This is a genomic window from Saccharopolyspora oryzae, from assembly GCF_027853915.1.
Lineage (GTDB): Bacteria > Actinomycetota > Actinomycetes > Mycobacteriales > Pseudonocardiaceae > Saccharopolyspora > Saccharopolyspora oryzae.
Map to the genome: position 1 here is coordinate 114,510 of NZ_JAQGLA010000013.1, position 44,485 is coordinate 158,994.

Annotated in this window: 35 protein-coding genes and 1 pseudogene (1 of these 36 running past the window's edge); 23 read left to right on the forward strand and 13 right to left on the reverse strand. The window is 68.8% G+C overall.

Annotated elements, in window-relative coordinates; all coding sequences use genetic code 11:
* Positions 1 to 145 carry the beginning of an ABC transporter ATP-binding protein gene (locus tag OU415_RS12030; protein WP_270948750.1) on the reverse strand. 746 nt of this gene lie to the left of the window's left edge, so only the first 145 of its 891 coding nucleotides appear in the window; its start codon is at positions 143 to 145; its stop codon lies off the left edge, out of view.
* Between the two features lie 323 nt (positions 146 to 468).
* On the opposite strand from OU415_RS12030, the gene OU415_RS12035 reads away from it, so the two are divergent.
* The 3 genes from OU415_RS12035 to OU415_RS12045 are packed head-to-tail and all read left to right on the forward strand — an operon-like array spanning position 469 to position 2,864.
* A complete protein-coding gene (locus OU415_RS12035; protein WP_270948751.1) occupies positions 469 to 1,263 on the forward strand; it encodes an SDR family NAD(P)-dependent oxidoreductase in 795 nt (264 codons plus the stop codon).
* A 36-nt stretch (positions 1,264 to 1,299) separates the two neighbouring features.
* Positions 1,300 to 2,175 (forward strand): ABC transporter permease, encoded by an 876-nt coding sequence (locus OU415_RS12040; protein WP_270948752.1) that lies wholly within the window; start codon positions 1,300 to 1,302, stop codon positions 2,173 to 2,175.
* Entirely contained in the window at positions 2,172 to 2,864 is a 693-nt protein-coding gene (locus OU415_RS12045; RefSeq protein WP_270948753.1) for an SDR family NAD(P)-dependent oxidoreductase, read from the forward strand. The genes OU415_RS12040 and OU415_RS12045 overlap by 4 nt, the downstream gene beginning before the upstream one ends.
* 62 nt (positions 2,865 to 2,926) lie before the next feature.
* On the opposite strand, the gene OU415_RS12050 is transcribed toward OU415_RS12045, so the two are convergent.
* A complete protein-coding gene (locus OU415_RS12050) occupies positions 2,927 to 4,183 on the reverse strand; it encodes a cytochrome P450 (RefSeq protein WP_270948754.1) in 1,257 nt (418 codons plus the stop codon).
* Positions 4,184 to 4,492: 309 nt separating this feature from the next.
* Between OU415_RS12050 and OU415_RS12055 the strand changes: the two genes are divergently transcribed.
* From OU415_RS12055 to OU415_RS12085, 7 genes are all read left to right on the forward strand, one after another.
* On the forward strand, positions 4,493 to 6,700 hold the full coding sequence (locus OU415_RS12055; RefSeq protein WP_270948755.1) for an acetate--CoA ligase family protein: 2,208 nt from the start codon (positions 4,493 to 4,495) through the stop codon (positions 6,698 to 6,700).
* A 26-nt stretch (positions 6,701 to 6,726) separates the two neighbouring features.
* Positions 6,727 to 8,256: an acyl-CoA carboxylase subunit beta gene (locus OU415_RS12060; protein ID WP_270948756.1), complete on the forward strand. Its 1,530-nt coding sequence runs from the start codon at positions 6,727 to 6,729 to the stop codon at positions 8,254 to 8,256.
* Positions 8,257 to 8,266: 10 nt separating this feature from the next.
* The gene (locus OU415_RS12065) at positions 8,267 to 9,640 is read left to right on the forward strand and encodes an acetyl-CoA carboxylase biotin carboxylase subunit (protein ID WP_270948757.1); all 1,374 of its coding nucleotides are present in this window, start codon (positions 8,267 to 8,269) and stop codon (positions 9,638 to 9,640) included.
* A gap of 4 nt (positions 9,641 to 9,644) precedes the next feature.
* The gene (locus OU415_RS12070; protein WP_270948758.1) at positions 9,645 to 9,866 is read left to right on the forward strand and encodes a biotin/lipoyl-binding carrier protein; all 222 of its coding nucleotides are present in this window, start codon (positions 9,645 to 9,647) and stop codon (positions 9,864 to 9,866) included.
* Positions 9,867 to 9,911: 45 nt separating this feature from the next.
* Positions 9,912 to 10,106, forward strand: coding sequence for a ferredoxin (locus OU415_RS12075; RefSeq protein WP_270948759.1), 195 nt, complete (start codon positions 9,912 to 9,914; stop codon positions 10,104 to 10,106).
* A 5-nt stretch (positions 10,107 to 10,111) separates the two neighbouring features.
* On the forward strand, positions 10,112 to 11,290 hold the full coding sequence (locus OU415_RS12080) for an NAD(P)/FAD-dependent oxidoreductase (protein WP_270948760.1): 1,179 nt from the start codon (positions 10,112 to 10,114) through the stop codon (positions 11,288 to 11,290).
* 104 nt (positions 11,291 to 11,394) lie between these two features.
* On the forward strand, positions 11,395 to 12,528 hold the full coding sequence (locus OU415_RS12085; RefSeq protein WP_270948761.1) for an ABC transporter substrate-binding protein: 1,134 nt from the start codon (positions 11,395 to 11,397) through the stop codon (positions 12,526 to 12,528).
* Positions 12,529 to 12,690: 162 nt separating this feature from the next.
* Here OU415_RS12085 and OU415_RS12090 read toward each other — a convergent pair whose 3' ends face one another.
* Together OU415_RS12090 and OU415_RS12095 are read right to left on the reverse strand one after the other, a co-directional pair.
* Positions 12,691 to 14,007 (reverse strand): hypothetical protein, encoded by a 1,317-nt coding sequence (locus tag OU415_RS12090; protein WP_270948762.1) that lies wholly within the window; start codon positions 14,005 to 14,007, stop codon positions 12,691 to 12,693.
* A gap of 103 nt (positions 14,008 to 14,110) precedes the next feature.
* Entirely contained in the window at positions 14,111 to 17,491 is a 3,381-nt protein-coding gene (locus OU415_RS12095) for an outer membrane protein assembly factor BamB family protein (RefSeq protein WP_270948763.1), read from the reverse strand.
* A 460-nt stretch (positions 17,492 to 17,951) separates the two neighbouring features.
* Between OU415_RS12095 and OU415_RS12100 the strand changes: the two genes are divergently transcribed.
* Positions 17,952 to 19,808, forward strand: coding sequence for a glycoside hydrolase family 35 protein (locus OU415_RS12100; protein WP_270948764.1), 1,857 nt, complete (start codon positions 17,952 to 17,954; stop codon positions 19,806 to 19,808).
* Positions 19,809 to 19,947: 139 nt separating this feature from the next.
* On the opposite strand, the gene OU415_RS12105 is transcribed toward OU415_RS12100, so the two are convergent.
* Positions 19,948 to 20,550: a TetR/AcrR family transcriptional regulator gene (locus tag OU415_RS12105; RefSeq protein WP_270948765.1), complete on the reverse strand. Its 603-nt coding sequence runs from the start codon at positions 20,548 to 20,550 to the stop codon at positions 19,948 to 19,950.
* Between the two features lie 123 nt (positions 20,551 to 20,673).
* Between OU415_RS12105 and OU415_RS12110 the strand changes: the two genes are divergently transcribed.
* Together OU415_RS12110 and OU415_RS12115 are read left to right on the forward strand one after the other, a co-directional pair.
* Positions 20,674 to 20,982 (forward strand): antibiotic biosynthesis monooxygenase family protein, encoded by a 309-nt coding sequence (locus tag OU415_RS12110; protein ID WP_270948766.1) that lies wholly within the window; start codon positions 20,674 to 20,676, stop codon positions 20,980 to 20,982.
* Between the two features lie 69 nt (positions 20,983 to 21,051).
* Complete coding sequence (locus OU415_RS12115; RefSeq protein WP_270948767.1) at positions 21,052 to 21,774, forward strand: DUF3159 domain-containing protein; 723 nt, start codon at positions 21,052 to 21,054, stop codon at positions 21,772 to 21,774.
* Between the two features lie 144 nt (positions 21,775 to 21,918).
* On the opposite strand, the gene ald is transcribed toward OU415_RS12115, so the two are convergent.
* From ald to OU415_RS12135, 4 genes are all read right to left on the reverse strand, one after another.
* On the reverse strand, positions 21,919 to 23,064 hold the full coding sequence (gene ald / locus OU415_RS12120) for an alanine dehydrogenase (RefSeq protein ID WP_270948768.1): 1,146 nt from the start codon (positions 23,062 to 23,064) through the stop codon (positions 21,919 to 21,921).
* A 315-nt stretch (positions 23,065 to 23,379) separates the two neighbouring features.
* Complete coding sequence (locus tag OU415_RS12125) at positions 23,380 to 24,780, reverse strand: amino acid permease (protein ID WP_270948769.1); 1,401 nt, start codon at positions 24,778 to 24,780, stop codon at positions 23,380 to 23,382.
* Between the two features lie 287 nt (positions 24,781 to 25,067).
* On the reverse strand, positions 25,068 to 26,339 hold the full coding sequence (locus OU415_RS12130) for an FAD-binding oxidoreductase (protein ID WP_270948770.1): 1,272 nt from the start codon (positions 26,337 to 26,339) through the stop codon (positions 25,068 to 25,070).
* Between the two features lie 314 nt (positions 26,340 to 26,653).
* Positions 26,654 to 27,697, reverse strand: coding sequence for an LCP family protein (locus tag OU415_RS12135; RefSeq protein ID WP_270948771.1), 1,044 nt, complete (start codon positions 27,695 to 27,697; stop codon positions 26,654 to 26,656).
* A gap of 629 nt (positions 27,698 to 28,326) precedes the next feature.
* Here OU415_RS12135 and OU415_RS12140 point away from each other — a divergent pair.
* The 3 genes from OU415_RS12140 (at position 28,327) to OU415_RS12150 (ending at position 32,409) form a co-directional block, all read left to right on the forward strand.
* Positions 28,327 to 30,180: an acyltransferase family protein gene (locus OU415_RS12140; protein ID WP_270948772.1), complete on the forward strand. Its 1,854-nt coding sequence runs from the start codon at positions 28,327 to 28,329 to the stop codon at positions 30,178 to 30,180.
* 79 nt (positions 30,181 to 30,259) lie between these two features.
* Complete coding sequence (locus tag OU415_RS12145; RefSeq protein WP_408641840.1) at positions 30,260 to 30,970, forward strand: response regulator; 711 nt, start codon at positions 30,260 to 30,262, stop codon at positions 30,968 to 30,970.
* Positions 30,971 to 30,987: 17 nt separating this feature from the next.
* Positions 30,988 to 32,409, forward strand: coding sequence for an ATP-binding protein (locus OU415_RS12150; RefSeq protein ID WP_333777591.1), 1,422 nt, complete (start codon positions 30,988 to 30,990; stop codon positions 32,407 to 32,409).
* Between the two features lie 32 nt (positions 32,410 to 32,441).
* Here the strand turns inward: OU415_RS12150 and OU415_RS12155 are convergent, their stop codons facing one another.
* Together OU415_RS12155 and OU415_RS12160 are read right to left on the reverse strand one after the other, a co-directional pair.
* Complete coding sequence (locus OU415_RS12155; RefSeq protein ID WP_270948774.1) at positions 32,442 to 33,005, reverse strand: hypothetical protein; 564 nt, start codon at positions 33,003 to 33,005, stop codon at positions 32,442 to 32,444.
* Positions 33,006 to 33,838: 833 nt separating this feature from the next.
* A complete protein-coding gene (locus OU415_RS12160) occupies positions 33,839 to 34,714 on the reverse strand; it encodes a GntR family transcriptional regulator (RefSeq protein ID WP_270948775.1) in 876 nt (291 codons plus the stop codon).
* Between the two features lie 74 nt (positions 34,715 to 34,788).
* Between OU415_RS12160 and OU415_RS12165 the strand changes: the two genes are divergently transcribed.
* Genes OU415_RS12165 through OU415_RS12190 form a run of 6 tightly spaced genes read left to right on the forward strand, consistent with a single transcriptional unit; the run spans position 34,789 to position 40,426 of the window.
* Positions 34,789 to 35,925 (forward strand): ABC transporter substrate-binding protein, encoded by a 1,137-nt coding sequence (locus OU415_RS12165; protein WP_270948776.1) that lies wholly within the window; start codon positions 34,789 to 34,791, stop codon positions 35,923 to 35,925.
* Positions 35,925 to 36,848 carry an ABC transporter permease gene (locus OU415_RS12170; RefSeq protein ID WP_270948777.1) on the forward strand — a complete coding sequence of 308 codons (924 nt, stop codon included), beginning with the start codon at positions 35,925 to 35,927 and terminating at the stop codon, positions 36,846 to 36,848. Before OU415_RS12165 ends, OU415_RS12170 begins: the two co-directional genes overlap by 1 nt.
* On the forward strand, positions 36,836 to 37,687 hold the full coding sequence (locus tag OU415_RS12175; RefSeq protein ID WP_270948778.1) for an ABC transporter permease subunit: 852 nt from the start codon (positions 36,836 to 36,838) through the stop codon (positions 37,685 to 37,687). Before OU415_RS12170 ends, OU415_RS12175 begins: the two co-directional genes overlap by 13 nt.
* Positions 37,684 to 38,814, forward strand: a complete 1,131-nt coding sequence (locus OU415_RS12180; protein ID WP_270948779.1) for an ABC transporter ATP-binding protein — start codon at positions 37,684 to 37,686, stop codon at positions 38,812 to 38,814. The genes OU415_RS12175 and OU415_RS12180 overlap by 4 nt, the downstream gene beginning before the upstream one ends.
* Positions 38,811 to 39,542: an HAD family hydrolase gene (locus tag OU415_RS12185; protein ID WP_270948780.1), complete on the forward strand. Its 732-nt coding sequence runs from the start codon at positions 38,811 to 38,813 to the stop codon at positions 39,540 to 39,542. Before OU415_RS12180 ends, OU415_RS12185 begins: the two co-directional genes overlap by 4 nt.
* Positions 39,543 to 39,577: 35 nt before the next feature.
* The gene (locus OU415_RS12190; RefSeq protein ID WP_270948781.1) at positions 39,578 to 40,426 is read left to right on the forward strand and encodes an alkaline phosphatase family protein; all 849 of its coding nucleotides are present in this window, start codon (positions 39,578 to 39,580) and stop codon (positions 40,424 to 40,426) included.
* 664 nt (positions 40,427 to 41,090) lie between these two features.
* On the opposite strand, the gene OU415_RS12195 is transcribed toward OU415_RS12190, so the two are convergent.
* Both OU415_RS12195 and OU415_RS12200 read right to left on the reverse strand, forming a co-directional pair.
* Entirely contained in the window at positions 41,091 to 42,578 is a 1,488-nt protein-coding gene (locus tag OU415_RS12195; protein ID WP_270948782.1) for an amino acid permease, read from the reverse strand.
* Between the two features lie 155 nt (positions 42,579 to 42,733).
* The gene (locus OU415_RS12200) at positions 42,734 to 44,068 is read right to left on the reverse strand and encodes a serine hydroxymethyltransferase (protein WP_270948783.1); all 1,335 of its coding nucleotides are present in this window, start codon (positions 44,066 to 44,068) and stop codon (positions 42,734 to 42,736) included.
* A gap of 175 nt (positions 44,069 to 44,243) precedes the next feature.
* Between OU415_RS12200 and OU415_RS12205 the strand changes: the two are divergent.
* Positions 44,244 to 44,485 (forward strand): annotated as a pseudogene (locus OU415_RS12205) (hypothetical protein); the annotation flags it as partial.

The window sequence follows — 44,485 nt, forward strand, 5'->3', positions numbered from 1 at the left end:
GCACCGCGCGCCGACCGTGGATGAAGTTGTGGCTGACGCGGCGAAACTCGATCGGTGCCCCTGCCGGGTTCCCATCGGGGGGTCGGCGGTCCTCAGCGCGGTCTGCGGCTTCCGGCCTCGGATGCGCTGTGCTGGTCTGCCTCATGGCAACTCCGCTGGGTCGAGAGGTGGACCGTGGTGCGGCTGAGACGACGTCGCGTACTTCTCGGGAACATGCTCGTCATGGAACAGCCCGAATACGTCGGATGCGGTTGATCGCCCGCTTTTCCCACCGTGCCACGCCGGTGCGGTGATGCTCCGTGACCCAGCGCACAGCTGTCAACACGGATCGGCGGTGTGCGGAGCTATCGCGCTGATAGCCCGTGGGCCGTTGCGAGGAGCTGGTCGCGGTAGCGAGGCTGGTTCGAACCGGACTCGCGGAGGAGCACGATGACAGCGGCGCACCAATCGGTTTCACCGTTCGGCGGAGTGCAGTTCGACTTTCACGGCCGGGTTGCGGTCGTCACGGGCGCGACCGGCGGTATCGGCGGTGCAGTCGTCGATCTCTTCGCCGCGTCCGGGGCCGACCTGGTCGTCCACGGGAGGCGGGCCGAGGCGCTGCAGGACGTGGTCTCGCGCGTGCGGGAGCGGGGACGCGACGCGGTCGCAGTCACCGGCAACATCCGCGACCCGCAGACCTCGGCCGACATCGCCGCGGCGGCGGAGGAGCGCTTCGGGCGGGTGGACGTCCTGGTCAACAACGCCGGCGGCAACTTCGGCAAGCGTTTGGAGGAGTTGTCGGTCAACGCGTGGAACGCCATGATCGAGGCCAATCTCAGCGGCGCGTTCCACTTGGCGACCGCGTGCCTGCCGGCGTTCCGGCGCCTGGGCGGCGGTGCGGTGGTCAACATCGGATCTGCCTCCGCCGGTCATGCGCACCCGCTGCGCGGGGCGTACGCGGCCGCGAAGGCCGGGCTCGCGTCCCTCACCCGGACCATGGCGTGGGAGTGGTCGGAGCTGAACGTGCGGGTGAACTGCCTCGAACCCGGTGCGGTGGTCACCGCGGCGTCGCGGTTCGCGGCCGACGACGTCGAAGCCCGAGTCGCCCGGTTCGTCGCCATGAACCGGCTCGGGCGTCCGGAGGACATCGCGTCGGTGTGCCTGTTCCTGTGCTCGGCCGGAGCGGCGTACCTGACCGGGCAGACCGTGATCGTCAACGGCGGGCCGCACACGGCCACCCCCGCCGACATCGACCTGCTGCGCGCTCCGGAAGCGGCGGAGTAGCAGCACTTCTCGTTCGCGCAGGATCCGGGAGGACCCATGAGCCGATCCACCGTTTCGGACAGAGCCACCGGCGAGGAAGCGCCGACCTGCGGCTTGTCCGGCGCTGACCGCTCCGCGATGGAACACGCGGTGTTCGCCGAACGGCGCAAGCGCCGCAACCGCGTCCGGCTGCAGGTGTGGGCGATCCGCTGCGCGGTCGCGATCGTGTTCGTCGGCGGCTGGTACTTCGCATCCGAACGCGGGCTCATCAACCCCTTGTTCATCTCCTCTCCCGACGCAGTCGCGGAGGGACTCGTCGACCAGCTCGCGGACGCCACGTTCTGGACCGACGTGACCGCGACGTTCGCCGGTGCGCTCGCCGGCCTCGCGGCCGGCGGCCTCCTGGGCATCGTGACCGGGGTCGTGTTCTCGCGGTCCGAAGTGCTCGAACGGGCCGCGACCCCGTTCCTGACGCTCGCCAACAGCCTGCCCCGGCCCGCGCTGGCACCGATCTTCATCCTCTGGTTCGGTCTCGGCTTCGGGCCCAAGGCGCTCGTCGCCGGCAGCGTCGTGTACTTCGTCCTGCTGACGTCGACCCTCGGCGCGCTGCGCGGCATCGACCACGACGTCGTGCAGCTGGCCCGGTCGCTGTCCATGTCGCCCGTCCAGCGCTTCCTGAAGATCGAGCTGCCGGCGGCGCTGCCCAGCATCGTCGGTGCGCTGCGACTGGGTGCGGTGTACGCCGTGCTCGGTGCGGTCTTGTCGGAGATGGTCGGCGCGTACTACGGCCTCGGCCAGCGCCTGGTCGTGCTCACCAGCAACTTCAAGGTCGCCGAGTCGTTCGCGGTCCTGCTGTTCATGGGCATCATGTCGATGGTCCTGGACTACGCGATCAAGAGCCTCGAGCACGTAGTCGCGAGCCGCTCCCGATGAGCGGGCCGCTGCTGGTCACCGGCGGCGCTTCCGGCATCGGCGCCCGGCTGGTCGAGTCGCTCGCGGCGGAACGGCCGGTCGTCGTCCTGGACGCGGTGACGCCCGACGCCCCGGTGCCAGGTGCGCGGTACGTCAAGGGCGACGTGACCGACCGGGATGGTCTGGGGGCGCTCGTCGCCGGTCTCTGCGTGGACGGCCCGTTGTCCGGGCTGGTCCACTGCGCTGGGATCTGCCGCACCGGACCGTTCCTGGACATGCCGCCGGGGGAGTGGTCGCGGGTCCTCGACGTCAACCTGCACGGCACCCTGGCCACCGTCCAGGCGTGTGCGCCGCGGATGTCCGACGGCGGGCGGATCGTGCTGTTCTCCTCGGGGACCGCGTTCAAGGGCCCTGGGGGCATCGCGGCGTACGCGGCGTCCAAAGCGGGCGTCATCGGGTTCGCCCGGTCGATGGCCGCCGAGCTCGGCGAGCGCCGGATCACGGTGAACGTCCTAGCCCCCGGGCTGGTCGTCACCGGGCTGTCGGCGGACTTCGCGCACACCGAGCCGGCGAACATCGCCGGCCGGGCGATCGGACGCGCGGCCACTGTGGATGATTTCGTCGAGCCGGTGCGTTTCCTGCTGTCCGACGGTGCCTCGTTCGTGACCGGTCAGACGATCGTCGTCGACGGCGGGGCCATCAAGCACTAGTGCCACGCCGAAAGCCCGCTCGAAGCCCGTGCAGGCGCTTCGAGCGGGCTTTCGGCGTGGGATCAGAGCGTGACGGCGAGTTCCTTGAGGCTGAAGAACGCCCGATCGTCCCGATAGGACAGGTGCGAGACCTCGGGATCGGTGAGCTGCATGTCCGGGAACCGCGCGAAGATCCTGGGCAGCGCGACCATCAGCTCCATCCGGGCGAGGTTCTGCCCGACGCACTGGTGCTGGCCGAAGCTGAAGGCGAGGTGCTGCGGTTTCTCGGTGGGGATCTCGAAGTCCTCCCACGTGGTGCGGGCGTACTTGCTCTCGTCGTGGTTGGCCGACCAGATGGACGCGACCACGCCTTCGCCCTGGCGGAAGGTGTGTTCGCCGATCGTGACGTCCTCCGTGGCGGCACGGCGCGGCCCCATCCGCGCGACGGAGTGGACGCGCAGCAGCTCCTCGATCGCGATGTCCCACCGCCGTTCCCCGGAGAGCAGCAGCGCGAGCTGATCCGGCCGCTTCAGCAAGGTGAAGATCGACAGGCCGATCATGCCCGCGGTCGTGTCGTGCCCGCCGATGATGAGGATCGTGATCAGCGCCGCGAGCTGATCACGAGTGATGCCGCCGACTTCGTACTGCTCCCGGATGATGTTGCTGAGCAGGTCGTCGGAAGGGTTCGCCTCCTTCAGCGCCGCGTACTCGAGACCGAGGGCGCGGAATTCCTCGACGTTGCGGTACATCTCCTCCTTCGACAGGGACAGCGTCGTCTGCCGCTCGGTGAGCTCGAAGAACCGCGGGGCGTCCTCGATGGGGATGCCGAGCATCCGGGTGATCACCGTTGTCGGGATCGCGAGCGCGAACTGGGAGACGAGGTCGACCGGCCCGGACTGCTCGGCGAGCGCGTTCAGGTGGTCGTCGACGATGGCTTCGACCTGGTCCCGATAACCCTCGACGGCCCGCGGCGTGAAGTACTTGACCACGCACCGGCGCAGCGTCGTGTGCAGCGGCGGATCCTGCCTGATCATGCTGTCGGCGACCATGGGGTGGTCCGAACCGGGCAGTCCGCGGACCGGGAAGCCCGGTGTCATCGGGTTGGCGCTGAACCGGGTGTCGGACAGGATCGCCTTCACATCGTCGAACCTCGTCGCCAGCCACGAGATCGTCCCGCCGCCGAGGTCGACCTGGCTGATCGGGCAGGTGGCGCGCAGTTCGCCGAAGTACGGGGGATCGTCCAACGGCTGTTCCGGCGCCGGGTCCAACGACAACTGCCGCAGGTGCGGGCACTCTCCCCGCTGGTCGTTCGAGGCTTCGACGGCTGTGCGATCTTCCACGGCGTTCTCCTCGCTGCTTCGCTGCAGGGCCGGGATCCAGGGATGTGCGGGACGCCGGTGCGGGAATCGTCCACGACCCGGCTGCGGTCATGATGCGTGCCCGCTCAGGCGCGAGGAAGACCCGACCGGCTTGCGCACCGATCGGGACCGGCTATCGCACGTGCCGGACCGGCGCGAGTGGGCAGCCGCGATAGGGATCCGCCATCACCGGTCCACGATTCGCGGTATTCCCCGGGCATTGCGAGTCCCGTCACACTCGCCGCAACCACGAGCCGCCTCCCGACCCGGGTGCCGATGAAGGGAAGACGCTTGATCGAGAACTCCGCGCGGCTGCCGCAGCAGCTGCAAACGGCAATAGCCGGCTTCGTCGCCTCCGGAGCTCGAATCGTGCCGGAGCCCGAGGCCAAGGAGATCCTGCGCAGCACCGGCATCGCGGTCCCGCCGGGCTCCGCGCACTCCGATCCGGCCCTCGCGGCGAACGGGCTCGACGGTGATCTGGTCTTGAAGGCGGTGTCGCCGACGCTGGTCCACAAGTCCGATGCGGGCGGAGTTCGCGTCGGTGTCGCACGGGAGGACCTGGCCGCGGAGGCAGCGGCGATGACCGCGGCACTGGCCGCGCACGGGCATCGGGTCGATCGCTTCCTCGTCGAGGCCAAGACCGACCCGGGCCACGAGGTCATCGTCGGAGCGGTGCGCACACCCGGGGTCGGCTGGGTCGTCATGGTCGGTCTCGGCGGGATCTTCGTCGAGTTGTTCGCCGACGTCTCGTTCGGCATCGCCCCGCTGACCGCGTCGGACGTGACCGAGATGCTGTCGGAGCTCAAGGGATCCGCGCTGCTGAACGGGGCGCGTGGCGGGGTCCGGGCCGACATCGACGCCCTGGTGGCGCTGGTCCTCCGGCTCGGCGGCGAAGGCGGGTTGCTCTCGGCACTGCCGCCGGAGGTCGTCGAGGTCGATCTCAATCCGGTCATCGTCGACGCCGAGCAGGCGGTCGCGGTCGACGCGCGGATGGTCCTCGACGCGGGATCCGAGGCAGGACGCGGCACCGGAAGGCCCGCCGCGGACGGCACCTTCGAGCGCCTGTTCCGTCCCAGCAGGATCGCGGTGCTGGGCGCGAGCGGGAGCGGGTCGAACATCGCCAACCGGTACATCGCCGGACTCCGGCGGGCGGGCTTCTCCGGGACGGTGATCCCGATCCACCCCTCGGCCGAGCGGATCGAGGGGGTCCCTGCGCAGCGCTCGCTGCGGGAGGTGGCCGAACCGGTCGACTACGCCTACGTCGCGCTTCCTGCCGAGGCAGTCGCGGACGCGTTGACCACCGATCCCGGCAAGCTCGCGTTCGCCCAGATCATCAGCAGCGGCTTCGGCGAGGTATCCGGGGGAGTCGAGCTCGAACGAGACCTCGTGCAGCGGATGCAGGTGCAGGGCACGCGGGTCATCGGCCCGAACTGCCTCGGGATGCACAGCTCCGCGGCGCGGGTCAGCTTCATCCCGGACCCGCCGCTCGACCCGGGCGGCGTCGCCGTCATCTCGCAGAGCGGCGGCCTCAGCGTCGACGTGCTGCGGCTCGGCGCAGCGCGCGGGATCGCCTTCCACAGCGTCACCAGCATCGGCAATTCCTCCGATGTGGACGCTGCCGAGCTCGTCGAATTCATGCTCGACGCCCCGGACGTCGGCGTTGTCGGCATGTACCTGGAGTCGATCGCGGCGGCGCGCTCGATCCTGGACCTGCTCGCCCGACGGGGCTCCGACAAGCCGGTCGTGCTCCTCGCCGGAGGACGCAGCGCGGCCGGATCACGGGCGGCGACGAGCCATACTGGCGCGCTCGCGGGCAACCACCGGCTCTGGCCGGCAGTGTGCCGGCAGGGTGGTATCGCACTGACGGACACGCTCGACGAGTTCCTCGACGTGCTGCTGGCATTCGCGACCGTCCAGGTCGTCGGCCCGCCCCCGGCCGCACGAGACGCGGTCCTCTTCGGCAACGGCGGCGGTGCCAGCGTGCTCGCCACGGATGCGCTGGCACGGCACGGGTTCTCCGTCCCACTCCTGCCGGAGCGGGTGGTCGAGCGGATCGAGTCACTCGGCCTGCCACCCGGGAACGGCCTGGCGAACCCGATCGACACACCGGCGGGCACGCTCGCGGTGGGCGGCGGCACCATCGCCGGAGACCTGCTGTCCATCGTGCTGGAAGAGGCACCGCCGGCCATCCTCATCACCCACCTCAACGTCGGCATCATCCAGCGGAACCTGGCCGAGCGGTACGGCGATGTGACCGGCACGATCATCCGCAGCATCGCCGAGGCCCACGCCCGCACCGACGCGGCGACCCAGCAGTACCTCGTGCTCAAAGGCGACGGGCGGCCGGACATGGACCAGGCCGTCGCCGAATACACGCGCCAGGCGCAAAAACTCGGCTTGCCCGTCTTCCGCTCGGTGGACGAAGCCGGCCGGGTCGCGCGGTCTCTCATCGAGTTCCAGCAACGCCGAGCCGCGCTCGTCGGCACCGCCACCGCGTGAACGACCGGGAAGGGCGAATCCACGACATGACCACCGATCACGAAATCCGGCACGCCGAGCGGCGCGCGCACGCACTGGCGATGGGCGGCGAACGCAAGCTGGCGGCCCGGGCCGCGAAAGGCGAGCTCAACGCCAGGGAACGAGTCGCCCGGCTCTTCGACGCCGATTCCTTCCGCGAAACGGGACTGTTCGCGACGTCGAACATCGACGCCGACCAGCACGTGACCCCCGCCGACGGGAAGGTGACCGGCACCGGGCTCATCACGGGGCGCCGCGCCGGCGTCATCGCGTACGACTTCACGGTCAAGGGCGCGTCCTCCGGAGCCGTCAGCAACAAGAAGATGGGGCACCTCAAGGACCTGACCGCGCGCAGCGGGATGCCGCTGGTCTACCTGGCCGAGTCGACCGGCGTGCGGATGCCCGACGTCATGGGAGGGACCGGGCTCGGCAACGCCGACGACCGGACGCGGTTCCTGCGCCGCCGCACCAATCCGTGGGTGTCGGCGGCATTCGGGTACTCCTTCGGTTCGGCTGCCTGGCACACCGTTAGCTCGGACTTCGCGGTGATGCGCAAGGGCGCGATCATGGCCGTCTCCAGCCCAGGGCTGGTCGGCCGAGCGACCGGGCAACAGGTCGACGGGCAGGAGCTCGGCGGCTGGAAACTGCACTCCGAGGTCACCGGATTCGCCGATGCGGTCGCCGATACCGATGAAGAGGCGATCGACCTCGTGCGCCGTTTCCTGAGCTACCTCCCGTCGCACAACGACGAAGCGCCGCCGATCGCACCGGTGCCGGAAGGCTCAGCCGACCGCGGCGCGCAGTTGCACGACATCGTGCCCGACGAACGCACGAAGGTGTACGACGTGCGCAAGGTCATCGAGGTCATCGCCGACCTGGGGAGCGTGTTCCCGGTCAAGGAGCGGTACGGCAAGTCGCTGGTCACCGCGTTGTGCCGGATCAACGGCCAGTCGGTCGGGGTCATCGCGAACAACCCGATGTTCAAGGGCGGCGCGATCGACGCGGCCGCGTGCGCGAAGGCGACCAGCTTCCTCGTGCTGTGCGACTCGTACAACATCCCGCTGGTCTTCCTCGTCGACCAGCCGGGATTCCTGATCGGAGTCGACGGCGAGCGCAGCGGCATCGTCGGCAAGGTCATCAACTGGATGAACGCGCTGTCGCTGGCGACCGTGCCGAAGGTGACGGTCATGATGCGCAAGAACTACGGGCAGGGCTACGTCAACATGGGCGGGGCCTGGACGGCCGACGCCACGGCCGCGTGGTGGACCGCGGAAGTCAGCTTCATGGACCCGCGCTCGGCGGTCGGGGTGGTGCACGGGATCGATGCGGCGGCGGACCCGGAGCTCTACGAGCGGCGGTTGGCCGAGATGGCGAAGGAATCGACCGGCTACGACGTCGCCCGGGTCTACGGCGTGCAGGACGTGATCGACCCCGCGGACACCCGCGAGTTCATCCTCGGTGCCCTCGAGGACAACGCGCTGAACCGCACCGGCGGGGTCGGCGAGCACCACCTCAGCAATTGGCCCACGAGCTACTAGGCGGGTGAAGATGGTTCGGCAATTCCCCCGGCGACTGCTGGTCGCGAACCGAGGCGAGATCGCCCGCAGGATCATCGCGACCGCTCGGCGCCTCGGCGTCGGCACCGTCGCGATCCACCACGGCGTCGACGCCGAGCTGCCCTACGCGGCCGAAGCCGACATCGCCCGGGAGATCACCGGGGAGCAGCCCGTCGGCGCATATCTCGACATCGATCAGATCGTCCGCATCGCGGTGGAGTCGGGAGCCGATGCGGTCCACCCCGGATACGGTTTCCTCGCCGAGAACGCCGGATTCGCCCGCGCAGTCGTGGAGGCGGGGCTGACGTGGGTCGGTCCCGACCCGGAAGCGATCACCGCGATGGGCGACAAGGTCGAGGCGCGAAACCGCATCGCGGCCACCGGTGTCCCGGTCAGCGGTGGTGCCGGGGCAGCGCTGACCGATGCTGCCGAGGCGGTCGCGGAGGCCGAGCGCATCGGATACCCGGTCATGGTGAAGGCTGCCGGCGGTGGTGGCGGAATCGGCATGACGATCGCCCGCGACGCCGGATCGGTGCGCGACGAGTTCGACCGCACGCAGGCGATCGCGGAGCGCAGCTTCGGGTCCGACCGGATCTTCCTCGAGCGGTTCGTCGAATCAGCCCGGCACGTCGAGGTCCAGGTCCTCGGCCTGGCGGACGGAACGATCCTCACCTTGGGCGAGCGGGACTGCTCGGTGCAGCGGCGCCACCAGAAACTCGTCGAGGAATCCCCGGCGTTGGGCCTCGACCCGCTCGTCCGGCAACGGCTGCACGACGCGGCGAAGAGCGCGGCCCGTGCGGTCGGGTACCGCAACGCGGGCACCGTGGAATTCCTGGTCGACACGCGGACGCAGGACTTCGTCTTCCTGGAGATGAACACGCGGATCCAGGTCGAGCACCCCGTGACCGAGATGACGCACGGCGTCGATCTGGTGGAGCAGCAGCTGAGCATCGCCGTCACCGGTTCGGTCACCACGGGGTTCGCGCCCCACCAGCGCGGGCACGCGATCGAGTTCCGGCTCTGCGCCGAGGACCCGGTGCGGTTCTTCCCGAGCCCCGGACCGATCGAGCGGTGGGAAGTGCCGAGCGGGGACGGGATCCGGGTCGACGCCGGATACCGGGCCGGGCTGGAGATCACCCCGCACTTCGACTCGCTGATCGCCAAGATCTGCGTGTTCGCCGAGGACAGGGACCGCGCGCTGGAGCGCGCGCGGGAAGCGCTCGACGGGGTCGCAGTCGGGCCGCTGCGCACCAACCTGCCGTTCCTGCGAGAGCTCGTCGACAGCCCCGAGTTCGCTGCCGGTGGGTATGACACGAACATCGTCGCGGCCGTCACCAGCCGTGCCGCGGCATCAACAGGGAGGTAGGGCAGTGGCGGAAACGATCAATGCGGACATGGGTGCCAACGTCTGGAAGGTCCTGGTCTCCGCGGGCGACCCCGTCGAACCGGACACGACGGTCGTGGTGCTCGAGTCGATGAAGATGGAGATTCCCGTCCTCGCCGAATGCGCCGGTGCCGTCACGGCTGTCCACGTCAAGGAGGGGTCGACGGTCAACGCCGGCGACCCGCTGATCGACATCGAGGAGCCGTAGGCAACCGATGAGGAACCTGACCACCGAACGGAAGGCGGGCGTGCGATGAAGCTCAAGGTCGATGCGGGCAAGTGCTGCGGGTCGGGGCAGTGCGTCCTGGCCGCGCCAGAGGTGTTCGACCAGGACGAGGACGGCATCGTGGCCCTGCTGGTCGACGAGGTCGGTGAAGAGGCGGTCGCCGACGTCAACGAGGCGGTCTTCTCCTGCCCGACGGCCGCCATCGAGATCGTCGAGCCCTGACCACCATGACCGGCAAGCCGATACGCCGCGTCGTGATCGCCGGGGCGGGCCAGGGCGGGGTGCACGCGGCGTCGAGCCTCCGGCGGCTCGGCTACACCGGCGAGCTGACCCTCGTCAGCGCCGAGTCCTGTCCGCCGTACCAGCGGCCGCCACTGTCGAAAGCGTTCCTGCTGGATGCGGACCCGGCACTGGTCGAGCTCCACGACCCGGCGCACTACGAATCGATCGGCGCGACGCTCGTGCTCGGGGACCCGGTGACCGGCGTGGACCTCGCCTCCCGCGAGATCTCATCGGCATCCGGCACGACGACGCCGTACGACCACCTCGTGCTGGCCACCGGCTCCCGCCCGCGATCGATCAGCGAACTTCGCGGACTGCGCAACGTCTTCCACCTGCACGACCGGAGCGACTCGACCGCACTGGGAGGCCGTCTGCGCGATGCGCGCTCGATGTTGTTGATAGGCGGTGGATTCATCGGGTTGGAGATCGCGACAGCGGCCATCGACCTCGGTTGCCAGGTCACCGTCGTGGAGCGCATGCCGTCGATCCTGGAACACGCGGTACCACCGCAGGTCGCCGATTTCCTGCTGCGGAAGCATCGGGAACGCGGCGTCGAGTTCTACTTAGGACGATCGGTGGTCACCTGGACCGCTGAGGACGATCGGCTCGAGTCGATCACGACTGAGGACGGGACGCGGATTTCGGCGGACCTCGTGGTCGTCGGGATCGGCTCAGCACCGTCGACCGAACTGGCCGAGCAGGCCGGGCTGGTGGTGGACGGCGGGGTCGTGGTCGACTCCCGACTGCGAACGTCCGACCCGCACGTGAGCGGAATCGGCGACTGCGCGCGGTTTCCCCTCGACGGTCGGGTGGAACGGCTCACCTCCGTCCAGCACGCCATGGATTCGGCTCTGCACGTGGCCAAGCAGATCGTCGGTCAGGACGCGCCGTACCGACCGGTCCCGTGGTTCTGGACCGACCAGGCCGGGGTGAAGGTGCAGATGGCAGGCGTCCCGCGGGCCGAGTACGACCGCACCGAAGTCACCACGGGCCCGGCGGACGGGCTGTTCGCGATCCGGTGCTTCCGCGGCGATCGGTTCGTCGGTGGGACGACCGTGGCGATGCCGGCCGAGCACGTGAAGATGCGCCGGGAACTGGCGGCCGAGCTCGCGCCGTCGCGGTGACCGGCCAAGGCACGACCACGGCGGTCGACCCGCTTCACCAGCACCGAACGAACCGACGCGAGGCGAACGATCTCCGGTCACCCGCGCCCAAGAGAGGTAGAGCCATGCACATCCGATCCAACGACTCGACTGATCCCCAGTCCGCTCTCGCCCGGCCCAACCGCCGCACCGTGCTCCGGATGGCCGGAGCGTCGGTTCTCGCCGCCGGTGCGAGCACCCTGCTCAGCGCGTGCGGCGATGGCTCGTCGGGTTCGTCGGCCACCGGCACAGCCGCAGGCGCGGCGCCGCAGCCGACGCCCTTCCGCGTCGCCACGGCACCTGGCGACAACTACTTCATCGACGCGGTCAACCTCGACCAGCAGCACTACGGCAAGTACAACCTGGAGGTGCCGAAGTTCTTGCACCCGTCCAGCGGCGTCCAGGGGATGCAGTTGCAGACAGCCGGCCAGATCGACGGGCAAATGCAGGACACGCTGCTCACGATGACGACCTTCGCCAATTCCAGGCCGGGGGACCGGCCCGTCATCATCGGCATGCGCATTCCCGAAACGACCTACTCGATCGTGGTCAACAAGGGGCAGTGGCCGTCCGATTCGGCGAGTTTCGCCGAGAAGATGGCGTCCTTGAAGGGCAAGACCGTTGGCGTCACAGCGATCGGCGCCGGGGCCGACAAGCAACTCCGGCTGGCCCTGCAGCAGGCGGGAATGTCCCCTGGGGACATCACCCCGCTCGCCGTCGGGCAGACCACCCCGGCCATCGCCCAGATGAGCGCCGGCAAGATCGACGCCTACGTCGGCATCACGTTCGCCACCGCGCGCCTGATGGCAGCGCAGACCGGTGGCGAGGTGCTCGTCGACTTCAACACCACCGGCGTTCCGGAGCTGCTCAGCAAACAGCAGGTCGACGTGCTCATCGCCCGCGAGGACTACGCGAAGTCGAACGCGGACGCGTGCAAGGCGTGGCTCGCCGCGCAGTGGGAAGCCAAGGACTGGATCTTGGCCAACCGGGACGAGGCGGCCGAGCTGCTGAACTCCGACAGCTTCGACGGGCGAGGCCTGGACGTCTCGAAGCAGTACATCCAGCACTTCGCCGAGGACGTCGTGCCGAAACTGCAACCGCAGTGGAAGGTCACGAGGGACGCGATCGATCTGATGATCGAGGTCGCGGTGCGGACCGGCGCCGTCCAGCAGGGGCAGATCAGCTACGAGACCCTGGTGGCCGATTTCGCCCGAGCATGATCGCGTGGACGCGGCCCGGACCTGTGCTGATCTGCGGAAGTCGCCGTCGTGAACAGTCACCGGGCCCATCACCGGCCACAGTGGACGATCACACCGGTATGAGATTTCGGTGGCCGACGTTCGCCGTCCCCCGCACAACCGGCGAGCCTTCTCGTCGCAGCCCTAGGGCGCTAGGACCCGTCCTGCGGCGAGCACGGATGCCAGACCACCACCGAGCACTACGGCCGAGGCGGCGACGACGGGTGCGCGCCGGGTCCATGCGTGCAGCGCCGGCGAGTCGGACGCGCGGGCCAGGAGTTCGTCGCGACCGCGGAGCACGATCAGGCCGACGGTGGTCAGGGTCAATGCCATGCCGAGTCCGAACGCGGCCACCATCATCGCCGCAGCTGCGACCCTGCCGGTGAGCAGCCCGCTGAGCAGGACGAGGAATGCCGACGGCGAGGGGAGCAGACCGCCGGAGGTACCGAGAAGCACTATGCCGCGCCAGGTGAGCAGGGACTTGCCAGGTAGAACGTGCCCGTGCCCGTGCCCGTGCCCGTGCCCGTGCCCGTGCCCGTGCCCGTGCCCGTGCCCGTGCCCGTGCGTGTGGCCTCGGTTGCTCAGGTGGCGCCGGAGAAGCCCCACCCCGACTCCCACCACGACCAGCGCAGCGATCAGCTGCAGCCAACTCGTCAGCGCCGCGATGTCCGGGGCGTTCTCGCTGGCGAGCCACCATCCGACGGCGAGCACGGCGACGGACGCGGTGTGCATCGCGGCGACGATCACGCCCAGCCACACAGCGTCCCGTGCCCGTCCGCGCCCGCCCACGAGGAAGCCGGCAGCGAGCGTCTTCCCGTGCCCCGGGGCGCATGCGTGAAAAGCTCCCACCGCAGCTGCGACGAGGAGCGCCAGGGGCAGCACGATGCGGTGCTCCAGCAGCGCGGAAAGATCCGTGGTCCAGACGTTGAACGGCTCCTGCGTCCCGGCCGCCGCACGCGAGTCGGTGCTGCTGGACGGGCCGAGCGCGATGGCCCGGGTTGGCTCGTCGGCCGTGTGCAGACCGCCACCGCCCGAATCCGTGACGGAGATCGTGCGGTAGTTCGGGTCGGCGCCGTTCAGCGCGGTGATGGTCACGGCGACCGTGGTCACCGGATTCGGGCAGAGGTAGTGGAGGCGGGCGCCGTCCTGGGCGAGGCGCTCGGTGTCCGCGTGCTCCAGGGGACAGGACTGGCCGTCCTGGCTCAGCCGGATGTGCGAGCCGAAGTACTGCGCCTCCGACGTGTGGGCCGCGTCGACGTCCTTCCGGAGTACGGCCAGGTCGTCGTTCGCGGCAGACCAGGTGACCTCGACCGCGGTTCCGTCGGCGGCGATCCTGGCTACCGGAGGAGTGCCGAAGGGGTGTGCGTCCGCCGGGCCGGCGAGGCCCAGCAACGTTGTCAGCCCGAGCGCGCCGGCGAGGAGGAAGCGAGCGGCTTTTGAGCGGACTTGGCTGATGTGCACGGTGTTGTTCCGATCAGGAGTGCCCTGCGGGCTGCTGCCCGTGGTGGGGGAAGCAGCCCGCAGGGTTGGGTGTGTCGATTGGCTGGTCAGCCGCGGTGGCTGGTCAGTGCCGGGCAGCCAGGGCGTGGATCGTCCCGTCGTCGGTGAGGGCGAAGATGTAGTCACCGCTGACGGAGAGCGCCGAGGTCACTGCGGCGCCGAGGTTGTACTCGGACAGCAGCTGGCCGGTGGCGCGGTCCAGGACGACCAGGCGGCCGTCGCGGGTGCCCGCGTACACCAGGTCCTTGGTGACCAGGGCGTGCATCGCGGGCGAGTTGAGGTCCCCGGTGCACCCCACGGGACTCCTGCCGGGCTGGTAGCCGACTTTGGTCTCCCACAGCGGCTTGGACGGGTCGGCCGCGCTGGTGTCGTAGGCGCGGATGACGCCGTCGCGGCTGGCGATGTAGGCGGTGGTGCCCCAGATCGCGGGGCTGGTCAGCGGGGCGGGACCGCTCTCGCCGCAGCCGCTGCCACCGCCCAGCGGTGCCTGCCACTGCACCGCACCGGTGCTGAGGTCGTGCCCGCGGACGCCGCTGTTCGTCATCGTCACCAGCTGCGGGTCCCCGTTGGCCGGGTCGGTCAGGGCCGGGGAGGAGTGGCTGGCGATGTCGCCGTTGGTGTCCTTCACCCACAGCTGGCCGCAGGTCGCGAGGTCCACGGCGACCACCGTGTTGCTGGAACCGGTGTGCAGGTAGGCGATGTCGGAGCCGGGCTGGCGGACCGCCGTGCTGTGGAACTGGCCCCAGCTCGTCGCGCCGTTGAAGCCGCCCAGCAGGTCGCCGGTCCTGGCGTCCCGGCACTGGACCTTGTTCCAGTTCTGGTAAACGGCGACGGAGCGCGGCTCGGCGTTCAGGTCGAAGACGGTGACCGGACCACCGGCGCGCCCGTAGCGGCGCACGGTGTTGCCGTGCTGCTGCTCGTCCTCGATCTTCTGCCAGACGACGTGGCCGTCCTCGGCGTCCAGAGCGTAGATCCGGCCGACGGCGGTGGTCAGGTAGACCTTGCCGTCGTGGTAGGTCGGCGCCGACTCGGCGTCACCGTCCAGGTACGTGCGCCAGAGCTCGCGGCCGGACTTGATGTCGTAGGCGAGCATCACGTGGTTCGGCGAGTCGAACGCCCTGGAGGAGACGATCACCTTGCCGCCCACCACGACTGAACCGTTGAGGTTGAACTGCTCGCCGGTGTTGGCCGCCCACTGCAGGTCGAGCTCGGTGCCCGGGTCGTCGGCGCTGGCGGAGCGCCCCGCCTCGTCGCGGCCCTGGCGCAGCCAGTCCTGCCCGGTCTTCGGCTCGGCGATCTTGTCCTCGGGCACCACGGTGAAGGTGTTGGTGACGGTGGGCCACGCCTTGCCGCGGGTGTCGACCGCGGTCATCTCAGCCGTGTAGGTGCCCGGCTGCATACCGGGGAGGTCGTCGCTGATCCGGGTCCAGGAGGTCCGGGCTTCCGGGCAGGGCTCCGGGGTGCCGCCGGGGGAGGTGTAGCAGTTCTCGATACCGGTCTTGCGGACCTCGGTACCGAACTTCATCTGCTCCTTGTGCCAGGCGATTTGGCCGCGCGAGTCGCGGATGGTCAGCGAGGCCGTGGCCGGGGTGCGACCGGCGTCCTCGGTGTACAGCTCGATCGGGATTCCGGTGCTGTTGCCGTGCACACTGCCCTGGGCGGGGCTCACCAGCCCGACCGCGTCGCGGACGTCGAACTGGCGGTGGGTGCCCATCACGTAGCCGGTGTCCTCGTTGCGCCTCGTGCTCGGGTCGTCGTAGATGCCCTTGAAGTCGAGGATCTTGAAGTCCGCGCGAGCACCGTCGATGCCGTACTCGCCTTGGTTGTTGACCTCGACCGAACGGTCGAAGGCACCACGGCGGTACTCCGCCTGCTGGTTGTGGCCCGCGGCGAAGAACCGCACGTCGTACTTGGACAGCTCGTCGATGGTCGGCTGCATGCCGGCCCCCGGACCCCACCGGGTGAACAGCGAGCGGTGTGCGAAGACCAGCACCTGCTTGCCGACCGCGTGGCGCTTGAGGTCCTCGCGCAGCCAGTCCAGCTGCGGATTCAGGCCGCTGGAGTCGTAGTTGTCCTCGAGGACGACGATGTGCCGGCCGTTGCGGTCGAAGCTGTACCACTCCGGGCCGAGGTTGCGGCGGTAGTACTCCATGCTGCCGCCATAGCCCTGGGAGGTGGCGGTGCCGCCGACGTCGTGGTTTCCGACCACGGGGTAGAAGGGCATGCCGAGCTTGCCCTCGGTCAGGCCCTTCCTCAAGATGTCGTAGCCGCGCTGACGCCGCGGCTCAGCCGCGTAGTCGGTCACGGTGTTGTCACCGGTCGTGATCGCCATGGTGGCGCCGTCGACCTCGGACATCGCCTCGACCTGCTTGGGCCACCACTTCGACGCGCTCTCGGCGGCGCCGTCCGTGGTGTTGCTGACCTCGACGTCCGAGTTCATCAGCCACTTCTCGGTGGGGTTGGCGGCGTTCTCGTCCGGCACGAGGGCGAAGTCGATGCCGGAGCCGCCCTCCTCCGGGACCTCGTGGAAGAACTGCGGGATGTAGTCCTCGCGCAATGCGGGGGTGTAGCCGTTCGGGGAGACGATGCTGATGAGGTCGGTCTCCCGGCGTGCCGGGTCGATCGACAGGGTGTACGAGCCGTCGGCGCCGGTCTTCGTCCAGGCGGTGCCGTCGGTGACGTCAACGCCGGGCATGGGGGCCTCGCCCGGGTCTCGCACGCCGTTGTGGTTGACATCCTCGAAGACCGTGCCCTGCACGGAAACCAGCTCTCCGGCGGCTGCCGTTTCGGTGGCGAACGACGTGCCGGCAGTGGCCGGAACCAGGCCCGCCGCCACGGCGGTACCGGCCGCGATCAGCTGCTTGCGGCGTCGAATCGGGCGGTGGGCCAACGGGGGCTGGGCCTGCGAACGACGCCGGAGCAGCCATCGGATGGTGAACAGCGCGACAACGGCAAGAGCCGCGCCGAACGCCACGGCCAGCCACGGCAGGACGACGCTCGACGGTGCCGCGTGGGCGCCCGACGCATCGACGATCGGGGTCGCCGCGGTCGCATTGACGGTGTTGCCGTCGAACTCGACGACGGCCTGCGTCAGTCCGCCTTCTGCCAGCATCGAGGTCAGGTCGAGCTCGTCGACGTGGCAGCTCCACGCCAGCTCGATCACCACGCCACCGGGAACTCCGCCGCTGTCGCCGGCCACGCCGGAGCCACTGGCCGGGCAGGCGGACGAGGAGGACAGCAGACGCGTTGCCCAAGCACCCGCGTTCTCGGGCGACACCAAGTCGCGATGGACGATCAGCCTCCCGCTGGTGACGTTGTCCCTAGCGGATACGACGAGCTCAGCGTGCTCTGGCGACACGTGCGCGTATGCGGGCTGCACACCGAGGCCGAGTACGAAGAACAGCAGCACGAGACCGGTCCTGGCTGCTGCACGGATTGGTTTCATGAGAAAGAAGGATGTCCGGGCGAGGGGGCCAGAAGCGGAACAACAGGCGAAGTCTCTCCTTTGAGACCCCCAACTCCTTCAGGAAGGAATGTGGCGAACAGTGCATTGACGGCTCGACCGCGGCTGCAGGCAGGCGCGGGTTGGGACCGTTGTCGGTCGGGAACTTGATGGTGACGTCCCACCTCCGGGAGCGGACACCGGGGCTTCAGGCTGCGAGGAAGTGTTGTTGACGATTGCTGATGCGGGTTTCGCATGGCGTTCGGTTGGCGAGTGTCGAATGTAGACGGTCGTGGTTGCAGTCCGTCACCCGCTTGCGCAGTTCCCGCAACTCCTCCCGCTCACCGGGTGTTAGCTCATCCGCGGGAGCGACTGGTCCGATTCGGTGGTGATCCTGGCCGAGATGTGATCGAAGCTGCAAGTATCAAGGAGGTTTCGCGCAGTATCGAAAAAAGGGGCGGCGATGGGAAGCGTTAACCGACGGGGATTCCTCGGCTCGATCGCGCTCGGCGGCCTCGCGTTGGGCAGCGGCATGGTCCTCGGCGCCAACAGGGTCGTCGCGCAGGCTCAGCAGTCGTCCGGGTTGACGGTGCGGGGCGACGAGTTCCTGCTCGACGGCGAACCGTTCCGGATCATCGCCGGCGAGATGCACTACTTCCGCACCCACCCCGACCACTGGCGGGACCGACTCGCCCGGATGCGCGCGCTCGGCCTGAACACCGTGGACACCTACGTCGCGTGGAACTTCCACGAACCCCGGCGCGGCGCGGTCGACTTCTCCGGCTGGCGCGACCTCGTCCGGTTCGTCGAGACCGCCGCCGAGGTGGGGCTCAAGGTCACCGTCCGGCCGGGCCCGTACATCTGCGCGGAGTGGGACTTCGGTGGCCTGCCCGCCTGGCTGCTGGCCGATCCGGACCTGCCGCTGCGGTGCGACGAGCCCGCCTACCGCGACCTGGTCGACGAGTGGTTCGGGGTCCTGCTGCCGCGGCTCGCCCCGCTGCAGGCGACCCGCGGTGGCCCGGTGATCGCGTTCCAGGTGGAGAACGAGTACGGCAGCTACGGCAACGACCAGGTTCACCTGGACCACCTGCGGAAAACCATGCGCGGCAACGGGATCGACAGCCTGCTGTTCTGCTCGAACGGCCCGTCGGAGTGGATGCTGCGCGGCGGGAACCTGCCGGACGTGCTCGCCACCGTGAACTTCGACGGCGACCCGACCGAGCCGTTCGCGGCGCTGCGCCGGTACCAGCCGGAGGGGCCGCTGTGGTGCACGGAGTTCTGGGACGGCTGGTTCGACCACTGGGGCGAGCCGCACCACACCACCGACCCGGTCAAGACGGCCGCTGACGTCGAGAAGATCTTGGCCACCAAGGCATCCGTGTCGCTCTACATGGCAGTCGGCAGCACGAACTTCGGTTGGTGGGCGGGCGCGAACTTCGACGAGGAGAACGGCACGTACCAGCCCACGGTCACCAGTTACGACTACGACGCGCCGATCGGTGAAGCGGGCGAGCTGACGACGAAGTTCCACCGGATCCGCGAGGTCATCGCCCGCCACGAGCAGGTTCCGGACGAGCCGTTGCCCGAGCTGCCGCCGCGGCTACCGGCGCAGCGCGTGCAACCGAACGCGGCGGTCGGGCTGCTGGATTCCCTCGACTCGCTCAGCAAGCCGGTCCGCCGGTCCGCGCCGGTGCACATGGAAGCGCTGGGCCAGCCGTACGGGTTGATCCACTACCGGACCCGCGTGCAGGGGCCGCGCGAGACGGCGGCGCTGCGGGTGCGGGGGTTGGCCGACCGGGCGCTGGTCTTCGCCGACGGCGAGCTGCTCGGCACGCTCGACCGCAACGATCCGAAGGGTTCGGTGGAGGTGCCGGTGCCGCGCGAGTCGGTGCAGCTGGACCTGCTCGTCGACACCGGGGGCCGGATCAACTACGGGCATCGGCTCAACGACCCCAAGGGCATCACCGACCGCGTCCTGCACGGCTCGCAGGCCCTGTTCGGCTGGGAGATCCGCCCGCTACCGCTGGACGACCTGTCCGGCCTGCGGTTCCGCCCCGGCACCGCGAGCGGTCCCGCCTTCCACCGGGCGGTGCTGCGGATCGACGAGCCCGCCGATGGTTTCCTCGCCCTGCCCGGCTGGGAGAAGGGCGTGGTGTGGCTGAACGGTTTCCTGCTCGGACGCTACTGGTCGATCGGCCCGCAGCGTGCGCTTTACGCCCCAAGTCCACTGTGGATGGCCGGGGAGAACGAGCTGATCGTCCTGGAGCTCCACCAGCCCGGCGGTTCGATCGAACTCCGTTCGGAGCCCGATCTGGGCTGATGGCCTCGGGTGTCGGGCATTGCACGAGCATGTGCTGGAAACGGCATTGAACGAGGGGTAGTGGGAAGAGCTCCAGCGGCGCCTGGGCGAGATCGTGCTGGTCAAGATCAAGCCGCCCGCTGGCAGTCCCTCGCGGGGATCATCCGGCGATGGGGCCCCGGTGGAGGGCCAAGCCGTGGATGGCTTGAGCGGAGGCGATTTCGGCGACCGAGGTGTTGTGCTCGTCGTCGCCCGGTTCGAGTTGGGCCGCAGCGGCGTTGACGATGCCTTGGATGAGCCGGCTGCGCAGGCCGGGTTCCGGCACCCCGGCGTCGTCCAGTGCGCGCACCAGGGGTTCCAGCAGTCGATCGTGCTCCTGGCGAATCCGCTCCCGGACCTCCTCGCCGAGCGAGTGGGTCGACAGGGCGACGGCGGCGGTGTGCTGCCCGTCGGTCAGCATCCGCAGCTGGTGCTTGACGTAGGCGGCGACCTTGTCGTGCGTGGTGCGCTGGCCGGCCAGCTGCTCGTCGATCTCCGCCACCCACCGCGGCAACGCGTCCTCGATGATGGCCGCAGCCAGATCGTCGCGGGACCGGAAGTACTCGTAGACGCTGGAGCGGGACACCCCGACCCGTTTGGCGAGCGCGCCGAGGGTCAACGCCTCGGGGCCTTCCTCGGCGACCAGATCGCGTGCGGCGTGCATCAGGTTTCGCAGCTGCTTCGCCCGATGCTCGGCGACCGTCGGAGCGTTGATTCTCGGCACGTACACAGGATAACGAGGCCGAAAATGTGTTGCGCATCACAGTTGAGGGCGCGATGGCGGTTGCCGACATAGTGTCGGAATAGTTCCCGACACGGTGTCGGGAAAGCTCGGGAGGAAAAGATCATGTTCTACGCCACCAACCGCCTCTACGTCCCGCCGGAGAAGGCCGCGGAGTTCGAAGAGCACTTCATCGACAACATGCGCAACTACCTGCCCGGTGTCGAAGGGCTTCGGCGCAGCACCCTGCTCAAGCCGGACCACCCCGACCACCCCTACGTGTCGATCAACGAGTTCGACACCGAGGAGCAGTTCCGCGCCTGGGTCAGCTCCGACTCGTTCAAACAAGCCCACGCGCGGAACAAGGGCATCGCCCGCCACGTCAGCTCGAACGCGGTGGAGACGTTCGCGCCCCTCGAAGACCTGGTGCTCTGAGCGGCGACCCGGTACGCGACCACCTGGCGAGCGGTCGAGTCTGTTCCGGAAGGTGGGACGCAGAAGCGCATGGACAGGGAGCACCCCACCGACACCGAGCCGGGTCGGGCGACCGGTCGGCAGCGGACGGTCCCCGACGCGGCCGGAAACGCGCTGCTGCCGCTCCTCGGCGGGCGGAGCAGCGCCCTGGACGCGAGTCTTCCGCCGTTGGGCTTCGGGTTGGGATGGCTCACCTCCGGACACTCGATCGCCGTCGGTGCGGTGGTTGCCCTGACCGTCAGCGCCGCCATCGCCGTGTGGCGGCTGAGAACCGGTTCCCGGCCGTTGGCAGTGCTCTTCAGCCTGCTCGCCGTAACGCTCGGCGCCGTGGTCGCGGCCCGCACGGGCAACGCCGCCGACTTCTTCCTCGTCCGCTTCGGCTCGAACCTCCTCAGCATGCTGGGCTGGATCTTGAGCATCGCGGTTCGATGGCCGTTGCTGGGCGTGATCGTCGGCACCGCGCTCCGGCAGGGCGCACGCTGGCGTCGCGACCCCGACCTGCTCCGCGCCTACAGCCGCGCGAGCTGGGTCTGGGTTGGGCAGTACGCCCTGAGGCTCGCGGTTTTCCTGCCGCTGTGGTGGGCCGATGCGGTTGCCGCGCTGAGCCTGGCACAGCTGATCCTGACCTGGCCCCTGGTCGCCCTGTGCATCGCCGGCAGCTGGTGGGTTCTCCGGTCCTGCCTGCCTGCCTGCCGACCATCCCGGAATCCACGCGACGAGACCGGTGGAGCCCCGCGGAGCGGCGAGCATTGAGAACTGAGCGAGGTTGCCCGTAGGAGGCGGCAGCGGGATTTCGGCAACGACAACCGGCCGCAGTGGATCACCACGCCCGAGCCGTTACCCGATCACACCCCGGATCAAGCAGCGAAACCGCGCGGGGAGACCGTCACGCTCCGTTCAGGCGCCTTGCCGGGGGTCGCCCGCGAGCGCGGTGGCGGGGTCGGTGAAGGTGAGGTCGTGCGCCTGCGCCACCGGCTCGTTCACCAAGGCGCCGCCCAGCGTGCTCAGGCCCCTGGCCAGCGCCTCGTCCTGACGGGCCGCAGCGCGGATGCCCTGGCCGGCGACCTTGATCAGGTAGGGCAGGGTCGCCGACGTCAGGGCCAGGGTCGAGGTGCGGGCCACCGCGCCGGGGATGTTGGCCACGCAGTAGTGGATCACTCCGTCGACCACGTAGGTCGGGTCGGAGTGGGTGGTCGCGCGGCTGGTCTCGAAGCAGCCACCTTGATCGATGGCGATGTCCACCACGACGCTGCCGGGACGCATCCTGGCGATCATCTCCCGGGTGACCAGCTTGGGTGCCTTGGCCCCCGGTACCAGCACCGCGCCGATGACCACGTCGGACTCGGCGATGTACTCGGCAAGCCGGGTCCGGTTGGGCACCACCAGGTCGAGCCTGCCCCCGAAGATGTCGGCCAGGTAGGCCAGCCGGGAGGGATTGGTGTCCAGCACCCGCACCATGGCCCGCATCCCGGCGGCGATCTTGGCCGCCTCGGTGCCGGACACCCCGCCGCCGATGATCAGCACCTTCGCCGCCGGGGTCCCGGGCACGCCGCCGAGCAGCAGGCCAGCGCCACCGGACGGGCTCTCCAGGTGGTGCGCTGCGGCCTGCACAGCCATTCGACCAGCGACCTCGCTCATCGGAGTGAGCAGCGGCAGCTTCCCGTCCGCGGTTTGCACCGTCTCGTAGGCGATGGAGTCGATCTTGCGTTCCACCAGGAACTCGGTGAGCGGCTTGTCCGCGGCCAAGTGCAGGTAGGTGAACAGCTGCTGGCCCTCGCGGAAGCGGTGGTACTCGGCGGGGATCGGCTCCTTGACCTTCACGATCAGGTCGGCGCCGGCGAACACCTCGTCGGCGTCGGGCAGGATCGCGGCTCCGGCCGCGGTGAACTCCGCGTCGGTGAACCGGGAACCTGCGCCGGCGTTCGTCTCCACCAGCACCTCGTGCCCTTGGTGGACGAGTTCGGCGACGCCGTCGGGCTGAACTGACACCCGGTTCTCGTTGTCCTTGATCTCCTTCGGCACCCCGATGACAAGTTTCGGCACCTGCTTTCTCCTTCCTCGGTTTGATCGTTCACGTCATCAACGCGGTGGTGAAGCAGTCGAAGGACGTGATGGCGATGTACATCGCGTCGGCCATCCCCTCCAGGGCTTCGCGCGCACTGTGCCGCGATGCGGGATGAGGTGGCCGGCGACAACCGGCAGGGCGGCCTCGTCAGGTCTGGTCCACCGTATAGCGCACGCCGGTGAACCGCTTCCGCGAAGGCCGTGACCTCTGGCGTCACGCGCGAGGGCTCGACCGCCTCGTCCAACCCCCGCGTGACCAGGACCGCCGGCTCGGTCGGAGCTGTCGCACCGTTGTCAGGGCAGGGGATGCTCGGCGGGAGCGGTCTTCGGGGCGGCTGGTCGGCGGTTGCGCACCGCGAGGTAGCCGACCGCGACCGCCGCGGCCAGGATCGGGAGGAGGTACAGCGCGATCCGGGTGTCCGGGTCGAACGCCAGCAGCACCACGACAAGCGCGAGGAAGGCGAGCACGAGGTAGTTGGAGTACGGGGCGAAGGGCATCCGGAACTTCCCCGCCCGGATCTCGCCCGCCGCCACCTTCCGGCGGAATCCGAGGTGGGCGACGATGATCATCCCCCAGGTGAAGATGGCGCCGACGGTGCTCGCGCTGGTGATGTAGGTGAAGGCCTCCTCGGGGGCCACGTAGTTGATCAGAACACCCAGCAGCATCGCGACGAACGTGACCGCGATGGCTCGGGACGGCACGGCACGGGTGTTGAGGCGACCGGTGCTTCTCGGCGCCTGCCCGTCCTGCGCCAGGGTGCGCAGCATCCGTCCGGTCGAGTAGATGCCGCTGTTGCAGGACGACAGGGCCGCGGTGGTCACCACGAAGTTCACCACGCCGGCCGCCGCGGGGATGCCGATCAAGCTGAAGGCGTGGACGAACGGACTGCCGCTGGCCGGGAACTGGTTCCACGGCACCAGCACGGTCAGCGCCGTGAGAGCACCGACGTAGAAGATCAAGATCCGCCACATGACCGAGTTGATCGCCCGCGGCAGCACCTTCTCGGGGTTCGTGCTCTCGCTCGCGGTCTGACCGACCATTTCCACGCCCACGAAGGCGAACATGACGATCTGGAACGACAGCAGCGCGGCAGTCGGGCCGTTCGGGAAGAGCCCGCCGTGCGACCAGATGTTGCTCACCGCGGCGGTGCCGCCGATGTCGCTGAAGCCGAACACCAGGATCGCCGCGGCCAGCACGATCAGGCCCAGGATGGCCAGCACCTTGATGAGCGCGAACCAGAACTCGAACTCGCCGAAGAGCTTCACCGCGATCAGGTTGACCCCGGTGAGGACGAGCAGCGCCCCGAGTGCGGGGATCCACTGTGGAACGTGGGGGAACCAGAACTGGAAGTACTTGCCGACGGCGGTGATCTCGGCCATGCCGGTCACGATCCACACCAGCCAGTACCCCCATCCGGTGGCGAACCGGGCCCACGGCCCGACGAACTCCCCGGCGTACTCGGCGAAGGAACCGCTGACCGGCCGGTACATCAGCAGTTCGCCGAGCGCGCGCATCACGAAGAAGATCATCAGTCCGGCGATCGCGTAGATCGCGATGAGGCCGGGACCGACCTGGTGCAGGGCCTTGCCCGAACCCAGGAACAGTCCGACCCCGATCGCGCCGCCCAGGGCGATCATGTTGATGTGCCTGCTGCTCAGCGCTCGGTGGTATTCCTCGGGGGCTTGCTGGCTCATCTGAGGGAGCTCCGTTCGGCGGCAGCACTGCCGCGCTTGGTCGGTCCAGGAACATGTCGCAAACGTCGCGTGTGCATTCGGCCACGTGCGTGTTGCGGACCACCATGCGGCACTGGTCACGGGGTGTCATTGTTCCGCCGGCACCGTTTGAGCGGAGTCGATTGTGCCCTCGCCCCACGCGACGCCCAGGGAGCGGCCGCAGGACACGTCCTCCGGTGACGACGGCTGTGCCGGCCGTTTCCCCTGTGACGGCTGATGTCCTGTTGCCACCGGAAAGCCCGACGGTGCTAGGCGGCCACCGACTTCGGGAAGGCGAGCACGTGGTCGGGGTCGTAGGTCGCCGCGATGGAGCGGAGCCGGGGCAGATGGGTTCCGTAGTAGTCGTCGGTCGGTCGCCCCGCGTCGATGTAGTTCACGTACGCGCCGGTGCCCAGCGCCTGGCTGAGCTGGTCGCGGACCTGCCGCACTCGCGAGGTTGCCGGTTCGCCCTGTCCGGGTTTCGCGCCTGCGTAGAGCTGGACGGTGGCCAGCGCGTCCCGGTGCGGGAACGCGGTCTCGGCCGAAGCGATTTCGGACACCGCCCCGCCGAGTCCGTCGAAGATCACGTCGAGACCTGCCGGGGAGGTGAGGGCGCGTTCCACGCTCGCGGGGTCGGCGCGGTGTCGCAGGATGAGCGAGGAAGCCGCGAAAGCCTGCTTGGAACTGCTGCCCGCGAAGAACTGCATCGCGCCCAGGAAGTCCTTGGGCAGGACCGCGCGCGCGTCGGATCGCACTCCGGCGCGGCGTTCCAGGTCGTCGAGGAGCGGGTCGAGCTGTTCTGGCCGACCGACGAAGCATCCGGCCGATCGCGCCGTCGGCGGCGTCCCCGCCGAGATGATGCAGTTGGCCCACAACTCGCGGGGCGAGCTGGGAAACCAGTCCTGCCACGCACCGAAGACAGCGGCGGCTGATCCGGCGGGGAATCGCAGCGAGAACACCGTCAGCTCCGGGGCGGGTGCGGTGGTCAGCTGCAGCGAGGTCACGATGCCGAAGTTGCCACCTCCTCCGCCGCGCAACGCCCAGAACAGTTCGGGTTCGGAGTCGGCGGAGGCCGTGACCACGCGTCCGTCTCCGGTCACGACCTGCGCCGACACCAACCGGTCGCAGGTCAATCCGTACTGGCGGGTCAGCGGTCCGATACCACCGCCGAGGGTGAGCCCACCGATGCCCACCGACGGGCACGAACCTGCGGGCAGGCACCGCCCCGCCCGCGCCAGTGCGGCATAGACATCTCCGAGCCGCGCTCCCGGGCCGATCGATGCGGTGCCGTCCGCATGGACCTCGACCCCGTTCAGGCCATCGAGAGCGATGACCAGGCCGTCCTGCGGCGTCGAGTACGCCGCGTAGCTGTGCCCGCCGCTGCGGGCTGCGACCGGTATGCGGGTGTTCTGCGCGAACTCAAGGGATGCTCGCACGTCGTCCGGCGTGCGCACGTGCGCGAGGGCGGCCGGCCTGCGGTCGTCGTGGACGAGGTTGAACGGCATCCGGTCTGCCTCGTAGCGCGCATCTGGAGGTAGCACCAGCCGATCTCCGAGGAGCGTTGAAAGGGACCGCCAGTCGGGCCCGGCGGGAGCGGGATCGGCGTGCGCCGATCCGATTCTCGGATGGAAAGCGGTGGCGGCAGCGACTGCGAGAACCCCCAGCATCGTGCGCCGCCCAACAGTGTTGACCACGCGATGTCCCCCTGACATTCGTTCTTCCGTTTCCTGTTCGGACGCTGGAGCAGCGGAGCGGTTGGCCCGGCGTGCGGTGATGCCGGCCACAATGAAGTCCCGCTCTGGTCCGCCCTCGTCCGAATGCGGCCATTGAGGACGGATGTCCTAAGACGTCGGCCCTAGCCAGGTCCGTCCAGTGCCGTGGTGGGGTGGTCGGTGCGGAGCAGGTGCCACAGTTGGTCCGCCTCGGGTTGAGCGGGGACCAAGCGGTTGGGGTCGGCGGAGCTGGTGGAGTGCGGCATGGTCAGAAAGGTGACCTCCTGCTCGGACAGGTCGTGCCAACGTGTCCCGAGGTCCAGAATCACGTCCAATGAGGACAGTCCGGTGTCGACCGTGAAAGCGGAGCCTGCGGTACGCAGGATTCGCTGCAGTTGAATGGGATCGGATAGCAGTTGCTCGGCATCCAGCTTGTGCCAGAGCGCGGTGAGGAACTGGTGTTGCAGGCCGATCCTGGCGAGGTCGCTGCCGTCGCCGACGCCGTGCCTGGTGCGGTTGAAGGCCAGTGCTTGCTCGCCGTTGAGCAGGTGGATGCCGGCGGGGAGGTGGAGTCCGCTGTACGGATCGTCGATCGGCTCGGACAGCGTGACCTCGATGCCGCCGATCGCGTCGACGAGCTTGGCGAAGCCGGCGAAGTCCACCTGGACGACGTGGTCGATCCGCAGGTCGGTGAGTTTCTCGACGGTCGTCACCACGCAGGTCACGCCGCCGACCCCGAGCGCCGTGTTGATCGGAGCCTGCCTGGCCGCCGGCGTCCACCGCCCATCGCGCAACGGACACGACGGCCGGGGTGCCAGGGTGTCGCGGGGGATTGAGACGACGGTGGCGCTTCGGCGGTCGGCGGAGAGGTGGACCAGCATCGTCGTGTCCGATCTCGCCCCGGCGATCTGCTCGTCGCTGGGGGCGTCGTAGGCGTCGTTGTCGCCGGATCGGGTGTCCGAACCGATCAGCAGGATGTTCAGCGGTGTTCGGCCCGTGCTGTCGGGCGCCGCGCTCGGGCGGTCGTCTCCCAGCGCTTCGAAGACGTCCACGGACTTGTACGGAAGGTGGGAGGACAGCAGGCCGTAGGCGGTGGCACCGATCGCCCCGGCGCACACGACGAGCGCGATGGTGATGCGGCGAGCCCGACGCCGTGTGGTCCGGGGTTGCGACGATGCGGCTGGCATGGCATCAAGGTTGGCGAGTTGATGTCATGTGCATGCGCGGGAAATGTCTTGGATCTGTAACAGGTCCCGGGTCCGGATGAGTTCCACGACGCGTGGCATCGCTTGCTTCGATGCCGATGGTTGTCAGAGATCACAGCTCCGGCAGCGGTCTGTGACACGACCATGACATCGCCATCGAACGACGGGCACATCCCTCGCACACCATGAAGGACAGACGTGCGGGACATCCATGCGGGGTTCGCATCTGCCCACATGTCGGGAGCTCGCGGGACTGATGTCCGAGCGGTTCCTCTGACAACCGGGAAACCACGCGGGACATCCGCCGGTGCAGGTTCCAGTGGCTTTCGAATGGCCTTCTAGTGCATGGCCACCAATCCGACGTGCGGGCTTGGTGCGCTCGTGCCACCGGTTCAGCTGCGACCACCGCTGTAGCAAGGGGTAATGAGATGAACACGAGGCGTCGCATGACGCCGCAGCACGGTATCGGGGAAGCTGCGCCTGAGGCGGCAACGCCTAGGGGTGTCGCCGACACGACCCCGATGAGACCGGTACCGCTGGGGATGGCTGACACAGTTCGATTTCGCATGCCGCCGCCTGGTCGCGAGCTCGCTGCCGAACGGACAGTGCGGATGCAGCGGATACCGGCGGAAAACCGAACCGGCGACGCGAAACGGCGATACGCACGCGGACTCGACGGCCTGCGGGCGCTCGCTGTCCTGATGGTGGTCGTCTACCACGGGAACGAGGAGTGGTTGCCGGGCGGATTCCTCGGCGTGGACGTGTTCTTCGTCATCAGCGGGTACCTGATCACGGATCAGCTGTGCGCCAGGTGGCAGCAGGAGGGGTCGCTGGATCTGGCGACCTTCTGGGTACGCCGGGTCCGTCGGCTCGTTCCGGCGGTGCTGGTGGTCCTAGCGGTCGCCACAGCGGCAGCAACGATCGTGAAACCCGCTCTGCTGTCCGGTATCGGCGGCGAGCTGCTGGCGGCGGTGACGTTCACCAGCAACTGGTGGGGCGTTGCCAGCGGGGCGTCGTACTTCTCCCAGTTCGGGGACCAGTCGCTGCTCCTGCACCTGTGGTCGCTCGCAGTGGAGGAGCAGTTCTACCTGGTCTGGCCGCTGGTTCTGCTCGTGGTGCTGCGACTGGTGCGCCGTCGGAGCGCACGGGCCTGCATCGCGTTCGCCATGGCCTGCGCTTCGGCCATCGCGATGATCGTGCTGCACGATCCGGGGGCTGACGCGTCGCGCGTTTACTACGGCACCGACACGCACGCATTCGGTCTCCTGCTGGGGGCGTCATTGGCGATCGCGATGCCATCGCAGTGGTTGGTGGGACTGAAGCGGCCCGGCGCCAGCGTCCTCAGCTTGCTCGGCTCGGCCGGAGCAGTGGTGCTGGCCTTCATGGCTGTGCTGCTGGGCGGGTCGAGCGAGTTCCTGTATTCCGGCGGATTCGGACTGGTCGCCGTCGTCGCCGGTGCGGTGGTGGTAGCGGCGATCCCGGCGGCCGGTTGGTTCGGTCGCCTGCTCAGCTGGCAACCTCTTCGGTGGATCGGTTTGCGCTCCTACGGGATCTACCTCTGGCACATGCCCGTGGTCGTGCTGTTCTCGGCGAGCGGTGTCGCTGTTTCCGACGCCCTGTTCGTGGGTTTGGTCGCCGCTGTTTCCCTTGCGGTCGCAGGGGTTTCCTACCGGTGGGTTGAGGAACCGTTCCGCCGCAACGGCATCCGCGCGACGATCCGTCGACTGACCGCTCCGTCGCGCACGGGCGAGACCAGGACAGGCCCAGCCGTCCTCACCGGTGCCGTGGTGGTGGTGCTCCTCCTAGCGGTCACGGGCGTGGTGCTCGCGCCGCCGAAGAACGACCTCCAGTCCCAGATCGCTGCAGGCGAGGATGCTGCCGAGGCCACCCCGAAGAACCCGTCACCCCCACCCCCGGCCGCTCCATCGACGGACTTGCCCGCCATCCAGGGAACTCAGGTACCCGCCATCGAGGAACGTCGTGCGCCGGGTACCGGGGTGACCGCTTTCGGGGACTCCGTCATGGCGGCAGCCGGCACCGCACTGCGGGAAAGGCTGCCGGGCGCGAACCTGGACCTGAAGATCGGCCGCCAGATGTGGGACCTTCCGGAGCTGATCGCATCCGAACGCGACAGCGGCCGGCTGGGCTCGGTGGTCGTCGTCGGCCTGGGCACCAACGGAGACTTCAACACGAGCACCCTGGAACGCGCGATCTGGGAAGCCGGACCGCAGCGCGCCGTGGTGTTGATCAACATCAGCGTCCCCAAGGACTGGCAGGACCGGGTCAACGCGAAATTGGCGGACGCCGACGCCAGGTGGCCGAACGTCACCGTGGTCGACTGGCGCACCGCGGCGCGGAACCACCCGGGTGCCTTCTGGGACGATGGCACGCACCCGCGAAACCCGAACGGCACCGACCTCTACGCCGACCTGGTAGTCGATGCGCTCCCACCCCAGGTCAAATGACCGCGTCACCGATTCGTCACGGGTTGTGCGCAGACTTGCGGGGCGGGACGCCCTGGCCGCGCGATGAGGGGTGGTCGGCATGTTCGAACCAAAGAGCGAAACCGATACTGTGCGGGTGTCGCATGTGTTGTTGATCGAGGACGACCCCGCAGTGCGGGAGGGGCTGCAGCTGGGCCTGGGCCAACAGGCGCACGTGGTGCGGACCGCATCGACGGGGGAGGAGGGGCTCGCCGCACTCCGATCGCAGCCGCCGGACATCGTGGTGCTCGATCTGATGCTGCCGGGGATGGACGGCTTCGAGGTGTGCCGCCGAATCCGCAGCTCCGGCGAGGTCCCGATCATCATGCTGACCGCGCGGAGTGACGATCTGGACGTCGTCAGCGGTCTCGAGGCGGGCGCCGACGACTACGTGGTCAAGCCCGTCCAGCCCCGAGTTCTCGACGCCCGGATCAGAGCTGTGCTGCGCCGTGGTGCATCACCGCAGCTCTCGGCCCAGACCCACGGGGACCTGGTGATCGACCGGGCCTCCCTGGTGGTGACCAAGGCCGGCAGCAAGGTGGCGCTGGCGCCGACGGAGCTGAGGCTGCTGCTCACCCTGTCCGCGACGCCCGGCCAGGTGTTCAGCCGGCAGCAGCTGCTGCAGGCGGTCTGGGAACACGAGTACCTCGGGGACTCCCGGCTCGTCGACGCCTGCGTGCAGCGGTTGCGCTCCAAGATCGAGGACAGCCCGGCGAGCCCCGCCTACGTGCAGACCGTGTGGGGCTTCGGCTACCGCTTCGGACCGGTTTGATCGATGGAAGAGGTCCGGTGAGGTCTCCCCGATTCCTGAGCGGGCTGCGGGTTCGGCTGATATTCGGTTTCCTGCTGGTGTCGATGGTGGCCGTGGCCGCGGCCACCGCAACCGGCTATGCGACGGCACGTTCGTCCCTGCTGGCTGCGGACCAGAACTCGGCGGTCTCCGAGGTGCGCCAGCGCGTGACCGCGCTCGCTCCGGACCTGACGTACCCACCGGACCAGTCATCGCTGGACGCGCTCGCTGCTCAGCTTCCCACCGGCGCCACCGTCGTCTACCACGACCTGCGTTCTCCGGAAACGCCGCTCGACCCGGTGATCTCCGCTGAACTGCAGGCGGCTGTGCGTGCCCATTCGCGGGTCGAGGCGCAGCAGGTCAGCACCTCCGGCGGGCCCGCGCTGGTGATCGGGATGCCCGTGCTGACCAGGCAGCTGAGCGGCAGGAGCGTGCCTTCAGGTTTGGAGGTGTACGTCGTCCACGACCTGTCGGCCATCCAGCAGCAGATCAACGAGCAGGCCCGCACGGCGTGGCTGACGGGTGTGCTCGCGGTGCCGCTGGCCGTGCTTGTCGCGCTGCTGTCCGCCAGGGGAGTGCTGCGACCGGTGCGCGAGCTCCGCCGAGCAACGCTCCGGCTGTCCGACGGAGACCTCACCGCACGGCTCCAGGTCCGCGGCAACGACGAGCTGGCAGAACTCGCGAGCACCTTCAACAACACCGCTGCGGAGCTGGAACGCATCGTTGCCGAACTCCGGCGCATGGAAGCCGACTCCCGCCGATTCGTCGCCGACGTCTCCCACGAACTGCGCACTCCGCTGAGCGCGATGATCGCGGTGACCGACATCCTCGAGGGAGAGGCTTCCCGCATGCCGGACAACGCGGCCAGATCGGCCCGACTCCTCGTGGGGGAAACCCGCCGGCTGACCCGACTGGTCGAAGACCTGATCGAGGTTTCGCGGTTCGACGCGGGATCAGCCCAGCTGGTGGAGGAGAACGTCGATGTCGGTGAAGCGGTGCGGACGACGCTCGACTCCCGGCGATGGACCGACGCCGTGCAACTGGAGCTGCCGGACGGATTGTTCGCCAGGTTGGACCGGCGCCGGCTGGACGTCATCATCGCGAATCTGGTGGGCAACGCCCTGCGCCACGGCGGACCGCCGGTTTCCGCGGTGCTCCGGGCCACCGAGAACTGGATCGAGCTGGAGGTCACCGACCACGGGCCCGGGCTGCGTCCCGAAGTGCTGCCGCACGTGTTCGACCGGTTCTACAAGGCGGACTCGGTGCGGACGCGCTCGGAGAGCAGCGGCCTCGGACTCGCGATCGCCCAGGCCAACGCCCGGTTGCACGGCGGCGACATCCAAGCCGGCAACCGGCCGGAAGGCGGCGCCAGGTTCGTGCTCCGACTTCCGCGCCACGACGATGCGAGCGGACTGATCTAGTTCTCAATGCGGAGCCGCGTGCCGTGGCTGGCTCAGCTCATCGCTGGACAGGTGCGGTCGGCGATCCGATCACCTGTGATTCCCTTGTGCAGCAGGATGTCGACGGTCGTTCCCCGCATCGTTCCGCCGCGCGCTGAATCGACCGCGAGGGCCGTGCACACGACCTGGTCGACGGCCAGCGGTGACAGGTCGTAGGACGGCAGAACCACGGTGATCACACGATCGGTCACGACGACGTTCACGTCCACCAGCGCCGCGCCGAGCTTGGGAACCTCGGTACGAAGCCCCTCGGTCTCCTCGTAACCGCTGAGTCCTGCACCGAGCATCAGGTACTGCACCGCGCCCCGCACATCACCGAGCTTGCCGTATGGCACGTCCTCAAAAGTGGTGCCGCCCGTCGGCACGATCACCGGGCGCAGGGCGTTGCCTTCCAGGTAGTACAGCGTCGGGCCAACCGCGATGCCGGTCGGAGGATCCCCGGCATCGCTCACCTCGCTCGTCGCCGCGCCACCGCATCCGGCGACCAGCGAGATTCCCGCCAGCACCGTCGCGAGTCGGCGCCACGACGAGGCAGATCTCGGGCTCGAACGGTGCACGCCACGATTGTCGCATGCTCTCCGCACCCGGCGAAGGCGGTGGTTCGGGAGCCGAACTCGATGATCTGTTCCTGCACCTCGTTACAAGATGATGACACGGTCCGCACGGGATGCGGACATTCATCGGTGAAACTAGGTGCCGGGGGGCGGAATCGCTCGCCGGATCCCGGCACCATGCGCCGAGAGGGGGGAGCTGGGATCCGGCGTGGCGCCAACCTGTCCTGGCGCCATCCTGGTCGGCCCGTGGACCGGGCCCTCCCGGGAATCCGGCACCTCGGTGTTGTGAAAGCCAGTGCTGCCTCGCCCGCAACGCAATTCGATCTCGCTGCTGATACTCGGAGGAATTCTTGATGCACGAGAAAGCGGCCCGACGAGCAAATTGCGCCGATGGTTGCGTCGGGTCCGCTTGCGCGATGCCGACGGATTCCCCTTCGCGGGCGGTGCTCGCGCCGCCCCGTGACGTCGTGATTGCTTTTTGGCTCTGGATGGGGGCTGATGTCGTCGCCGTCGGCTTCTTCGCGGCCGTGCTGGCCGGGAGGCTCCGATATGGGGTGGAATACATCGAAACCGGTGAAGTCGTGGGGACTGCCCTCTTCCTGGGGTTCCTCGGCTTGCACCTCTGGCTTGTCGCCAAAGCTCGCTGCGGCAGGAGGAAGGCTCGAACCTGGCTGACAGTCCTGAGCGTTTTCGCTGTCCTGGCCGCGATCCTCGCGTCGGCCACGGAGCACGCGCTAGCGCTACTGGCCGCAATCCCGCCGTTGTGCGCTGCGGTCTTCATGCACCGGCCTGCGGCCAACCGCTACTACCAGCAGGCCGGTGCGGAGTGCGCGCGGTCAGCGCGGTGCCCTGCGTCGGGCGAGGGAGCTGACCGCGGCCGAGTTGTGGACGGTGAAGGAGACGGTTCCGGGGAGGAAACGGTCGTCCGACCACAACAGGGGTGCGCCGGTGGGGTCGGTGGCCCGGCGGACTTCGCGGAGGAGGCCGGTGCCCTCGGCGCAGCCCAGCAGCCGGACGTCGGTCGCATCGGCAGCGACGATGTCGATGGTGTGCTCGCTGTCCGCGAAGACGACGCCGGACGCATCGAGGGCGCCGGTGTGCGAGAGGGAATCCGGCGCCAGGGCTTCGACGGCCTCGCCGACCTGTAGCGGGTAGATGGTGCGTTCAAGCATGACCGGAACGCGCCCGAGGAACCTGAGACGGAGCACATCGGTGATGTCGTCCCCCGGATCGAGCTGCAGGCGCTCTCCCTCAACCGCGGTCGCTGCGCGAACGCGAGCGTGGATGGTCCGGGCGCCGGGCTCCTCGCCCAGGGAGCGTGCCCAGCTGGTGAAACTCAGCAGTTCGTGGAAGCTCTGGGTACGCGCGGTCCCCAGGATCACCCGCCGGGTTCCCCTGCGGGAGGTGACCAGCCCGTTCGCTCGAAGCTGCGCCAGGGCATTGCGAACGGTGCCGCGGGAGACCCCGTACTGCTCCGCGAGACTTTCCTCGCTGGGCAGGCGTCCGTCGTTGCCGAACTTTCCCGCTTCGATCGCGCGCCGCATCTCGGCTGCCAACTTCTGATACCGAACGGCTCCTGCCCCGCTCCGCTTGCCGTTCCCTCCGGCTGTTTCGCTGACCATCCACACAAGATAGACCGTCGTGCCCCTTTGTCGCGCGGACGAACGTTTTTCCACCGATTGCCCGCCGACAGTTCCTCCTCGCGCACCCATCCGTTCACCGGCAGGACACCCGGCCCGATGACAGTGGTGGCTGCAAGTTGTATAGCCAACTTTAGGGGATTTGGATGAAGGCGACCCTCCGCCGTGTCAGCGCCCTCGGGGCCGCGGCCCTGCTGCTGTCCGGACTGGCTGCGTGTTCGTCCGGGAACGGCGCCTCCGACTCGAACTGGCGGACCGCGAGCTCGGTCGAAGGAGGCGGCGGCATGGATGCCCTGATCGCCGCTGCGAAGAAGGAAGGAAAGCTGAACGCCATCGCGCTTCCGAAGGACTGGGCCAACTACGGCGAGGTCATCTCCACCTTCGAGAGGAAGTACGGCGTCGAGGTCGAGGTCGAGAACCCGGATGCCTCCAGCCAGGACGAGATCACCGCGGTGTCCTCCCGCAAGGGGCAGGAACGCTCGCCGGACGTCATCGACGTCGGGCACGATTTCGACGTCGCTGCCGCGAAACAAGGCCTGCTCGCCCCGTACAAGGTGACGTCCTTCGGCAAGATCCCGGACTCCCAGAAGGACGCCGCGGGTCTCTGGTACAACGACATGGGCGGCTACGTCTCCATCGGCTGCGATGCAGGTCGCGTCGCGAAGTGCCCGACCAAGTTCTCGGAGCTCCTGGACCCGCAGTACAAGGGCAAGGTCGCGCTCACGGGCAACCCGGCGGAGTCCGCTTCCGCCTTCGGTTCCGTGTTCGCCGCGGCTCTCGCGAACGGCGGCTCCTTCGACAACATCCAGCCCGGCATCGACTTCTTCGCGAAGCTGAAGCAGGCCGGCAACTTCAACCCCGTCGAGGCGACACCCGCGACGATGGAAAAGGGCGAAACGCCCATCACCGTCGTCTGGGACTACCGCAACGCGGCTTACTCCGATGAGCTGAAGGCCAAGGGGATCGAGTGGAAGGTCGCCATCCCCGAAGACGGAGTTTTCGCCCAGTACTACTCCCAGGCGATCGTCAAGTGGGCGCCGCACCCGGCCGCCGCTCGCCTGTGGCAGGAATTCCTCTACAGCCCCGAGGGACAGAACCTCTGGTTGAAGGGATACGCCCGCCCCGTGCTGCTGCCCGCCATGGTCGCCGACGGCACGGTGGACAAGAGCTCGCTCGACCGCCTGCCCCAGGTCAACGAGGACAAGGTTTCGTTCCCCACGGAGGCGCAGGGCCAGGCGGCCAAGACCGCAGTGTCCAATGGCTGGGCGAAGGCCGTTTCCTGATGACGACTGCCACACCCACCGCCATCGCCGATGCACCCAGCGCGTCCCGGCGCCAGGAGACCCAGACGCCCCGGCGCCGAGGCCGCAGGCCTGCCACTGGCTGGCTCGGCGTCGCCCCCCTGCTGGCCTTCGCCGTGATCGTGCTCGGCCTGCCCGTGACGGCCATGGCCGTCGGCTCGGTCACCATCACGACCGACACCGGCGCCACCGAGTTCACCGGGGCCAACTTCGCCGCCTCCTTCGACGGTCCGTACCTGGAGAGCCTGCTGGGAAGCGTCAAGCTCTCCGCGCTTTCCGCCTTCATCGCAACAGTCGTCAGCCTGCCGATCGCCTGTGCCATCGTCACCTCGCGCTTCCGCGGGTTGCGCGAGGCGGTGCTCTCGGCTTCCGGTGTGATCGCGAACTTCGGCGGCGTACCCCTCGCTTTCGCCTTCGTCGCCACCCTGGGCAATGCCGGCGTGCTCACCGGATTCTTCGGTCTCGCGGACAAGGGCTGGAGCCTGTACTCCTTCTGGGGACTGGCGATCGTCTACCTGTACTTCCTCATCCCGCTCATGGTGCTCACCTTGACGCCGGCGCTGGACGGCCTCAAACCCCAGTGGCGGGAGGCCGCGCAGAACAACCGCGCCACCGGCTTCCAGTACTGGCGGCACGTGGCCTTCCCCGTCCTGTTCCCGACGCTGCTCAGCGGCTTCGTCCTGCTGTTCGGCAGCGCTTTCAGCGCCTATGCGACGGCTGCCGCCATGGTGGGGAGCTCCATCCCCCTGGTGACCGTGAAGATCGCCTCGGCGTTGACGGGTGACGTCCTCGTGGGCCAGGGCAACGTCGCCCTCGCGCTCGGCATGAACATGATCATCGTGGCCGGGGTCGTCATGGGCATCCAGCTCCTGCTGCAGCGGAGGAGTTCGAAATGGCTGTCCTGACCGGCTCGCGCCCGGCGCGGACCGGGGAATCCCGACTCCGCGCCAACGTCGTCCTCACCGCAGCCGGGGTCTACTTCCTGGTCCCCATCGTCTGCGCACTGGCCTTCACCTTCGGGCTCGGCGACCCTCGGCAGACGCCCGGCCTGGACGCCTACACCGCGATCTTCACCACCGACGGGCTCGCTGGAAGTCTCGGCCTGACACTGCTCCTGGCCGCCGCCACGGTCCTGCTCGTACTCGGCCTGCTGCTTCCGGCCCTGCTCGCCGTACGCCTTGCCGTCCCTCGCGCGAAAGCCGTGGTCGCAGTCGTCTGCATGCTCCCGCTCGTCGTCCCGGCGGTGGCTCTCGGTGCCGGAATCACCACGGTCCTGCGCTGGGGAACCGACTGGCTCTACGACACCCCGGGGTTCCCCGTGCTGGCCGCCCTCCAACAGCCCGATTTCCCGTTGATCCTGGTGCTCGCCTACACGCTCATGGCCCTGCCCCTGGCCTACGTGACACTGGAATCCGGGCTGACCGCGATCGACTTGAAAGTCCTGGTCGAGGCCGCGCGGTCCTGCCGGGCGTCCTGGCCCCGGGCCCTGTTCCTCGTGATCCTCCCGAACCTCCGGGAAGCCTTGCTGAACACCGCCTTCCTGACCATCGCCTTGGTCCTCGGGGAATACGCGGTCTCCGCACTGCTCGGCTTCGAGCCCTTCGCCGTCTGGACCGTTGCGATCAGCGGTGCCCACGCCCAGCTGTCCGTCGCCGTCTCCATGGTCGGCCTGATCGGCACCTGGCTCATCCTCATCGCGGTCGCGAAGCTCGGCCGCTCCAAAGCGCTCAAGGAGACTTCATGACGCGCGCCACCAGCTCCCGGCCCCCAGCTGCCACTTGCAGCGCGGGCCTGGAGTTCCGCGAACTGCGCCGATCCTTCGGCGCCACCACGGCCCTCGACGGACTCAGCCTCACGATCAACCCCGGCGAGATGCTCGCCCTCCTCGGCCCTTCCGGCTGCGGGAAGACGACGGCGCTGCGCGTGGTCGCCGGTTTCGAACACCCCGACTCCGGTGAGGTCCTGTTGGACGGCAGCGACATCGCGGGTCACCCCGCACACCGGCGTGACGTCGGCATGGTGTTCCAGTCCTACAGCCTCTTCCCGCACCTCACCGCCGCCGACAACGTCGCTTTCGGAATGCGCATGCAAGGCGTCCCCGGTGCGAAGCGCCGGGCCCGGGCCCACGAACTCCTCGAACTCGTCGGACTTCCCACTCAGGCCGGCCGCTACCCGCGGCAACTCTCCGGCGGCCAGCAGCAACGGGTGGCCCTCGCCCGCGCTCTCGCCCTGGAGCCCCGGGTGCTGCTGCTGGACGAACCGCTCTCCGCGCTCGATGCGAAGGTCCGGAAGTCCCTGCGCGACGAGATCCGCCGTCTCCAGCTGGACCTGGGCATCACCACGCTGTTCGTCACGCACGACCAGGAGGAGGCACTGTCCATATCGGACCGGGTGGCCGTCATGCGGGCAGGCAGCCTGGAACAGTGCGCCACGCCGGACGAGCTTTACAACGCACCTGCCACCTCCTTCGTCGCCGAGTTCGTCGGCACCACGAGCCGCCTTCCCGGCCGTCTCAACAGCGACGGCACCCACGTGGACGTTCTGGATCTCACCCGCCCTGTCCAAGCGCACCTCCCCGCTCGGAACGGCAGTGCGGCCACCGCGCACGGCACCCGCGACATCGACGTCCTCGTCCGGCCCGAAGCCCTCGCTGTCAGCGCTGCTCCGGAAAGCCGGTCACGAGTCGTGGCTGCGTCCTTCCGGGGAGCGACGACGCGCCTCACGGTGCGCCTGGACAGCGGCCGGGAAGCCCTCGCCGATGTCCCCACCGCCGTGGCGTCCACCGTTCCGGTCGGTTCACGTGTCCGGCTCAGCCTCCCGGAACGCCCTGTCCTGATCGACCAGGCCAGGGAGGAGGAAGCCACCGCATGATGCCGCACCAGGACAGCACCGCCCTGCCTGACGGCGTGCAGGCCCATGCGGCACCGGAAGGCGCCGGAAATGCTCTGCCCGCAGCTGTGCTCTTCGACATGGACGGCACCCTCGTGGACACCGAACGGCTGTGGTGGGACGCCGTCGAGACGGTGGCCGACGACCTGGGCAGGACGCTCGGACCGGAGGACCGGCCTGATGTTGTCGGGCGCCCGTCCCAGCACACGGCCGCGTACCTCGCGTCCACGATGGCCGCGGCGCCGTCTGCCAGCGCACTCGCCGAAACGCTCGACGAGACCTTCGCAGGCCTCGTGGCCCTGGAGGTCGTGCCCAGGCCAGGAGCCCTGCAGCTGCTCCACCTCCTGGCGGGGCAGGGGATCCCCGCGGCCATCGTGACGGCCTCGCCCCGCCGCGTGGTGGAGCTGGTCCGGGAACGGCTCGGACGTGAGCTGTTCGAGCTCGTCGTGGCCTTCGAGGACACCACCGTCTCGAAGCCTGCCCCTGATCCCTACCTGGAGGCCGCGCGACGGCTGGGAGCCCAGCCTGCTGAGTGCGTGGTGGTGGAGGACTCACCCGTTGGCCTCGCCGCAGCGGAAGCAGCCGGCTGCCCCGTCGTCGTCGTACCTTCCACCGTCCCGATCGACGCCGCCCCCGGCCGCACGATCATCACTTCCCTCGAAGAGGTCACGCTCCCGCTCCTGGCACGGGCAAGGGGTTCCGAGCGATGACCACCCCGACCACGAAACCGGTGACGACAGTGAACATGCCGACTCGCCCCACGCCTCCTGCCGCTGTCCGGCCCCGGATCATCCTGCTGGGCATCGACGGGCTCCGCTGGGACCTCGCAGCGGATTCCCCGGCCGCCCCGGCTTTGCGCGCCATGGCTGCCGAGGGCGAACTTCAGCCCATGGTGATGGAAGTGCCCACCATGTCCGGCCCGGGATGGTCCTCCATCCTCACGGGGACGACTCACGCCGAGCACGGGGTGAAGGACAACTCCTTCGTGGGGCACCGGCTCTACAGCAATCCGGACCTGCTCTCGCGAGCCTTCTTCAGGAACCCGTCGACCAGGACTTTCGCTGCCGCGGGCTGGCCGCCGCTCGTCTCCCCGGACGGGCTGGGGCCGGTCATCCACCAGCGGCTCGAGCAGCAGAAAGCCGGCCTGCACACCGTCGTCTCCCGCGACGGTGAAACCCACGGATACGTCAGCATCGACGCCGAGATCACCGATTTCACCCTCGCGGCGCTCACGTCCCACAGCGTTCCCGACGTGGCCTTCGTGTACTTCTGCGATGTGGACGACGCCGGGCACGTCTACGGCGCCCGCAGCGAGCAGTACCAGGCGGCACTGGCCCGGGTTGACCGGCACATCGGCCGCATCCGTCGGGCCGTGCAGGCCCGGGCGGATGAACACGCCGAGAACTGGCTCCTGGTGGTGGTTGCGGATCACGGGCACCTGGACCAGGGAGGGCACGGCGGGAGCACACCCGAGGAACGGAATTCCTTCATCCTGCGCTGGCAGACCGCCGGCTCGCTCACCCCCTGGCCCAGTACGGTCTCGCCGCACGAACTGGTGGAACTCCTGCTGGACGAGAGCGCCCGGGAACGGTAGCGCGGCGGTTTCAGCGTCGGGACCGAGTGCGCGGTACTGCGTCGAACGACACTGATCTGCACCGGGTTGTCCTGGGGTTCCTCGGTTTTCGCTGGCGAGCGTCCCTTGTGGACCGAGCTGGTGTTCGAATCCCGCCGTCCTGACGGTAGAGAGGGTCTTCGCAGGTCAAAGCCTGCGGAGACCCTCTTGTCTCCGCATCGGGGCGGCGCTGAACTTCACCTCGATCGGCATCATCATGGGCGCAGCGAAGCCGCTCTCCCCGGAGCAGGGCGACAAAATCGCAAGCTTCGATCTAAGAGTCCTCTGTGGACCAGCATTGGTGTCCTTCATCGGGGTGACGACCGTGGGCATCGGCTCGTAGTCACCACTTCGACGAGCCAGCGGATCCTGCGCTACTCCCCAGGTGCGGACTCCACACCCATGGGCGTTCAATGCCATGACTTCTGGGAAGAGGTTTACATCCCCGAGGGCTCGTTCGCGGACCTCACCCTCGGCCGGACTTTCTCCGCTGGTATGTACGCCTGCCGGCCACCGGGTATGCCACACGGCCCGTGGCGAACCGACGACGGTGTCGTGACCTTCGAAGTCCGCTACCCGACCAGACAGCCATGAGCGACCCTTCGACGGTGCGTCCTCCGGCGGAGGTCTCCTCGAAGGGGTGGGATCAGCCCGGGTCGGCGGTCGTGACCTCGGCGTTGCGTTGCAGTTGTCGGCGGGCGTACTGCTCGTCGCGTTCGGACTTCTGCTCGAATTCGGCGTGGCGCGGGTTGAAGCGGCGGGACAGGAAGTATCCGGCGGCCAGCAGTGCGGCCCACAGGGGTAGTGCGAACAAGGCGATGCGGGCGCTTTCGTCGAAGGCCATCAGGACCACGACGGTCGCCAGGAAGACGATGCCCGCCGGGGCCAGGACACCAGCGGCGGGCAGCTGGTACGGCGATGCGGGACGTTGCCCCGCCTTCACCTTGCGGCGGTAGGCGATGTGGCAGGCGAGGATGACGCCCCACGTCCACAGCGCCGCGAGCGAGCAGATGGCCAGCAGGTACTCGAATGCCTGTTCCGGCACGACGGCGTTGAGCACGACGCCGAAGAGCATGAAGGAGCCGGACGCCAGCACCCCGGCGGCCGGGACGCGGTTGGCGTTGAGCGCGCCGAACCGCCTCGGAGCCATGCCGTCGTCGGCGAGTCGTTTGAGGAGCCGTGCGTTGGAGTACAACGCGCCCGCACTGCACGACGACAGGGCCGAGGTCAGGACGACGAAGTTCAGGATCCCGGCGGCGGCCGGCACGCCGATCTGGGTCAGCGCCTGGACGAACGGGCTGTCCTCGGAGTTGAACTGGGGCCACGGCACGACCGACATCAGCACGGCCAGCGAACCGAGGTAGAACAGGACGATCCGCAGCGGCACCGAGTTGATCGCCTTCGGGATGGCGCGTTCGCGGTCCTTGGTCTCCACCGCTGTCATGCCGACCAGCTCGGAACCCTGGTAGGAGAAGACGGCGATCTGGATCGCGAGCAGGAAGCCGAGCACGCCGAACGGCAGGAAACCGCCCGCTGTGCCGGGGACGTCGAGGGCGAAAAGGTTGGAGAACGTCGCCGATCCGCCGGCGGGCCCGAGTCCGAAGAGGATCACGGTGAGCCCGCCCGCGATCAGACCGAGAATCGCGACGATCTTGATCGAGGCGAACCAGAACTCGGCCTCGCCGAACACGCCGACCTTGGCGAGGTTCAGCAGGACCAGGACGACGAGTGCGATCAGCGCGGTGATCCACTGGGGAAAGCCCGGGAACCAGAACTTCACGAAGATCCCGGCCGCGGTGATCTCCGTCATGCCGATCAGGCCCCACGTGATCCAGTAACCCCAGCCGGTGACGAAACCGCAAGCCGGGCCGAGGAACTCGCGGGCGTAGTCGGCGAAGCTGCCCGAAACCGGGCGGTAGAGCAACAACTCGCCCAGCGCCCGCATCACGACGAAGATGAATGCGCCGACGAGCGCGTAGGCCAGGATGAGGGAGGGGCCCGCGACCTCGATGCCGGCGCCCGAACCGAGGAAGAGGCCGACACCGATCGCGCCGCCGATCGCGATCATGCGGGTGTGGCGGGTCTGCAGGCCCTGCGCGAGGCCTTCGTCGGTGAGCTGTACGTCTTTGGACATGCTCGTTCCCGTTCCGATGGTGGAGGTGGGTCGTCGAGCCCTCGAAGGTCGAGGACGGGACAGATCAGAAGGCGGGGATTCCCCGCGAACGGTGAGCGCGGCCAGGTCGGGCCGCCGCCCCTGCCGTCGGGCCGGTGACCCGACGGCAGAGGGAGTCAGCTCGGTCGGTCCGCGGTGTAGTGCACGCCGGTGAACTGCTTGCGCCAGGCAGCGACGTCCGGTGCGACCGCGGTCGGGTCGCCGTTGCGGTCCAGGCCGCGGGCGATCAGCCCGGCCAGGTCGGCCATGTCGTCGGGTTCCATGCCGAGCCGGACGAGCTCGGGGGTCCCCATCCGCAGGCCGTTGACGTCGCCCTCGACCGGGCTGTCCGGCAGTCCGATCCCGCAGGCGAGCAGGTTCGCCTCGCGGAGGTGCTTCGCGGCGGCCTGGCCACCGCCCCACTGCTGCGCGCGGATGGCGAACTGGTGCGAACGGGTCGTCCCGCGGGAACCGGCGAACAGCGGAAGTCCGGCCTTCTCCAACTCGGCGGCGAGCCGGGCGGCGGTGTCCACCATCGCGGCCGCGTACGCCTCACCCGCGACCTTCCAGTCGAGCATGGTGACGGCCAGTGCGGCCGCCTTGCCCGCGTCGAAGTTCGCGGTCAGCCCGGGGAAGGCGATCTTGTCGAGGCGCTCGGCGAGCTCCGGGTCGTTGGTGACGACCGCACCGCCGGCCGGACCTCCGAGGCTCTTGTAGGTGCTGAAGCTGATCAGGTCCGCACCCTCGACCAGGGGCTGCTGCCAGGCCTTGCCCGCGATCAGACCGCACAGGTGGGCGGCGTCGAAGAGCACCCGCGCTCCGACCTCGTCGGCGATGCCGCGGATCGATCCGACCGGGTGCAGGTAGAGGTTCAGGCTGGAGCCGATCGTGATGAGCTTCGGTTTCACCTCGTGCGCCAGGGTGCGCAGGGCGTCGACGTCGACGGTGTAGCCGTCGGGCGAGACCGGTGCCGGCACGGTGTTGAGCCGGTACATCCCGGCCGAGCCGCCGGCGTGGTGGGTGACGTGGCCGCCGATGGTGGCGGGCGGAGCGATGATCGTGTCGCCCGGTTCGCACGTGGCCATGAAGGCGTAGAGGTTGGCGAGCGCACCGGAGGCCACGCGGATCTCGGCGTAGCGGGCGCCGAAGACCTCGGCGACGAGCTCGGCGGCGATGACCTCGATCTGCTCGATCGCCTCGAGGCCCATCTCGTACTTGTCACCCGGATAACCCAGCGACGGGCGGGATCCCAGGTTCGCCGACAGCATGGCCTCGGCCCGCGGGTTCATGATGTTGGTGGCCGGGTTGAGGTTGATCGAGTCGACGTCGTGGATCTGCCGGTTCTCCTCGACCAGGTGGTCCAGCTCGGCCAGCAGACCGGTCGGTGTTGCGGCGGCCGCGGCTCCGGCAACCGCGCGGACCCGGCGCTCGGCGTGTTCGGGCACCCACGGGCGGTGGGCGAGTGCTGTCATGTCCGACGCTCCTCCCTGGCCGAGCCAGTGGTGCACCACCAGTCCAGCCACCTGTCTGACCAGTGCGTTCCGTCAACCGTAGGGAGCGGCGAGGCGTCAGGACACCGGCAGAACGCTCGGACTTGTGAGCGGCCTCTCCTACACTTGTAGGAGAGATCGCGAAGGGAAGGGCGCCGTGCCGGAACAGCAGCTCCAGGAGCAGCTCGACGCCCTGGCCGTCGAGCTGCGGCGCGGGTTGACCATCGACGGCGTCGGCGGTGATCTGCTGGCTTACAGCGCGCAGCGCGGTGACGCCGACCAGGTGCGGATCTCGTCGATCCTGATGCGGCACGTCGCCCCCGAGGTCCGGGAGTGGGAGTTGCGGCATGCCGGGAGCGAGCCGGACGAGCTGGTCGCGCTCCCGGCGAACCCCGAGAT

Bases quoted from the DNA above. Each gene is read 5' to 3' on its own strand.
- OU415_RS12040 (WP_270948752.1), top strand. From the start codon at position 1,300: ATGAGCCGATCCACCGTTTCGGACAGAGCCACCGGCGAGGAAGCGCCG.
- OU415_RS12045 (WP_270948753.1), top strand. From the start codon at position 2,172: ATGAGCGGGCCGCTGCTGGTCACCGGCGGCGCTTCCGGCATCGGCGCC.
- OU415_RS12060 (WP_270948756.1), top strand. From the start codon at position 6,727: ATGACCACCGATCACGAAATCCGGCACGCCGAGCGGCGCGCGCACGCA.
- OU415_RS12065 (WP_270948757.1), top strand. From the start codon at position 8,267: ATGGTTCGGCAATTCCCCCGGCGACTGCTGGTCGCGAACCGAGGCGAG.
- OU415_RS12075 (WP_270948759.1), top strand. From the start codon at position 9,912: ATGAAGCTCAAGGTCGATGCGGGCAAGTGCTGCGGGTCGGGGCAGTGC.
- OU415_RS12080 (WP_270948760.1), top strand. From the start codon at position 10,112: ATGACCGGCAAGCCGATACGCCGCGTCGTGATCGCCGGGGCGGGCCAG.
- OU415_RS12085 (WP_270948761.1), top strand. From the start codon at position 11,395: ATGCACATCCGATCCAACGACTCGACTGATCCCCAGTCCGCTCTCGCC.
- OU415_RS12095 (WP_270948763.1), bottom strand. From the start codon at position 17,491: ATGAAACCAATCCGTGCAGCAGCCAGGACCGGTCTCGTGCTGCTGTTC.
- OU415_RS12100 (WP_270948764.1), top strand. From the start codon at position 17,952: ATGGGAAGCGTTAACCGACGGGGATTCCTCGGCTCGATCGCGCTCGGC.
- OU415_RS12110 (WP_270948766.1), top strand. From the start codon at position 20,674: ATGTTCTACGCCACCAACCGCCTCTACGTCCCGCCGGAGAAGGCCGCG.
- OU415_RS12115 (WP_270948767.1), top strand. From the start codon at position 21,052: ATGGACAGGGAGCACCCCACCGACACCGAGCCGGGTCGGGCGACCGGT.
- OU415_RS12125 (WP_270948769.1), bottom strand. From the start codon at position 24,780: ATGAGCCAGCAAGCCCCCGAGGAATACCACCGAGCGCTGAGCAGCAGG.
- OU415_RS12135 (WP_270948771.1), bottom strand. From the start codon at position 27,697: ATGCCAGCCGCATCGTCGCAACCCCGGACCACACGGCGTCGGGCTCGC.
- OU415_RS12140 (WP_270948772.1), top strand. From the start codon at position 28,327: ATGCAGCGGATACCGGCGGAAAACCGAACCGGCGACGCGAAACGGCGA.
- OU415_RS12145 (WP_408641840.1), top strand. From the start codon at position 30,260: ATGTTCGAACCAAAGAGCGAAACCGATACTGTGCGGGTGTCGCATGTG.
- OU415_RS12160 (WP_270948775.1), bottom strand. From the start codon at position 34,714: ATGGGTGCGCGAGGAGGAACTGTCGGCGGGCAATCGGTGGAAAAACGT.
- OU415_RS12165 (WP_270948776.1), top strand. From the start codon at position 34,789: ATGAAGGCGACCCTCCGCCGTGTCAGCGCCCTCGGGGCCGCGGCCCTG.
- OU415_RS12170 (WP_270948777.1), top strand. From the start codon at position 35,925: ATGACGACTGCCACACCCACCGCCATCGCCGATGCACCCAGCGCGTCC.
- OU415_RS12175 (WP_270948778.1), top strand. From the start codon at position 36,836: ATGGCTGTCCTGACCGGCTCGCGCCCGGCGCGGACCGGGGAATCCCGA.
- OU415_RS12180 (WP_270948779.1), top strand. From the start codon at position 37,684: ATGACGCGCGCCACCAGCTCCCGGCCCCCAGCTGCCACTTGCAGCGCG.
- OU415_RS12185 (WP_270948780.1), top strand. From the start codon at position 38,811: ATGATGCCGCACCAGGACAGCACCGCCCTGCCTGACGGCGTGCAGGCC.
- OU415_RS12190 (WP_270948781.1), top strand. From the start codon at position 39,578: ATGCCGACTCGCCCCACGCCTCCTGCCGCTGTCCGGCCCCGGATCATC.
- OU415_RS12195 (WP_270948782.1), bottom strand. From the start codon at position 42,578: ATGTCCAAAGACGTACAGCTCACCGACGAAGGCCTCGCGCAGGGCCTG.
- OU415_RS12200 (WP_270948783.1), bottom strand. From the start codon at position 44,068: ATGACAGCACTCGCCCACCGCCCGTGGGTGCCCGAACACGCCGAGCGC.